Raw genomic sequence first — 55,751 nt, forward strand, 5'->3', positions numbered from 1 at the left:
TCGGCATCGGCATCAAAGCTGAACGCCCAGTCGGGCCGGGCAAAACTGTAGACATAATGATTGGCCAGATCCGCCGTCAGCAACAGCTGCCGGTTGCCGCTTTCCAGCATGAAGCCCATATGCCCCGGCGTGTGGCCAAAGCTTGCCATCGCAGTGATTCCCGGCGCCACGTCGGCGCCGTCGTCAATGAATGTGGTTTTCTCTGCCAGCGGCGTCACATTGCTGGCCACCAGATCACCAACCCGGTTGCCCGCCTCCATCTTGGACCAGAAATCATACTCGGCAGATCCCATGATATAGCGGGCATTGGCAAAGGTGGGCGTACCGTCTGTCATCAGCCCGCCTATGTGGTCCGGGTGCATATGGGTGATCACAACCACATTGATCTGGTCCGGGGTGACTCCGGCTGCGGCCAGCGCCTTGGCAATACCGCCTGCGCCAAGCCCGGTATCAAACAGCACCAGCTCTGCCCCGGTATCCACCAGCGTAGGCGTGAAGTAGAATTGCAGTGTTTCTGCTGAGACGAAGTTCTCAGCAGAAACCTCGGTAAACTCCGCATCGCTGGCTGCCGCGCCAAACAGCGGTTTCGGTCCGTCACGCAAGGATGAGGCATCCAGCAGCGTGGTGACCGGCATCTCGCCCAGCTTGAATGTATGGGCAATGGGCGCTTCGGCGCGGCCGCCGTGGGCGCCGGCCAGAAGCGGTGTTGCAGCAGCGGCAAGGGGCAGGGCGGCGGCACCGGCCAGGGCCGCACGGCGGGACAGGGAAACAGTCATCAGGGAACCTCCAAGTTGCATTGGACTGCCCGCATCCTAGCGCCGCGGCGGCAGAGGGCTGTAAACAATCCCGTGATGCGGGTTAAGATGCAGGCAGGAGGCCCCCGCCATGAGCCAGAACAAAACCGTCCCGACCGGAGCCAGCGTTGCAGATTTCCTTGCCACGGTTGAACCAGAGCGCAAGGCGGTGGAAGCGCAAGAGCTGGATGCCCTGTTCCGCCAAACCACCGATTTTACGCCGCAGATGTGGGGCCCTTCCATCATCGGTTACGGGCGCTACCACTACCGCCATGCAACGGGACGCGAAGGAGACTTCCTCGCCACCGGATTCTCCCCCCGCAAGGCGTGCCATTCGATCTACATCATGCCGGGCTATCAGGACTACGGCGCTATCCTGGCGCGCCTGGGTAAACACAAGCTGGGCAGAAGCTGCCTTTATGTGAACAAGCTGGCCGATATCGATCTGGAAGTCCTGGCTGAACTGATCCGGACCGGCCTGAAAGACCTCAACGTAATCTGGCCGGTGCAGCCAAGCTGACCCGCGCTTTCCTCTTGCCCCAAGTATCCCCGCCGGAGGCACGCGCCGCGAGGCGCGTTAACCCTGCTGAAACTGGACAATCCGCCGCCCATGTGACAAGGCATCGGCAACAGGAGAACCGTGATGACCACCACCCGTTTTGCCCCGTCGCCGACCGGCTATATCCACGTCGGCAACCTGCGCACCGCGCTGATGAACTACCTGATCGCCCGCAAGGCTGGCGGCACTTTCATCCTGCGCATCGACGACACCGACCCTGAGCGGTCCAAGGAAGAATACGTCGATGCCATCAAGCAGGACCTGGAATGGCTGGGCCTGACCTGGGACAAGGTGGAGCGCCAGTCCGAGCGTCTCGACCGCTATGTCGCAGCTGCGGACAAGCTGCGCGAGATCGGCCGTTTCTACGAGGCGTTCGAGACCCCGGTCGAGCTGGACCTGAAGCGCAAGAAACAGCTGAACATGGGCAAGCCGCCGGTCTATGACCGCGCTGCGCTGGCATTGTCAGAGGACGAAAAAGCGGCCCTGCGCGCCGAGCGCGGCGATGGCGTCTGGCGCTTCAAGCTGGATCATCAGCGCATTGAATGGGCCGATGGAATCCTCGGCGATATCTCCATTGACGCGGCTTCGGTCTCGGACCCGGTGCTGATCCGCGGCGACGGTCAGTTCCTCTACACGCTGGCCTCGGTTGTGGACGACACCGAAATGGGCGTGACCAATGTGGTGCGCGGCTCGGACCATGTGACCAACACTGCCACCCAGATCCAGATCATCGAAGCGCTGGGCGGCACCGTACCGTCCTTTGCGCACCATTCGCTGCTGACCGGCCCGCAGGGCGAGGCGCTCTCCAAGCGTCTCGGTACGCTTGCCCTGCGCGACCTGCGCGAAGCGGGCGTGCAGCCGATGGCGCTGCTGTCCTTGATGGCGCGTTTGGGCTCTTCCGACCCGGTGGAGCTGCGTTCGGAATTGGCCGAGCTGATCGATGGCTTCGACATCAACCGCTTTGGGGCAGCCCCTACCAAATTCGATGTCGAGGATCTCTATCCGCTGACCGCCCGCCACCTGCAGTCGCTGCCGCTGGAGGCGGTGCAAAGCCATGTAGACGCACTGGGCGTGCCTGCCGCGAAACAGGCGGCCTTCTGGGATGTGGCCAAGGAAAACATCACCACGCTGAAGGATCTGGCGGGCTGGTGGGAGCTGTGCCGCGATGGTGCCGAGCCGTTGATAGCCGACGAGGACAAGGAGTTCATCGCCGAAGCGATGGCGCTGCTGCCGGAAGGCCCGTATGACAGTGAAAGCTGGAAGACCTGGACCACCGCTGTGAAAGAGGCAACAGGCCGCAAGGGCAAAGGTCTGTTCATGCCGCTGCGCAAGGCGGTCACCGGCATGGAGCGCGGCCCGGACATGTCGGCGCTTCTGGCGCTGATGGAAACGGTCCGCGCCCGCGGCTGATTGAGGTTCGCCGGAACTAAAAAATAGGCGGCGCTTCAAGGTGCCGCCTATTTGCTATCGGGGGCTCCCGCCCGCCGGACCGGCATCAAAGATGCCGTGCCGCCGGTTGGGCCCGGCGCCGCGCGGAGGCGCGGCGCTGCACCGCTCCCCATGGGGAGCGGTGCCATGCCCAACTGTGCACAGCGCATATTTCATGCGCCGGAACAGGCGGGTGCACACCCTTTTGCCAATCACAGGCCGCTCAGCCCCAGCTGCCATCCTTCAGTTCCCGGCACATTTCCCTGGCGGCTTTGGCCATATCCGGGTTCGGATGCTCGCCAAGCGCGTCCAGGGATTTTCCCATCCAGCGCATGACTGACGGGGCATCACTGCCGCAGCGGGCAATCGGGGGAAAGGCGCAGGCCAGCAGATGCTGTGCGGTGACCGGCGGGATGCAGACATTGGGGTAGGCAGCCTCGCGGGCGTCACTGGTCTCATCCGCCGGTGTGTTCTCCCACAGCAACCGTTCCAGCCGGCCCATGACTTCAACCGCGGTGCCGGGATCATTGACACCGGGCGACAGCGCCTTTTGCGCGGTCTCGGCCAGCAGCGACAGGCCGAATGACGGGTCCTGATCAAAGCTGCGTACATCGCCGATGTCGATCGCAGCTGAAGCCGCCTTGCAGAAGTCATTGTCCCCGGCGGTAGCCCAGGCCACCGGCTGGCCGCGCAGAATGTACTCGCCGGGTGCGCGTGCCAGGGTGATCTGCGTGCCGGCTTCCTCAGCCAGATCGTTCAACCGGGTCAGCCCGGCAAAGCGGACAAAACCGCTCTTGGCGGCGGGGATATCAACGGCGTCGCCGGGTTTGGCCTCTTTACGTGCGCAGAGCCCGCCCAGACAGGGTTTTTCCATCCGCGCGCGCAGGCTGGCGCGGGTGCGGTTTTCGATCAGACGCAGGGTATGATCCATGCTGCCCAGGCTCGACAGATGGTCTATCCAGCGCAGGATGGCGCCGACGATCAGGATCACCACGATGATCGTCAGACCGAACACCACCAGCGCGCCTTCAGGCGTATAATAGCGGGCCCGGAACAGGATCACCGCGCTCAGCGAATAGATGAACCCGCCCACAAAGGTTGCCAGAACCCGGTGGGTGACGGTGTCTTCCAGCAGCAGCCGGTAGACCCGCGGCGTCGCCATTGACGCCGCGGTGCGGTAGGCGCTGACCATGACGTTGAGCGAAAAGGTGGTGACCGCCAGCATGCCCGACGCCAGGATCGTCAGCACCGGCAGCACCGCCTCGCGCCCGAAATCTGCGCTCAGGCTGTCCGGAAGCAGCGGTTTTGCCAGTGGTGCGAGCAGCAGGGCCAGCAAGGAAAACAGGGAAATCAGCACAACCCTGAACCAGAGCTGCCGTGCAATCCGGCCGAGGTGCAGCAGCGCTTTTTCTATCATGATCCTGAGTCTATCCGGCGGGCACCTGTACTGTCGATCAGTTCATCAAACAATTTGCGCTCGGCTGCTGAAACCGGCTGGTGGCGCGGATAGCGCGGCGCGGCGCGGTCGTTCAGAACCGGCGCGTCCCAGCCATCGGTGGTGGCAGCAAAGCCGTGCAGCCCGGCCTCGCCAAAGACCTGCAAATAGCCCTGCAGCACCACATCCAGATAGCTGAGCAGGATGGGATGCTTATCCGTGGCACCGTTTTGCTGTTCCGTTGCCACGGCATAGACGGAAATCTCCGGCGCCCCGCTCAGGTCATGCTGGACCCTGTCTGATGCGGGCAGCCGTTCATAGGCAAATTCCCGTTCATCCAGTGCAGCCCAGTCGGCCCCGGGCACCTCGGCGATCAGCCCGTCAATCACGCTGTCCGCGCAAGGGACCGCCGACAGGAACGCCACCTCGCGCAGGCCAGTATGCACCCAGGCGCGGCGCCACCCCCGCAGCCGGGCAGGCCGGGCGCCGCCATAGTCATGCGTTGCCGTGTTCACCAGGCTGCCGTAGCCAAAGAAATAAGGGCCTGTCATCCGCTCTGCCTATCGTTCGTGTTTCCGGTTATTGATGTATGTCAAACCGCTTTTTGGCGGCCTGTGCAATAAGCGATGCACCATAGCTGCGGGAGCGACCCATGCGCATTACCAAAAGGACCAACATTGCCGTGCGGCTGCTGATGTATTGCGCCGCGCACAAAGACCGTCTGGTGACCAAGGCCGAGATTGCCGAATGCTGCAATATCTCGGAAAACCATCTGGCGCAGGTGATCAACCAGCTGAGCCAGCTTGGCTATCTGGCGACCCAGCGGGGGCGCAATGGCGGTATGAACCTGGGTAAGCCCGCATTGGAAATCCGGATCGGCGACGTGTTTCGCGATGTCGAAGGCGGCCTGCCGATGGTGGAGTGCTTTGCCGACGCGGACAATACCTGCCCGCTGACCGATGCCTGCCGTCTCAAGGTGGCGCTGTCAGATGCGGCACAGGCGTTTTATACTTCGCTTGATGACATCACGCTGGAGGCATTGGTGTGCGACAATCACGACCTGTTGCGGATCCTGCAGCCGGTTTCCTGCGGCGCCCGCTGAGGCCGCCGCAGCGCCATTTATTCCCTTGCGCGCAGGATGCGGGCGGGCTTGGCGGCCAGCGGGCGCAGGGCAAAGGCCAGCCCGGCCAGCAGTGTTGTCAGCACCCCGCCTGAGATCACCATCAAAGCATTCGGCCAGATCACCGCATAGCTGGTCTCGAACACATAGGCATTGATCGCCCAGGCTCCGGCAATGCCCGCCGCCAGCGCCACCAGCCCGGCGGCGGCGCCCAGCAGGGCGGATCGCAGGGCAAAGCTCAGCAGGATCTGTTTGCGCGGCGCGCCCAGGGTTTTCAGCAGTGCCGCCTCATACCGGCGCGCGGGCTCTCCAGCTGCCGCCGTGCCCAGCAGCACCAGAAACCCGGTCAGCAGCGTTGCTGCGGCGCCATAGGCGGTGGCGGCGGCCAGCTGGCGCAGAATGTCCGACACCCGGTCGATCGCATCGCGCATCCGGATCGCGGTGATGTTCGGCATCTCACGAGCCAGATCGCGCAGGATTGCGGCCTCGGCCTGTTCTTCGGCATAGACGGTTGCGATGAAACTATGCGGCGCGCCGGCCAGTGCGGCCTCGTTCAGCACCATCACAAACCCCATGCCCGCAGTGGAGAAATCCACATTGCGGAAGCTGGTGATGGTGCCGGTGATGTCGCGGCCCAGGATGTTCAGCGTCAGCGTGTCGCCCAAGGACAGCCCCAGCTCCTCTGCCTCCTCGGCGGCAAAGCTGATCTGCGGTTCGCCGGTATAATCCTCCGGCCACCATTTGCCTGCGGTCACCTCAGTCGCCTCAGGCCGGGCCGCAGCATAGGTGATGCCGCGGTCGCCGCGTACCACCCAGTGATCGCCGGCAACTTCCGTGGCCGCCTGGCCGTTGATCCGGGTCAGCACTCCGCGCAGCATCGGCGCGTTTTCCACGCGGGTCACAGCCGGGTCATTCTCGACCCGCTCCAGAAACCCGGGCATTTGGCTGCGCTGGATATCGACAAAGAAATAACTGGGCGCCACATCCGGCAGGTTGCCCGCAATTGCGCGGCGCATGTTGCCGTCGATCTGGCCGATGGCAGCCAGCACCGTCAGCCCCAGCCCTAAAGCCAGCACCGCAGGCACCGCGCCGTCACGGGCGCTGCCAATGGAGGACAGCGCCCAGCGAAGGGCAGGGCGCCCGCGCGCGGCACCTGAGCCGCGGCGGGCGAGAAAACCGATGCCAAGCGCCGCAACCAGCAGCACCATCAGCGCGCCCATCAGCCCGCCCGCTGTCCACAAGGTCAGCTGCGCCGAGCCGCTGAACCAGGCGGCCAGCCCCACCAGCGCCCCCAATGCCAGCGCGGTCGCCAGCAGATAGCGCGGCGCAGGCAGCCGCGTTTGGCTGGCAAAAGCGTCCCGGAACAGGGAGGCGGCGCGGATGCGCTCCGCCCGCGCCAGCGGCCATAGGGCAAAGATGAAGGCGGTCAGCACGCCGTATATTGCGGCCTCGGCCAGTGCGGACGGATAGATCGAGAACACCGCCGGGAACGGCAGCTGTGCAGCAATCAGCGGGCCCAGCAGCATGGGTCCCAACCCGCCCAAAACCAGGCCAATACCCACCCCGATCAGCGTCAGCGCGCCGATCTGCAGAAAGTAGGTCAGGAAAATCGTCTGCCGCTCCGCCCCCAGCGTGCGCAGGGTGGCGATGGTGGCGGTTTTGGTCGCCAGATAGGCCCGCACGGCGGCGGAAACGCCAACCCCGCCCACCGCCAATCCTGACAGGCCCACCAGCACCAGAAACCCGCCGAGGCGTTCCACGAACGAGGATATCCCCGGCGCGCCGTTCCTGGCATCCCGCCAGCGCATCCCGGTGGTTTCAAACAGGCCTTCGGCCTCGGCCTGCAGCGCGGTCAGGTCGCTGCCCGCAGGCAGCTGCATCCGGTATTTGGTATCAAACAGCGTGCCCGGCTCCAATAGTCCGGAGTCCGCCAGATCCGCTGTCCGCACCATAGTTCGCGGGCCCAGTTCAAAGCCCGAGGCCGCGGCATCCGGTTCCAGTGCGATCAGTGCTGTCAGCCTGAAGTCCTGCGTACCCAGCCGGAACGTATCGCCCGGCTGCAATCCCAGCCGGTCCGCCAGTACCCGGTCCATAACGCCGCCCGGCAGGCCCTTTGCTCCTGCCAAAGCGGACTCCAAGGGGATCGGTGGCAAAAGCTGCATCGCTCCCTTCAACGGATACAGCCCGTCCACCGCCTTCACTTGGGTCAGCCCGCGTTCCTCGCCCACCGTCGCCATCGAGCGGAACTCGGCAATTTCGGAATAGCGCACCGCGTTTCTCTCCACCCAGGCGCGCTCGTCCTCATTGGCAAAGCGGTAGGTGAAGTTCAGCTCGGCGTCTCCGCCCAGAATGGTCGCACCCTCGCGCGACAGCCCGGTTTCGATCGACGCCCGGATCGAACCGATGGCAGCAATCACCCCGACTCCCAGCGCCAGACAGGCCAGAAAAATGCGGAACCCCTTCAGGCCTCCGCGCAGCTCGCGCAGGGCAAAACGCCAGGCGAGGCGGAAGGCGGCAGCATTCATTCCGCGGCCTCGCGCGCGGCGGCGTCATCCACCCGCCCGTCGCGCAAGCGGACGACCCGGTCGCAGCGTGCCGCCAGTTCCGGCGCATGGGTGACCATCACCAGCGTCGCGCCGTAGCGGTCGCGCAGACCGAACAGCAGATCCATCACCGCTTCGCCGTTGGCCTCATCCAGATTGCCGGTGGGTTCATCCGCCAACAGGATCGCCGGCCGCGGTGCCAGGGCGCGCGCCAAGGCCACGCGCTGCTGCTCACCGCCCGACATTTGCGCCGGGAAATGGCCGGCGCGATGGCCAAGGCCAACCGCTTCCAGTTCCGCCTGGGCCCGGTCAAAGGCATCTTTGACGCCTGCCAGCTCCAGCGGCGTGGCGACATTTTCCAGTGCGGTCATGGTTGGGATCAGGTGAAAGCTCTGGAACACCACCCCCATGTTGTTGCGCCGGAACCGGGCCAGCGCGTCCTCGTCCATTGCCGTCAGATCCTGGCCAAGTGCGGTGATCGTGCCGCCGGTGGCCTGCTCCAGCCCGCCCATCAGCATCAAAAGCGAGGACTTGCCGGACCCGGACGGCCCCACCAGCCCCAACGTCTCCCCCCGCCGCACATCGAGCGATATGCCGTGCAAAATCTCTACCGGACCGGTATTGCTATTCAGGGTCAAAGACGCATCTAAGAGATGCAGAACGGGGCTGTTATCGTTGGTCATCGGGCCTGCCTGTTGGATCCACCTATCGGATATGGAGTGTTTGCGGCGATGCACAAGATACTGGCGCTGTTGAGTTTGCTGCTTTTTTCAAACGCCGCCTGGGCTGAGCCGCTTCGGATCACGGCATTGGGCGACAGTCTGGTGCAGGGTTACGGGCTGCCGCAGGACCAGGGTCTGGTGCCGCAGCTGGAGCACTGGCTGAATGAAAACGGCGCCGAAGTGGTGCTGCAGAATGCCGGTGTGTCCGGCGACACCACCGCCGGCGGGGCAGAGCGGGCGGAGTGGACGCTGTCGGACAATCCCGACGGGTTGATCGTGCTTTTGGGCGGCAACGACCTGCTGCGCGGCCTGGCGCCAGCGGCGGCGCGAGCCAATCTGGCCCTCATCCTGCAGGAAGCCGAAACCTTGGGTATTGAAACCTTGCTGATCGGCATGAAGGCGCCGGGCAATTACGGGCTGGACTACAAGACCGCCTTTGATGCGATATACCCGGACTTGGCTGCCGAATTCGATGCGGTGCTGCATCCGGATGCCTTTGCGGGCATTGCAGCAGCGGTGGGCGGCGACCCGGCAGCGGCGCAGGCCTATTTGCAGGATGATGGCATCCACCCGAATGCCGGGGGCGTTGCGCTGAACGTGGCTGCGATCGGACCGGCAGCCCTGCAGCTGGTCACGGCGATTCAACATTGAAAACAGCCCCGGCGGGCAGGGCTGTTTGAAAGCTCTCAGGCGTGATCAGAAGTTCGGATCAGGAGGCCAGTGCGATATCAACCGCGGACTCGCGGCCGTCGCGGCCAGCCTGCAGTTCGTAAGTCACTTTCTGATTGTCGGCCAGGCCGGTCAGCCCTGATCGCTCAACTGCGGAAATGTGGACAAAAATGTCCTTGCCGCCATCATCGGGTGCAATAAAGCCGTAGCCTTTGGTGGTGTTGAACCATTTGACGGTGCCAGTCGCCATCGTCGTATTCTCCTAAGTCGTCTCAATTCTCTGCCCGCGTCATGCGGCAGAACGGCAACGGCCTGCAAAGGTCATGACCGCGCCGGTAAGGCAACAGTGATGATACTCGCGTGACGTTGCGGTGACAGAATTGAGTAGGAATCACCCCTGGCGCAAGAAAAAATCCAAAGTGACGCGGAGTCTCCGGCAGAACCGTGCCTAAAGCACCGTCACAACCGTGCCGAGCGGAACCCGCTGATACAGATCCGTAACGTGCTCGTTCATCATCCGGATGCAGCCGTTGGAAACCGAGTGCCCGATGGTCTGCGGCTGGTTGGTGCCATGGATGCGGAAGTAGGTGTCGATGCCGTTTTGAAACAGATAGAGGGCCCGCGCACCCAGCGGATTTTCCGGCCCGCCGGGCTGAATGTATTCATTGTCGACAAACTTGGCATAGGCCCGCGGATCGCGTTCGATCATCTCGTCGGTCGGGCGCCAGGTGGGCCAGACTTTTTTGCGTTCAATCACCGCTGTGCCGGTGAACTCCAGGCCAGCCTTGCCGACGCCAACGCCGTAGCGCATCGCCTTGCGCTTGTCGGTGACAAAGTACAGGTAGTAGGAGCGCGGCAGCACCAGGATCTGCCCCGGGGCAAAATCCTTGCGGATCCGGACCTCCTGCGGGGTGGGATCAAAGGGAGCGGGGTCCTTTTTGCGAGCCAGCGCAGGCAGCGGAAGCAAGGTTGCTGCGGCGGCCGCAGTACCGGTGCTCAGAATTTTCCGGCGTGAAATCATGGCTAAATCTCCGGATGTCTGTTGTGTCGTCTAATCATCTTCCGGCGCGGAATGCGCTGGGTCAACGGGTTTTCGCAGACGGGCCGGCAAGTGTTGCAAGCGTAGCAGCAGCCAGTGTGCAGACGGCAATCCAGCCAAAGTACCAGAATTTTCCGGCCAGCAGATCTTCGGCATAAGACGCGGCGAATTGCGCCTTGCCTGCTGCCGCGATGGCAAAGGCCGCAGCACCGAAGACCGCGAAACCCGCGGCTGCCAGCCAGCGTGGAAGATGCAGCTGGCGGACGGCAAGGGCCAAGGCAAGACCGGGCAAGGCGCCCAGCCAGATCACCTTGCCCGCCCACCAGGGATGTGCCCCCAGGCCTGCGGTCAGATTCATAAAATGCGCCAGTTCGGCGGCTGCCAGAACGGCCGCAAGCGGCGGCAGGAGGCGGAGTATCCGTTGCATGCCTTTGATATTGAAGCGGCGGCCTGCGGCTTCCAGTGCTGATTACAGGTTTGTGAAGCTCCGTCGGCGTCTCTTGCGGCCTGGCAGCCGATGTCTGTATCAGAGCAGGATTGAAGCGGAGGAACCATCATGGGCGCCAAGACCCTGACCTGCCTGGCCTGTGCCCAGCTGAACCGGGTGCCGGAGGACAAGCTGGGCAAAGGCCCCAATTGCGGCAGCTGCGGCGCGGCGTTGCTGCCGGGCAAGCCGGTGGATGTGGATCCGGCCACATTGCAGAAGGCGGCGCAGAATGACGATTTGCCGCTGCTGGTGGATTTCTGGGCGCCCTGGTGCGGGCCCTGCCGGATGATGGCGCCGGAATTTGCCAAGGCCGCCAAGGCGCTGGGCAGCAAGGCGCGGCTGGTCAAGCTGAACACCCAGGACCACCCGTCCACCGGTGCGCGCTACCGCATCCGCGGCATCCCGGCCCTGGTCGCCTTTGAGCGCGGCAAGGAGAAAAAGCGCCAGGCCGGCGCGATGCGGCAAGGCCAGATCGTCAGCTGGCTGCGCGGCTAGGCGCGGTTGCCGTAGGCTTGCCCGAAGACCGGCTGCGACTGCAGCCAGCAGCGCAGGGAAAGCCCCGCGATCACCAGCACGGTCGCGCCCAGCCCGGCTGCCGGATACAGCAGCAGGCTCAGCCACAGCGGCAGCGCGGCCACAAAAAAACCAAACGCCGTGGCGCACATTCCGGTGATCATACCTGCGAACAGTCCAGCCCAAACCATGGCAACTCCTTCTCCGGGAGCAATCTAGCCTGACCGCCCCAGTGTCTCTCAAGACTATCTTGCGGGCAATTTTGCTTAAAAAAGGTTTAAAATGTGTCAATAGGCTGAGCAGCACCGCGCGAAAGGATGGTACAGGCCTACTTTGAGGTCAGCGCCACGCCGTCCTTGGCCTTGGGCATCTTGCTCTTGCCCTTCTGCAGCACATGGGTCAGCTCATGCGCCAGCAGGTCGGTATCCTTGGCGAATGCAGGCTTCATCACATAGATGTTGTTGCCGACGGTAAAGGCTTTGGCTTTCAGTTCCTTGCAGACGTCCTTGGCATTGCCGCCGACATACACCCTGCACCACAGACAACGCGCCGCATAACCAAACCAACCAGACGAGCCAAAGCCTCTCTCAGTTTAGGATGCCTTTGGACCGGCGTTGTTGCAGAGCTCTGAGTTCTAAGGATTCACATCACGAATCCATGCGGTTAGACGGGGCAGATGAGCAAGCCCGCACCTGCCCGCTACCGTACGACGAATTGGTCCAGCTACAACGATGCGCTCAGAAAGCACGGGTCGCTTCTGATCCACTGACCGGCAGGGTATTGCGCAGCAATGTCCCAAGAGGTTGGTTGGACGAAGAGATGACCTGGCTCGCGCCGCATGATGGCAGCCCCGGTCGCCCTGCGGTTTTCTCGGATGCGGCAATCCAGTTCTGCCTGTCGATCAAGGTTCTGTTCAAGCTGCCTCTCCGGCAGACCGTCGGGATGGTCACCAGCCTTTTGCACCTGGCGGGTCTGGACTGGCCCGTTCCGGATTTCTCTACGCTGTGCCGCCGGCAGAGTGAGATGGGACCGTGGCCCCAGTGGGGCCGCGTAAGCCCATAGAACGCTGGCCGTCCAGATCCCATATCGCCGCGCCGATGGGCCGCTGAACCTGCTTGTGGACAGCACCGGGATCAAGTTCCTTGGCGATGGTGAGTGGCAGGCCCGCAAGCACGGCGTTCAGGGGCGGCGCCAATGGCTGCCCGGCAGTTGATTGCAGAGCAATCAATGAGAGGGGCGCAAGGTTCATCTTGCGATGGATGCTGCCACGTCTGACATCCGTGCCGTCGAATTCACCCCCAGCCGCGACGGCCCCTCTCGTGGTTATGCTGCGCAAACCACTGCCGGGCAGTGGACAGCCCGGTCTTACCGGACTTGTTGGGTCAGTTCCCCGAGGACGAAGACATCGGCACCGTGATCGCCGATGGTGCCTATGACACGCGACGCTGCCATGCCGCGATCCTCGAACGCGACGCGGCCCCGATCATCCCGATCCGCAAGAATGGCCGGTTGTGGAAAGAAGATTGTCCGGCTGCGCAGGTCAGAAACGAAACTCTGCGAGCCACCCGACACTACGGTCGAGCCTTCTGGAAGCGCTGGACAGGATACCACGTCCGAAGCCGGATCGAGGCAAAGATGCGCTGCTTAAAGGCATTCGGCGAGCGCATTGCCGCAAGAGACCCCGACCGCCAAACCGCCGAGATCCATATCCGCATCGCACTCATCAACCGCTTCAACGCACTCGGCACCGCTGAGATTATCCGCGTCGCCTAAGTTCGGAGGGGAAAGGGGGAGCCAGGCCTCAAGAGCGAGTTCTGCAACAATGCCCAGATTATGCCTAATTGGCAATTGGCAACTGCCAATGTCTCATAAGTTTGCACACCCATTCGATTCGCATCGACGTGGTTCCGCAAAAAGCTGTTATTAATCAAACATTTGAGGATTTCCCTTCTGCTCACTTAGGCAAAAGCATGCACAGCAAACACATAAGCATGCACACCCTTAGCCAAGAAAAAGGGCCCGCGAATGCGAGCCCTCGGTGCAGCCTTCGATTTCACCGCATCTGCTATGTCTTGTTGATTATCTCTAGGAGCATCGCCCTATCGAAGATGTCCCGGTAGTCCGGCGCTGTGAAGGGTGATAGGCCTTTGGGGAGACGGGAACCCCTATCGTACGCTTTCGTGAACATCTTGAGTGTGGCGACATCCTTTCCGCGCATCCGACACAACGCGAATGCCCTAATCATGAGCTCAATTACCAGCCCCCAGCGTGAGCAACATGCAAAGTCCAGCCGCTCCAGGAAGTCGACATCCACAACCGCCTCGACATCGACCTCAGCAAGTTCGGCATAAGCATATACAAGTTTGTTCAGCTCTATCATGTCAGGGTCCTTGGCCGGATCGGCGCTCTTGCCAAGGCTGATCTCATCGAAATGAACCTGTGTCAGCAGGTGGGACAGCTGCTCTTCGGAATGCACATATGTCCCAAGGGCAGGGACACCCGACAAGACCAGTATCAGAGGCCATTCGGGTTCTTTCATCAGGGACTTGAAGCTATCCAAGAAAATGCGGTTCGACTTGGCGCCAGACGTAAAGACGTGTTGGCACTCGTCGTAGTAAAAGCCGATCACGCCAAGCTCGCGACTGTGATGGCGCACGAGACGCCAGATTTCGCTTTGCGTCCGCCTGGAAGAGGCGCTGTATCCGGTGACAAAACACTCCCAGTGGCGGATGTCCGGTGCGGACATCGCTGCTTTCCATGACAAGTTCACCAAGCCGACGGTGTTAGTGAAGGAGACCGGGCTGCACCGGAACACGATTCTGGCGGCTTTTGCAGCTCACGGGATTGAAGCTTTCCGGCTGAATGGTGTGACCATCGGACCAATCTACCTCCTAAAGGAGGTTGCACCCGTCCTGAACACGCTCATGAGCTGACATTTGCCTGCTGGTGCCCCGGGGCCGGTCGAGGAGCGAAAACGTTTTCTCTCTGAGCCTTTGCTACTCTTAACTTCACTTGGCACTTTCCACTTGACACAGGGTGTGCATCAAAACCCCTGAAGTGTGCAAGGTTATGCCTAATTGGCAATTGGCAACTAAAGGAAGTGGCGATCCCTGAAGGACTCGAACCCTCAACCTGCTGATTAGAAGTCAGCTGCTCTATCCAGTTGAGCTAAGGGACCGCTTGGCGCCTGTTATGACAGGCGGGTGCCAAGGGTCAAGCCGCTGCGCGCAAGTCCAGGTGCATGAATACTGACCAAGGGTCCGCTGCGTAATCCCCAAAGGGCGCGCATTGCTTAAAACCAAGAGATTCATACAGTCTGCGCGAAGGCAGAAAATCATCGGTGGAGCCAGTCTCCAGAAAGAGGCCTGTGGCCTCTTCTTTGCGGGAAAGCTTCAGCAGGAATTCCAGCATTGCGCGTCCTGCTCCGCTGCCGCGGGCCTCGGACACCGTGTGCATGGACTTCAGTTCGCGTGCGCCGCCGTCCAGCAGTTTCAGCGCCCCCATGGCAACCGGTTTGCCGCCCTGGCGCAGCAGAAAGAACTGTACCTCAGGGCCTTCAAGGCCGCTTGTATCCAGCGCGTGGCAGCTTTCTTCCGGCGATTGTGCCGCCATTTGCGAAAGATGCCGCCGGATCAGGGCTGAAGCTTCCGGTCCGGCCGGGTTTTCCGGGCTGATCTCAAAGCGGGGCATAATCTGCGGCACCTCCTGCTCTCGGGGATGTGAATGGAATTTCTGCAATCTGTCTCAGGCACAAGACAGCTATCCTTTCCCCCTCAGTGTCAAGATATGATGGCACCTTGCCATGGCGTTGAAACCGGCCCGGAAGTGCGGCGTGTTTTGCATGGCTGCCGGTGATTTTCAGACGCAGTGCCGCAACAGTGCTGCGGGTCAGGTGCCGGGGATAGGGAATTCGACAATCCGCCAATAGCGGTCAACCATATCGACAAGTTGCAGAAAATCACGCCCTGCTGTTTCTTTCACGATATAGCCTGCTGCATTCAAATCATAGGCAGCTTCGATGTCCTGTTCGTGGCTTGAGGTCGTCAGGAAGAATACCACTGACCTGCTGAGTTCAGGATCGGCGCGCAATTCCTGGACCAGCTCGATGCCGCTCATCCGCGGCATCTTGATATCAACCAGCAGCACATAGGGCTGTTGGATCTTGTCCTTGCCACCCGTCCCGCGGAGGTAATCCAGCGCCTCAAGCCCGTCGATCGCGCGGGTGATCTCATTTGCGATTTTGACTTTCTTGAATGCCCGCTGAACGGCCTTGGCGTCCCCGTGGTCGTCATCTACCAGAAGGATGTTCAAATCCTTATGGGAGGTTTGCCCGCCGCTATTAAATCTCTTCATACTTTTCTTATCCTTGACTAGGGCGGGCCGTCTTGGGCCAGGTGAACCGGAATGCGCAGCCTTCGCCCGGCGAAGACTGCAAAGATATTCTGCCGCCCGCATTTTCCACGTGTTTCTTGACGATCGCCAGGCCGATACCGCTGCCTTCGACCACGTCGCGCGACTTCAGGGTCTGAAACATCTTGAAAATCTGCTCGTGAAACTGCGGATCAATACCGGGACCGTCATCGGCGACCGTAATGGCATACATGCCGCCGTCGTCTTCCAGCAGCACGTCAACCACGCCTGTGCTGGTTTCGTTGTGTTTGATCGCATTGGAGATCAGGTTGGCCAAAATTTGCTTCAACGGCATGTTGGGAAGCTGGATGGCGGCGAATCCGGGGTCGGTATTGATGGTGACCCCCTTTGGCTGATCAATCAGCAAAAGCACCTCTTCCATCAGATCGGAACCCGGCATCAACTGTTGGTATCTGGCGTCCGTACTGCGCCCGGCCCGGGAATATTCGTGCAGGTCGTCCAGCAGTTGTTCCATCCTTGAAACCCGGGACCGGATAAGCTGCAGGTTTTCCTGGCTCTCATCGTCCAAGGTGTCGGCGAGATCCTCCTCCAGCCAGCTGGAGGCGTTTCCGATAACCCGCAAAGGCGCCCGCAGATCATGGGATGCCACATAGGCAAAATCGTCCAGATCCTGGTTCGAACGGGACAGATCACTGATGAACTGTTCCCGCTCCGCCTCGGCGCGCTTCTGTTCGGAAATGTCGCGCACGATTCCGCTGAACAGGTGGTGGCCGCCGACCCGGACTTCGCTGACAGACAATTCGAGCGGGAAGATACTGCCGTCTTTGCGTTGTCCCTGAACCTCCCGGATCGTGCCAATGATTTTCTTCTGCCGGGTCCGAAGGTAGTTGCTGAGATAGCCATCATGTTCGGAGCGGTAATGTTCCGGCATCAGAAATTTGATGTTCCGGCCAATCACGTCTTCGGCGGCATAGCCGAAGATTTTCCTGCAGGCGTGGTTATAGCTCAGGATGGTCCCTTCGGTGCTGATGGTTATCATCCCTTCGACAGTGTTGTCTTGAATGGCAGCAAGCTCAGTCTTTTTACGTTCCAGCGAAAGCTGGGCAGCTTTCTGCTGGCGAACGATGAAGGCAAGTGCCCAAAGCGCCAGTACAGTTAGCGCCCGGTTGGTCAGGACAATCCATTCATTGACCCCGATACGCTGGAACAGCAGATAGCCAAGAATCGTCAGCACAGTGGTAGCTGCGGCATACTTGTAAGCTGTGTTCAGGTTGTCATCCCAAAGAGCGCACAGGACAACGGTCACGTAGATAAGGCCGCCCGCGATCCCAAGCGGCGTCAGCAGGTCGAAAATAAAACCGGCGCCAACGAGCAGGGCTGCCGTGCCGCGGGTCAGGTACCGGATGCGATTGCCCCGGAGTGGCTGGGAGGCGTCCATTTGTCTGGAAAATGTCATCCTTGGAGCTTTCTGCTGCTGCGCAAGCGGTCCAAAGCCTGCTTACTGATCGCTGGTATTCCCTGCTGCGCGCTGCATACGGGCCGGTTTTTTTGACCAGATTACACCTTTTGGAAATTTCGGCAATAGATGTGCAACTTTAAGTTGCCGCTTGCGAACAGGCTGTTTGCTGGGCGTTCCTTAGTCTCTGGACATAAACCCAATAAGTAACAGTTGCAGCCAGGCCGATGGCTAAGCGGACATGGGCTGTTCCCCGATGCTGGGACAGTTTCGAGCGCAAACTAAGCTGCTCTCTGCTCCTGCCGATCGGGCCGCGCTTGAACTTTTGCCGCCTTGGTTTGCCATCCTCGGCGTCCGGCAGTCTGGACATCCCGGGCCGCTGCAAGCAACGATGCAAGGAGTGAGACTGCGAAGGCCACCGGTTCGAGAGAGCATTTGAACCGCGGCAGTTGCGGGATCGCGGGCTGTAAAGCGCCGCCGCATCATCAGGGCTGTGGTGCCTCACCCGATTGATCTCCCCGGGAAATTATGTGCATCAAGGCTGTTATGGTTTGCAAGCTGCCGCATATCCGCCCAGGCCAAAGCGTCGGGCTTCTGGGAGGGTCCTTTGATCCGCCGCACCGCGGCCATGCGGCGATTTCCCATGCGGCACTGCGGCGGTTCGGACTGGATCACCTGTTCTGGCTGGTGTCCCCGGGCAACCCATTGAAAGCGCGCCAGCCGGCCGCTCTGCAGCGGCGGATTGCAGCGTCGCAAGGCCTGATCCAGCACCCGCGCATCCACATCAGCGGCATCGAGGCGGATCTCGGAACCCGCTACACCGCCCAGACCCTGCGCCATCTGCGCCGCCGCCATCCGGGGGTGCGCTTTGTCTGGCTGATGGGGGCCGACAATCTGACCCATTTCCATCGCTGGAAAGACTGGCAGCAGATCCTGGACACTGTGCCGGTGGGGGTGCTGGCACGGCCGAACGACCGGATCTCAGCGCGGTTTTCCCCCGCAGCGCGCTTTGCCCGCCATGCGATGCTGAAAGGCTGCCAGAGCCATTTGCTGGCGCGGGCCACGGCTCCGGCCTGGTGTTTTGTCAACGTGCCGATGGTGGATGTCAGCTCAACCGAAATCCGGGCCCGCGGCGAATGGTCAGCGGCGGAGCACAGCTGAGGCCAGACCGGCGGACAGCACCACAGCCAGCCCGGCCCAGGTCCAGGCATCAGGCAGCTGGCTGAACACCGCCCAGCCGAGGCTGACAGCGGCGACCAGCTGGAAATAGACCATTGGCGCCAGTTTCACTGCCTGCACCCGGCCATAGGCAAACAGCAGCAGCAGATTGCCGGTCATTGAAAACGCCGCGCTGCCCACCGTCAGTGCGGCGGTCGAGGGCGAAAACTCCGGCAGGCTGCCGAGGCCCAAGGGCAGCAACAGGATGGCGGAAAGCAGCAGCTGGGTCAGGCTCAGCTCCAACGGCGACCCCAGATGCGCCAGCCAGCGCGAACTGGTCAGGAAGCCGCCATAGAAACATCCCGCCAGCACCGCCCACAACAGGTTGATGGAGCCTCCCAGGCCTGGCCGCACCACCATCAGCACGCCGATGAACCCCAGCCCCATCAGCAGGCTGCGCAGCAATGTCGCCTGTTCCCGCAAAAGCAGGACCGACAGCACATAGCTGATTACCGGACCGACAAAGAAGGCGGCAAAGACATTGGCCAGCGGCTCGGTCGCCAGTGCCAGCTGGATCGAAAAGATGCCGCCAGTCAGCAGTCCGGCCCGCAGCCACAGCCGCCAATCGCCCAGCAGCGTATAGGCCCGGCGCGGCACAAACGGCAGGATCAGCGCGGTGCCGATAGCAAACCGCGACCAGGCGACAAACGCCGGTGTGGCCAGCCCGCCGCCCGTCAGCAGCTTCCCGCACAGATCGCCCGCAGGGATCATTGACATGGCCACGAACATAAGGATGACTGCTTGCAACATGCTGCCAGCGGTAGCAGGACTTCCCACCGGGAAAAACCCCGGATACTGCGGCGGATTGCCGTGGAAACGGGATTGAAGAAGAGCAGGTCCTGACACTAAAAATGAATAACATGACTTCACGCCGGACATTCCTCCTTTCCGGGCTTGCCGCTTTGGCGGGCTCCTCAGCGCTGGCCAATGCGCCGGCGGTGTCGCTGCGGCCCGTGGCGCGCCGTGTCAGCTCTCTCGCGGCCGGAGCGGACGGGCTCAAGGCGCTATTGGCGCGGGCCAATCTGCCGGGCCAGGCGGTCTGTGCGGTGGCCGATGTGAAAACCGGCAAGCTGCTGGAATCGTCGGGCCAGGCCAAAGCCCTGCCGCCTGCCAGCGTCGCCAAGGCGCTTACCGCGCTGTATGCGCTGGATGTGCTGGGTGCGGACCACCGGTTCGAGACCCGCATACTGGCGACCGGCGGTGTCGCGGGCGGCATCGTCAAGGGCGATCTGATCCTGGCCGGCGGCGGCGACCCTATGCTCAATACCGATCATCTGGCGCTGCTGGCCAAGGCGTTGAAAAACGCCGGCGTGCGCGAAGTGCGGGGCAGATTCCTGGTTTGGGACGGCAGCCTGCCTGCGGTCAGAACCATCGATCCGGGCCAGCCCGACCATGTCGGCTATTCCCCCGCCGTGTCCGGCATCGCGCTGAACTTCAACCGGGTGCATTTCGAATGGAAACGCGCGTCCGGCGGCGGCTGGGCGATCACCATGGATGCAAGGACCGAGAAATACCGTCCCGAAGTGGTCAATGCGCAGATGAAAATCGCCTCGCGCTCGGGGCCGGTCTATACCTATGCCGAAAAAGGGGGCGTCGATCACTGGACTGTCGCCGGCAAGGCGCTGGGCAAGGGCGGATCGCGCTGGCTGCCGGTCCGCAACCCTGCGGCCTATGCCGGCGATGTGTTCCGCACCTTGGCGCGGGCAAACGGGATCAAGCTGGACAAGGCAAAACCCGCCAAATCCTTGCCCCAATCGCAACTGCTGGCCCGGCATCACAGCCCGCCGCTGGATGTAATGCTCAAGGCGATGCTGAAATACTCCAACAACCTGATGGCCGAGATGATCGGCATGTCCGCCACCGCCGCACGCGGCAGCCGGCCTGCTTCGCTCAAGGACTCCGCCGCCGAAATGAACCGCTGGGCTGCCGGAAAATACGGCATGTCCGGCACCAGGCTGGTGGACCATTCCGGCCTTGGCGAGGCGTCGCGGATGACGCCGGGGGATCTGACCGGTGCATTGGTTGCGGCCTACAGGGCAGGCCGGCTCAAACCGCTTCTGAAACCTTTCCGGATGCGCGATGCCAAGGGCGGTATCGTCAAGGGACATCCGATCAAGGTCGCGGCCAAGACCGGCACGCTGAACTTTGTCTCGGGCCTGGGCGGTTTCATGACCGCTGCGGACGGGACGGAGCTGGCCTTTGCCATTTTCACCGCTGACCAGAAAACACGTGCCCGCATCCCCCGCGCACAGCGCGAACGACCCAAGGGCGCGCGCGGCTGGAACCGCCGTGCCAAGAAGCTGCAACAGCAACTGATCGAACGATGGGGCGCGGTCTACGGCAGCTGACCCGGGCCCGGGACAGGCGGGATTGGTCTGGGTATATTGCCAATATCTGGACGTTTTTTCCGGTCCGGGGGCATGTCAAACCTGCGCAGGGCGGTGGTGCAAGCCGCCGCGGAACTGCTTAGAAAAGGATGCCGCCATGACCAGATACTTCAACGAACATGGCCAGCCCATCGGCGCGCCGCTGCCGGACTGGCGCGGCGCCCGCCACCCCGGCCACACCGGCATGGCGGGGCAATACTGCCGGGTTGAGCCGCTGAATGCGGACCGCCACGCCGCCGATCTGTTCGCGGCCTTCCGGCAGGATCAGACCGATGCGATCTGGACCTATGTGCCCTATGGCCCCTTTGAGACGCCGGAATGCCTGCATGCCTGGGTGCAAGCGGCCAGCGGGGTGGATGCGCAGCCCTATTTCGCGGTCATCAACGGGGACAGCGGCAAGGCCGAAGGTATTGCCAGCTATATGCGCATTCAGCCTGCCCATGGCGTGATCGAGGTTGGCGGCATCACTTTTGCCCCGCCGCTGCAGCAGACACGGGCGGCGACCGAGGCGATGTGTCTGATGATGGCACGGGTGTTCAATGATTTGGGCTACCGCCGCTATGAGTGGAAATGCGACGCCCTGAATGCGCCGTCCTGCCGCGCGGCAAAGCGTTTCGGTTTCACCTATGATGGTCTGTTCCGCCAGGCCATTGTCTATAAAGGCCGCAATCGTGATACCGCATGGTATTCAGTGCTGGATGGCGAATGGCCCATGCTTGAATCCGCCTATCAGACGTGGCTTGATCCAGCAAACTTCGGTGCCCAAGGACAGCAAAAGCAGAGCCTTGGCACTTTGATCGCAGCAGCCAGACGGACAGGCTGATACCGCAGGACCCTGCGCAGCCAGCCGCGCCCGCGCTTGGCTGCTTATACTTCGCCAGGCGGAAAGTCCGGAAAACCGCAAAGTGGCAGAAATTTCTGCCAGGCTGGCCTCCCCCGGGATCTTCTTCTTGCTGAAAATATCCCGGGGGAGGCCGGAAGGCCGGGGGCAGCGCCCCCTTCCGCCTTTCAGACCATGCGCCTTTCAGACCATGTGCCGCGCCCGTGCGCCGCGTTCGATGGCGGCGGCATGCAGCCGGTCGATGTTCAGCTCATAGCGGACCTCCGCCAGAAACTCGAGTTCAGTCTCGCCCAGGATCCCGTCCGCAGCCGCCACATCGCAGGACAGCGCATAGGCGGTTTCAAACAGCCGCTCCGGCAGATCGCCGCGAATGAGGCCGAACAGCGCCGCCAGACCGTCTTCCTGTTCAAACAGGTCCAGAACCGTCTGCGAAACCCGTGTCACCCGGTCGATGTCATAGTCGGCGAACACCGGCAGCATGTTGACCGCGGACTGGATCTTTACCAGCTCGGCGGTGCGGATGTTCTCGTCCGAGGCAGAAACCGCCACCATCAGCGCCACCAGACAGTCCTGCGGGGACATCGGGTGCGGGGTTTGCTCACTCATGGACGGAATCCTTCTTTGCGCAATATTGATCCGGCCACGATAGGTATGCCGGCGGCGAGGTTCAACAACAGGCTGTGGCTGCGCGGTGTTTTATCCTCTCCGCTGCGGCAAAAGACAGTCTCGGCGGGCCAGTGATTATTGACTCATGCTGCATCAGCACAATAGAGGAAAGGGCTGGATGCATGGGGCATCCGCACTGATCTTGCGGCCCCTGGAAAACCGGAAACGACGCCGCCGATGGAGAACACAAATGTCTGATGTGCGCGAAGAAGCTCTCAAGAGCAAAGCCTGGCCGTTTGAAGAGGCCCGCCGGGTTCTCAAACGTTACGCCAAGGGCGCGCCGGAAAAGGGCTATGTTCTGTTTGAAACCGGTTATGGCCCCTCGGGGTTGCCGCATATCGGCACCTTCGGCGAGGTCGCCCGCACCACCATGATCAAGACCGCGTTTGAACTGATCTCGGATATCCCGGCCAAGCTGATCTGCTTCTCTGATGATCTGGACGGGATGCGCAAGGTGCCGGGCAATGTGCCCAATGCCGACAGTCTGCAAGAGCATCTGCAAAAGCCGCTGACCTCGGTGCCGGATCCCTTCGGCACCCACGAGAGTTTCGGCCACCACAACAACGCCATGCTGCGCCGCTTCCTTGATACCTTCGGGTTCGAGTATGAGTTTTATTCGGCGCAGGAATTCTACAAATCCGGCCAGTTCGACGAGGTGCTGAAACGCGCCGTCGACAAATACGACGACGTGATGGCGATCATGCTGAAGTCCCTGCGCGAGGAGCGCCGCCAGACCTATTCGATCTTCCTGCCGATCCACCCGGAAACCGGCCGCGTCCTGTACGTGCCGATGAAAAAGGTCTGCGCCGAGACCTACACCGTCACCTTTGACGACGAAGACGGCAAGGAATGGACCCTGCCGGTGACCGGCGGCAACGTGAAGCTGCAGTGGAAGCCGGACTTTGGCGCCCGCTGGGCCGCGCTGGAAGTCGATTTTGAGATGTACGGCAAGGACCACTCCACCAACACGCCGATCTATGATGGCATCTGCCGGGTGCTGGGCCACCGCGCACCGGAGCATTTCACATATGAATTGTTCCTGGATGCCAACGGCCAGAAAATCTCGAAAACCTCCGGCAACGGCATTTCGATTGATGAGTGGCTGACCTATGCCTCGACTGAAAGCCTCGCGTACTTCATGTATCTGAAGCCGAAAACCGCCAAGCGGATGCACTTCGATGTGATCCCCAAGGCGGTCGACGAATACCACCAGCAGCTGCGCGCCTATCACACCCAGGACCTGAAAGGGCAGCTGAACAACCCGGTCTGGCACATCCATGGCGGTGACGTGCCGCAGTCGGATATGGTGGTGCCGTTCTCGATGCTGCTGAACCTCGCTTCGGCCTCCAGCGCCGAGGACAAGGCAACGATGTGGGGCTTCATCAACAAGTACGCGCCCGACGCGACCCCGGAAAGCAACCCGGCGATGGATCAGGCGGCGGGTTTTGCCGTGGCCTATTTCAACGACTTTGTGAAACCGTCCAAAGTGTTCCGCCTGCCCACCGATCAGGAGCGCGCAGCGCTGCAGGATCTGGCAGACGCGCTGAAATCGCCCGAGGCGGCGCTGGCGGCGATTGCCAAAAAGAACGAGCTGGCCGGCAATGACGACCCGCTGCCCGAAGCCGATTTCACGGACGAAGAATTCCTGCAGTCCGTGGTCTTTGCTATCGGCAAGATCCACGGCTTCGAGCCGCTGCGCGCTTGGTTCTCGGCGATCTACGAGGTGCTGCTGGGTGCCTCCCAAGGCCCCCGTTTCGGCGGCTTTATCGCGCTTTACGGCGTCGCGGACACCGTCGCGCTGATCGAGCAGGCGCTGGCGGGCGAGCTGGCGTAAGCTATCGCGCAATAGCGATCAGCAAGGGCGCGGGTTTCCGCGCCCTATTCTTTTTCAGCCATGCGCGGCGGCCTGCGGCCTTGTCCCGCGCTGTGCGTCAGCTCCATCAAAAAAACTTTTTGACGTAACGTCACATTGCCCTAACTGGAGTCAAACGGACCGGGAGGGACAGATGCGCAGTGTTCTGTTTGCGGGGGTAAGTGTTTTTCTTCTGGCCTTCCCGGCAATAGCGCAAAGGGAGCCGGTCACAGCCGTGATCGGCTCTCAGATTTCTGCCTTCCTGAACAATGATACCGAAACCGCCTTCTCCTATGCTTCGCCGTTGATCCGGCGCATTTTCGGCACCCCGGACCACTTTGCCGCGATGGTGCGCCAGGGCTACCCGATGGTCTGGCGGCCTGCAGAAGTGCGCTATCTGGACTTGCGCGAGGTGGCAGGCAGCCATTGGCAGCGGGTGATGATCACTGACACAAAGGGCCGCGTGCACCTTTTGGATTATCAAATGGTTAAGCTTGAAAGTGGTTGGAAAATCAACGCGGTACAGCTATTGAACGGGCACGCTGAAGGCGCCTGAGCCCAGGCCTGCGCACGCACCGCTGGGCGGAATTTAACGCGGCATCTGTAAATCCTTTTCCCTGAACGCGACATGCTCAGCAGGAAAAGGAATTCTCATGAACAAGGCAATCACCGAAGGTTTGCAGCTGATGCCGCCCGCATTTGCGGATGGTCTGGACGTCTGGTCCAGCGGCGACGGCACCCCCGGATCAGACACCTATGACGGCGCCGCCAATGCAGTCTTTGTGGCGGCGGACGCTGATTTCGGCGGCTGCCTGGAGATGCAGAAGACTGAGAACACCCAGAAGCTGCGCTTCATGGGGCAGACGCCGCTGCAACCGGGCTGCTATCTGCAGATCAAGGTCCGTGTCAAAGCAGTGAGCGGCGCGCTGCCTGCGGTCCGCGTTGCAGGCTGGGCGGGGGCCAGCGGCGGCGGCCATATCGGTGGCGTGACTGAGGCTGCGCCGCAAGTCTCGTTGACCGCCTATGGCCAGGTTGCGGAGGTCACCGGCATTGTCGGCAGCGGCAGCCGCGGCGGCGTGGACATGCCCTGGGGGCGCAGTGCGGCCTACGGCCATTTCGGCCTCGACCTGACCGGCGCCAACGGCGGCGTGGTGCGGATCGACGACATCGAGATCACCGACATCACCAGCGCCTTTGTGCGGGATATGCTAAGCTTGGTGGACGTCACCGACTATGGCGCGGTGGGCAATGGCAGCTTTGATTGCACGGCGGCCTTTGAAGCGGCGGACGCGGCAGCAGACGGGCGGCGCATCCTAGTGCCTGCAGGGGATTTCCGCCTGAGCAGCACCGTTTCGCTGAACCACCAGGCCGTGTTCGAAGGCACCGTTTCCATGCCGGACAGTCAGATGCTGTTGCTGACAAAGAATTTCGATTTCCCCGCATATGCGGCGGCATTCGGCAATGAGGAGCTGGGGTTCAAAAAGGCGTTTCAGGCGTTGATCAACAACGCAGATCACGAATCCCTGGATCTGAAGGGCCGCAAGATCACCGTCACCGGGCCGATCGACATGCAAGCGGCAGTCCCGAACAAAAGCTCTTATGCGACCCGCCGGGTGATCCGTAACGGCCAATTGGAGGCCGCCAGCAATGCGGCCTGGGACACCGGTACGGTGACCTCGCAGGCAACCTACAGTGCCTCGGACTCCAAGAAGCTGACTAATGTTGCGAGTATCGCGAATATTGCGGTTGGCTCGCTGGTCGAAGGCGCCGGAGTGGGCCGCGAGATTTATGTGAAATCCAAAAACACCGGCGCCGGAGAGCTGACCCTCAGCGCAGCGCTTTATGATGCCGAAGGCACCCAGACGTTCACCTTCCGCGACTTCAAATACCTGGTGGATTTCAGCGGCTTTAGTTCGCTCAGCAAGTTTGGCATGGAAGGCATCGAATTTCAGTGCAATTCCCGCTGCAGCGCAGTGCGGCTGGCGCCGGCCGGGTCGGTGAATTCGTTCGACAGCTGTTTCTTTTCACGCCCTAAAGACCGAGGCATTACTTCGGCCGGAACCGGCTGCCAGGGTATTCTGGTCGACAATTGCCAGTTCCTGTCAGCTGAGGACCCGCTGGACGTTCCAGACCGGGTCAGCATCGGCCTTAACGTCAATTCCAACGACGCCAAGCTGCGCAGCAACCGGGCCACAAGGTTCCGCCATTTCGCGCTGCTGGCGGGCGGCAACAATACGGTAACCGGAAATCACTTCTTTCAGGGCGACAGCATCGCCAACGGCGTGCGCACAGCAGGTCTGGTGCTGGCCTCCAACAACTGCACCTCAACCGTGTCGGACAACTACATCGACAATTGCTTTATCGAATGGACCAATGAGCGGGACGCAACACCTGATTTCACCGGCGGGTTTTCGTTCAGCGCCTTGTCAGTGAGTGCCAATGTGTTCCTGTCCGGCGATGTCGCGCCGTGGTTCAGCTACATCGTCGTCAAACCCTACGGCAGCGGCCATTTTCTGAACGGGCTGTCTGTCACCGGCAATAAATTCCGCTCGCTTCAGGGCAGCATTGACCGGGCGGAGCGCGTGGATACCAGTTTTTCGGATCTGGATTTCAGCCGGTCTAAAAACGTCGATTTCAGCGGCAACATGTATCACAATGTCACCGCCCAAACCGCCAATCCGCTGCGGGTGCGGCATGATCAATCCTCCGCCTCAACCTCCTGGCCGGTGCGGGCCGAAGGGTTGCTGCCGTTCCAGGGGTTTGCCCGCTATGTCGACAGCGTGGTGCCGCTGGGCGCGCTTAAGAGCGGCGGCAACAGCACCCGCTACATTGTGCCGTATACCGAAGCGGAGCAAGGGCCGGACAACGACGAGATCCGGCTGCGCTGGGGCGAAGCGGTCAAGGGCGAGGTTCAGGTGATCATGCGGATGGACAGCTAGCCAGTGCTGCCAGGCGTTTGCAGATCGGCGGCGGCAAGGCGGAAGGCCTTGCCAAAGCCGCCATTCAGATGCGCCCCCGTCACGGCAAACCGCACAAAGGTGAAATCAGCCAGTTGCAGATACAGTTTGGCCTTGGGCTGGCGGCGCAGGTAATGCGCGGCCAGTACCTCATGCTGCGGGTCCTGGCGGCTGACAAAACACGCTTGGCACATCAGGCTCAGCCGCGGATGGGCAAGCGGATCGCCTTTGTCCCCCGGCTCGCCCACCAGCAGCGAGCAGGCCGGGCGCTGACGCAGCGCAGCCGTGTGCAGCGCCAGGCCGGAGATCAGGCTGACAGGCCCCCCTTGCGGATCCAGTCCGAAAGCCACCCGTGTGACCAGCGGGCTGCCATCGTCCAGCAGCACGCCAAGGGCGGCAAAGCGGGCGCTTGCCATCAGGCTTTGGCCCATGGCGCGGGCATCGTCATCTGCGGGGCGGACCGGGTCGGGCATCTGTTTCTCTGGCTTCAGTGACAGGCTTCAGAACTTTTGCCACACCCCCAGCTCCAGACCAAGGCTGCGCCGGCCTGTGTTGCGGTATTCCAGTCCCAGGATCAGCTCGCGGCTGCCGTCCAGCGGATAGCGCAGGGCCGGGGTCAGCGCATAGGAAAACCGGCCGCCGCCCGGCTTGGATGTCTCGACCTGCAGCATTGGTGCGACTTTTCCGGGCCGGTTCAGACCGATGGTGGCGTCCAGTTTCCAGGTCGCATCAAATCCGCTGTTGCGCAGCTCGTATGCGGCATCGACCGCCAGCCAGCCGGTGCTTTGGCCGGTCTCGAAACTGCGCCCGTAAGACAGGGTTGTCTTTTGCATCCTTTGCCAAAGACCCTGGTAATGATTGCCGCCGACCCCTGTCTCAACCGCTAGCCGGAAGCGGGGGCCGGCGCGCAGCGGCAATCGGGCAAACATCAGCGCGTGGCCTGAGCCAGCCGAGCTTTGGTTCAGGTCAATACCAAGTGTGAGCTTGGAGGTAACGCCAAATGCGCCATAATAGCTCAGCTCTTGGGCGCCTTCATCCCCGGTTTTCCGGTAGGTGGCGCTGGCAGACGCAAACCCCCTGCCTGGCTTCTCCAGCCATGCACCGCCAGTCACCGGCTGGGCCAGCGTCAAGGCAAGACAAACGGCACAGACAGGTTTCATCCCAAAACCCTCAGAACACTGCGGCAAGAGTTTCGGTTTATGATTAAGGTTGTATTAAATTCTGACTTTACACGAAATGATTGCCGTCTCAAAAAAGGTGGTGCGCTTCATGCGCGAACGGGCGTAGGCTGGGGGAATTCAACGGAGGGGCCAATGCCGAAAATAGCAAAAACCGCTGATATCCAAACCGTTATCACCACATTTGAGATGACGCCTGGGACCTGCCAGGACCTGCTGGAGGCGCTGCAGGACGCCTATGCGGACTTCATCTCGAAACAGCCGGGCTTTGTTGCGGCCGGTCTGCATGTGAACGACGCACAGACCCGTATCGCCAATTACTCGCAATGGCGCCGCCGCGAGGATTTCATGGCAATGCTGCGCAGTCCCGAAATGCGCGAGCGCAACCGCAAGATCAATGAACTGTGCCGCAGTTTTGAGCCGGTGATGTATGACGTGGCCGAGGTGTTCGGCACCTAGCGTCTTCCAATCCCACCCAAAACGGCGCCTGCCTTGACCCCGGTCATGGCAGGATGCCACCGGCAGGGCTATCATTGACGGGAACATCAACCGATGGAGGTTTGCTATGTATCACAATGTCCTGGTGCCGATTTCATTTGATCCCGAGCGGGATGTGACCGGGCCGCTGAAAGTGGCGCGGCTGCTGTCCGCCCCGGGGGCCAACGTGACGCTGCTGCATGTGATCGAACAGGTTCCGGCCTATGCGATTTCCTACATTCCGGCAGATTTCATGGACGGCACCCGCAGCGCGCTGCAGGCAGAACTGGACGGGCTGGCCAAGACCCTGCCCAATGCCCGCGGAGAACTGGTTGAAGGCCATTCCGGCCGCACTATTCTGGACTGGGCAGAGCAGAACCAGCCGGACCTGATCATTCTTGCATCGCACCGCCCGTCAATGCAGGATCTGCTGTGGGGGTCGACCTCCGGCCATGTGGTGCGCCACGCCGCTTGCGCGGTGCATGTGGTGCGCTGACACCGCCCCGGTCAGGCCGGCACCGCCGCCTTAAGCAGCCTCCAGGCCAACCGGATCGCCGCCCCCGGCAGCATGGCTGAGCGCAGCAGAACCTTGTTGGAATTCACCGCTTCGGCGATGCGGGCGTAATGCACCTGCTTGTCCGCAGGCGAGCGCAGCAGGATGGTTTCGGCCTGCTGCATCGCCCGTTCGGTCTGCCGTTTGATCTGCGGCACAGCAGCCGGTTTTACCGCACGGTACAGATTCAACCCCTTGCGCTTGGGCTTTTGCGCCGGGTCCAGATTGCTGTTGACCGCTTGGGTCAGCGTGTCCTGCACCAGGACCAGCGCTTTGGTTGCTTCGGCATAGGCATGGTTGCCGCCCAGCTGCTGAACCGCCAGTTTATAGGTGTGGCGGTAGCAGTCGTATTTGTAGACCTTGGGCAATGTCCCGCAGCGGTCAAAACCGCGCGTCAGCGTCGTGACAACGGTTTTTGTCGCCCGCGAGCTCAGCCCGCTGCGCTGGCCGCCGCCGCCGCTGCTTGCGCCGCTGTCCCGGCTGCCGCCGCCGCCGCCTTCGCCGCCAAAGGCGGGTGTACTGGCGAGGATCAGGGTCAGGATTCCGGCCTGAATGGTTTTGCTGCTCAAGTGTGCCTCCGCGGTTTTTGCTGTGATTTTTGGCCAGCTTACCACGGGTCAGCCCCGTGTGAATGGGCGGAATTCTGCAAATATCGCGAATTTACGGCACTGTTGTCTTGTGCCGGGCTGCGGCGCTGCCCACCTGAGTCGCTGGAGTTGTGCAAGGAGACGCAAATGCAGTGCCCGATTGACGGAACCCAGCTGGTCATGAGCGACCGCGCCGGGGTGGAGATTGATTATTGCCCGAAATGCCGCGGCGTGTGGCTGGACCGGGGCGAACTGGACAAGATCATCGAGCGATCGGCACAGCCGGTGCAGGCCGCACCGCAGCAGCAGCCGCAGCGCTATGACGAGCGGGGCGGCGATTATGATCCGCGCTACGGCAAGAAGCCTTATAAGAAGAAAAAGAAGAACTTTCTGGAAGATCTGTTCGATTTCTGAGCCGCATCAGGCGCCGCCCCGGTGACGCGGGGGCGGCAAGCCATTGTCGAAGGCGCTAATGCACGATGCAGAAAGATCCGTGTTTGGCATCCTTCATCAGAGTGTCGAAATCATCCCCCTTCATTTCCACCAATGTCTTGTGGTCGCCGGCCTCGAACCAGACTTTGTCCAGGCCGCTGAGGCTGTCGTCAATGATCGTCGGCACATGATAGGCCTGGCCCACGCAGGGGGCAGCGCCAGGGTCGCAATCGTCAAAGACCTGGTTCAGCTCATATTCCGGCGCCAGGCCAAGGCGGCGGTCCATCATCGATTGCAGCGCGTGCAGATCAACCGTCTGGTTGGAGGGCACCACGGCAAGCACCGGGCCTTCCTCCATGTGGATAAGCACCGATTTTGCCAGATGGTCCCCCGGCACATGGGCGCTTTCGGCGCATTCGGCGGACGTGGCGGTATAGGGATGGCGGACCGTGCCGAACGGCAGGCCTTGTGCCTCCAGATGATGTTTCAGGCGTGAGGCGATCATCAAAGGGTCCTCCTGTGTTAGGAAAGGCCCCCCGGCCGCTGTGGCGCAGGTCTGGGATGCCGCCGGTGGGTTTGCGATCCTGGAAAGGGCGGCATCATCAGGTCTGGGCGCAGCCAGCGGCAAGCCGGGGCGCCCCGAAGTTTCCGGTGCCCGCCAGTGTGGGGCAGGAGGGGTGAGTCGGGCAAGAGGGCAGCCGCCGCCGCCGGTTCAGCAGCCGGATTACGCACCGCTTGTATCCCGCTTGTATCCCGCATTGCCCCGCCGCCGCCCATCCGTTATCACACCAGCCAGCTAGAATTCCCCCATCATGGAGCAGTCACATGGCCGCCTATCAGTACGTCTACCATATGCAGGGTGTCTCCAAGACCTACCCCGGTGGCAAGAAATGCTTTGAAAACATTCACCTGTCCTTTCTCCCCGGCGTGAAAATCGGTGTGGTCGGCGTCAACGGCGCCGGTAAATCCACCCTGATGAAAATCATGGCCGGTCTTGATACCGATTTCACCGGCGAGGCCTGGGCGGCTGAGGGCGCCAAAGTCGGCTATCTGCCGCAGGAGCCGAAGCTGGACGAGAGCCTGACTGTGCGTGAAAACGTCATGCTGGGTGTCAAGGCCAAGAAGGACAAGGTCGACCGTTTCAACCAGATCGCGGTCGAAATGGCCGAGAACTACACCGACGAGCTGATGGAAGAGATGACCGCGCTGCAAGACAGCATTGATGCGGAAAACCTCTGGGATCTGGACAGCCAGATCGACATCTCGATGGAGGCGCTGCGCTGCCCGCCGGATGATGCCGAGATTGCCAACCTGTCGGGCGGTGAACGCCGCCGTGTAGCCCTGTGCAAGCTGCTGCTGGAAGCGCCGGAAATGCTGCTGCTTGACGAACCGACCAACCACCTCGATGCCGAGACCATCGCCTGGCTGCAGCAGCACCTGATCGACTACAAGGGCACCATCCTCTGCGTCACTCACGACCGCTATTTCCTGGACGATATCACCAGCTGGATCCTGGAACTGGACCGCGGCCGCGGCATTCCCTACGAGGGCAATTACTCTGCCTGGCTGGAGCAAAAGGCCAAACGCCTGCAGCAAGAGGCGCGCGAAGACAAATCCAAGCAGAAGACGCTGGAGCGCGAGTTGGAATGGATGCGTCAGGGCGCCAAGGCGCGGCAGGCGAAATCCAAGGCCCGGATCAACGCCTATAACGATCTGGCCGGCCAGTCCGAGCGTGAAAAGCTGACCCGCGCCCAGATCGTCATCCCCAACGGCCCGCGTCTGGGCTCCAAGGTGATCGACGTTGAAGGCATCTCCAAACACTACGGCGACAAGCAGCTGGTGGAGGGCCTGTCCTTTGATCTGCCGCCCGGCGGCATCGTCGGCGTGATCGGCCCCAACGGCGCCGGTAAATCCACCCTGTTCCGCATGCTGACCGGCCAGGAGCAGCCCGACGCGGGCACCGTCACCTATGGCGACACCGTGAAGCTGTCCTATGTCGATCAGTCGCGCGATGACCTGAAAGATAATGAAACCGTCTGGGAAGCCATTTCCGGCGGCTCTGAAATCATCGAACTGGGCGATGCGCAGGTCAATTCCCGCGCCTATTGCTCGTCGTTCAATTTTAAAGGCGGCGATCAGCAGAAACCGCTGAACCTGCTGTCGGGCGGTGAACGCAACCGGGTCCATATGGCGCGGCTGCTGAAAGAGGGCGGCAACGTGCTGCTGCTTGACGAGCCGACCAACGACCTGGACGTGGAAACCCTGCGGGCACTGGAAGACGCACTGGTCGATTTCGCCGGCTGCGCTGTGGTGATCTCACACGACCGTTTCTTCCTCGACCGGATCTGCACCCATATGCTGGCGTTTGAAGGCGACGCGCATGTGGAGTGGTTCGAAGGCAATTTCGAGGACTACGAGGAAGACAAGAAGCGCCGTCTGGGAGCCGACGCGCTGGAGCCCAAGCGCCTGAAGCACAAGAAGTTTGTGCGGTGAACTCAAAGTATTAAAGGCGGGCCGTGGCTCGCCTTTTCTTTCAAGCAAGGATGATTTGAGTGACAAAAACAAAGGTATTTTTCCAAGCCTTAGCGGGGACTGCCAGCATACTGGGAGTAGTTTTTATTGCTTTATCGCTTCTTCTTGATGAGATTTGGCGCGCTGAGAACGCTCTATTAATTTTCACAAACGGATTCTATCTTTTTGTTTTTCCTCCAATAATAATCCTACTTCTCGCTGACAAACCAAGCGAAAGCTTTAAGTCCCCCACTATCAAGAAAGTAATGAGTGAGGATATCCTCCTTGTGGAAAGCAGCGAATGGTTAGGGCATCAGACTGCTGTAGCAATTTACAAGATTGATGAGGACTATGAACAGCTGGTGGCCCTTGGCGAGGTGATAAACGTGCAAAGCAATGGATTAGTTCAAATTGCTTTTAGCAAATACCCTCATGAAGAAGCCAACTCTTTAGATTTCAACGAAATCAGGGCCAAACTTATGATCAAACCAGGGGTTAGAGCATGAGCCAAGAATACACTGATATAGCGCGCGTAGTGCAGGTAATTGATGAATGGAACATAGTTCTGAACAAGGGGGCCCGTGATGGAATCTCTGAAGGTCAGAGGTTTCTAATTTTTGAGTTAGGTGACGAGATTATAGATCCAGAGAATGGTGAAAGTTTGGGTCGCCTTGAGGTCGTCAAGGGTCGCGTGGAAGTCATTCATGTTCAAAATGCCATGTCTACGGTACGAAGTGCAGTTAAAGTGGATGTAGGAACTAGGCGAAAAATATACTCTCGCCCAAGCAAAAACTCCCTAAATTATCTTGCTTTGGCTACACTTGGCGGCAAAGAAGAAGAGATTATTGAAGACCCAGAACAAACCTTAGCCGAAGTCGACGCAAAAATCGGAAGCTACGCCAAGCTGATTTAAGTTTTTGGCTGACTTCTAGCAGTTTTCGCAACACAAGGCCCAGGTCTGACCTTGGGAGGGCGCGAATGCGCCTTCCCGTGGGGAAGGTCAGGTGCGGGCCGTGCGGATGGCGCATCACGTCCCAAAAGATGCCCAACACTAAGGCAGGCGCAGCAAAGGCTTCAAGATGTGAGCACGACAGCGCAGGTGCTGGGAGCATCCGATCTGCACAGAAAGAGATTACCGGATGCATTTTGCCAATTGCTGGGCTATCCGACCAGTCGTCTTTGCGAAGAGAAGGGAGGGGGTGTGCAGATTGTTAACCTCACGAAAATTTCTTCTGCGACTTGCCCCGGTACGCCCTTGTCCCAGCCTTGCCCGCGGTTGACCGCCCCCGCGATTTTACCGCAGCATCAGACGCTGCCTCCACCGCAGATTGCCGCGCCAGCGGGTCGTCGGAGATCGCCAGATCCACTGCCTCCAGCCGTTTGACCTCGTCGCGCAGGCGGGCGGCTTCTTCGAACTCGAGGTTCTCGGCGGCCTTGCGCATCTGGTCGCGCAGCCCGTTCAGATGCGCCTCCAGGTTGGCGCCGTGCATCGGCTTGTCGATCTGCGCGGTGACGCGGTTCATGTCGGTGTCGCCGGCATAAAGCCCGGCCAGAACGTCCTCGACGTTTTTCCTGACCGTTTCCGGGGTGATGCCATGCTCGGTGTTATAGGCGATCTGCTTGTCGCGGCGGCGGTCGGTTTCCCCCAGGGCGCGCTCCATCGATCCGGTGATGCGGTCGGCGTACATGATAACGCGGCCCTCGGCGTTGCGGGCGGCGCGGCCGATGGTCTGGATGAGGGAGGTTTCGGAACGCAGGAAGCCTTCCTTGTCGGCGTCCAGAATGGCGACCAGCCCGCATTCGGGGATGTCGAGGCCTTCGCGCAGCAGGTTGATGCCGATCAGCACGTCAAAGGCACCAAGGCGCAAATCACGCAGGATTTCAATGCGTTCCAGCGTGTCGATGTCGGAATGCATATAGCGGACCTTGATGCCCTGTTCGTGCAGGTATTCGGTCAGATCCTCGGCCATGCGTTTGGTCAGCGTGGTCACAAGCGTGCGGAACCCATCGGCGGTGACGCGGCGCACCTCGTCCAGCAGATCATCAACCTGCATATCGACGGGGCGGATTTCGACCTGCGGATCCAAGAGGCCGGTGGGGCGGATCACCTGTTCGGCAAAGACGCCGCTGGATTGTTCCAGTTCCCATTTGGACGGCGTGGCAGAGACAAACACCGATTGCGGGCGCATGGCGTCCCATTCCTCAAACTTCAGCGGGCGGTTGTCCATGCACGACGGCAGGCGGAAGCCGTGTTCGGCCAATGTCATCTTGCGCCGGTGGTCGCCCTTGTACATGCCGCCGATCTGCGGCACCGAGACGTGGCTTTCGTCGGCAAAAACAATGGCATTGTCGGGGATGAATTCAAACAGGGTGGGGGGCGGCTCACCCGGTGCGCGGCCCGTCAGATAGCGGGAATAGTTCTCGATGCCGTTGCAGTGGCCGGTCGCCTCCAGCATTTCGATATCGAAGTTGCAGCGCTGTTCCAGCCGCTGGGCCTCCAGCAGCTTACCCTCGCCGAGCAGGTTTTCCAGCCGCATCTTCAGCTCGTTCTTGATCGAGATCACGGCCTGGTTCAGCGTCGGTTTCGGCGTCACATAGTGGGAGTTCGCATAGACGCGGATCTGCTCGAAGCTGCCGGTCTTTTCGCCGGTCAGCGGGTCGAATTCGGTGATCTGCTCCAGTTCCTCGCCAAAGAACGACAACTTCCACGCGCGGTCCTCAAGGTGGGCGGGGAAGATTTCCAGCGTGTCGCCGCGGACCCGGAAGGAGCCGCGCTGAAACGCCTGATCGTTGCGCTTGTACTGCTGCGCAACCAGGTCGGCCATGATCTGGCGCTGGTCGTAGATTTCACCGGCTTTGAGGTCCTGGGTCATCGCCGAGTAGGTTTCAACCGAGCCGATGCCGTAGATGCAGGATACCGACGCGATGATAATCACGTCGTCGCGTTCAAGCAGGGCGCGGGTGGCGGAGTGGCGCATCCGGTCGATCTGCTCGTTAATCTGGCTTTCCTTCTCGATGTACGTGTCCGAGCGCGGAACATAGGCTTCGGGCTGGTAGTAGTCGTAGAAGGAGACGAAGTATTCGACCGAGTTTTCCGGGAAGAAGCCTTTGAATTCACCATACAATTGCGCGGCGAGGGTTTTGTTCGGGGCAAGGATGATGGCTGGACGCTGGGTCTCCTCGATCACCTTGGCCATGGTGAAGGTCTTGCCGGTGCCGGTGGCGCCCAGCAGCACCTGGTTGCGCTCGCCCTCAAGCACGCCCTCGGACAGTTCGCGGATCGCAGTGGGCTGGTCGCCGGCGGGCTGAAACGGGGTATGCATCACAAACCGCTTGCCGCCTTCCAGCTTGGGCCGCTGCTGCGGTGCCCGCTGGGTCATCATCGGCATGGTCTTGTCGGAATGGGCATAGGGCATCAGGCGACTCCGTTGGCGGCTGGCGCTGATTTTGGTCTGTTTTTGTTCTTGTGCAAGGGGGCAGGGCGGGGTTTCGCCGGAATGCCGCCTGTTTTTGTCAGCTGCGCACAGGACGATGGAATTTGCCGAGCAGCTCCGCCAGCCGCCGTGCTTCGCCCGGGCTGAAATGGGGGAGGACGGCCTGCTGCATGGCATCGGCGTAAACCGCCCAGATGCGGGCGCGCATGGCGGCGCCGTCCGGCGTGATCACCAGTGTCTGGCCGCGCCCGTCGCCGTCGCAGGTCTGGCGGCCCAGCAGGCCCGCCTTGGCCAGCCGCTCCGCCAGGCGCGAGACGCCGTATTGCGGCAGCAGCAGTTTTTCCTGCAGCTCAAAGGGGCGCAGACCGGCGGCGCCGGCGCACTCAAGCTCCCACAGCAGATCGTACCAGTCGAGGCCCGGCAGGCCCGCCTGTTTCAGTGCAGCCTCCACTGTGGCGAGGATGGATTTATGGGCGCGGGCCAGCGGCAGCCAGATGCCGAACGGGTCAGGTGTTTCCATGCGGGAAATTTAAATGCAAATGCATTGACATGCAAGGGCGGGCCGCCCATCTGGCATGCATGCAATTGCATTTAAATGGAGGTCCCATGACTGACTTGCATCTGATCAGCCACCACCTGTGCCCCTATGTGCAACGCGCGGTGATTGTGCTGAGTGAAAAAGCCATCCCGCACCGGCGCACCTATATTGATCTGGCGGACAAGCCCGAATGGTTCCGATCGCTGTCGCCGCTGGGCCGGGTTCCGGTGCTGGAAACCGGCAGGCGGGTGTTGTTTGAAAGCCAGGTGATTGCCGAATACCTGGATGAGACCACGCCCGGCAGCCTGCATCCCGCTGATCCGCTGGAGCGGGCGCGGCACCGGGCCTGGATCGCATTCGGCTCCGAGACGCTGGCGGCCATCGGCAAACTGTATGGCGCACCGGATGAGGCCGCATTTGCCGCGGCTGCCAGAGATCTGCGCACCCGGCTTGAGCGGATTGCGCCGGAGGTGGAGGGGCCTTTCTTTGCCGGAGAAACCTTCCGTCTGGTGGATGGCGTCTGGGGCACCATCTTCCGGTATTTTGAGACATTTGAGGCCATTGGGGATTTCGGGCTGATGCCGGAGGCCGCGCATATGGCAGTGTGGAGGGCTGCGGTCATGGCGCGGGCATCGGTGCGGGAGGCGCCGCCGGAGGGGTATCCGGCCCGGCTGATGGAATTCCTTTGCGCGCGGCACTCCCATCTGGGCGGGCTGGCGCGGGCGGCCTGTGGCACGGCAGCAAAGCCGCTTTAATGCTGTGCAATTGGCACCTTGCCGCAGAGCCGTATCCGGCGCATAAAAGCGCTGGACGAAGACTCGAAAAGCGGGAGACAGCCCATGCAAGCACGGATTTACCGGCCGGCACGCAATGCCATGACCTCTGGCATGGCCAAGACGCGGAAATGGGTGCTGGAATACGCGCCCGCCTCGGCCCGTGAAGTGGATCCGCTGATGGGCTGGACCTCCTCCGGCGACACCCAGAGCCAGGTCAAATTGCGGTTCGAGAGCAAGGAGGCGGCACTGGAATATGCCAAGGACCACGGCATCGAAGCGCAGGTGGTCGAGCCCAAGGAACGCAAACCCAACATCCGCCCGGGCGGCTATGGCGACAACTTCGCCACCAACCGCCGCGGTCCCTGGACACACTGAAGATTGTAAATCTTGATCGAGTTCCCACCGTTTCGGCACGAGTTCTCACCAGGATCTACATATAGGGTGCCCAGCGGGCGCCTTTTCTATATCTGGGTTGGAGCATTGTGGCCGAGGCCGAATGCATTGCGGAATCAGAGCACAGGCTCTTTCGTTTTGCTGTGCCTGCATATTCGGGGGCCAGGTAGCTTCATGCACGGCGATGGGGGCAGCCGCCGCTTTCTGCAACAGTGAAAAGATAGAGTTTCACATCAGCCTGCTCCAAGGCAGCAGTCAGTCCAAACTTGCCGTTAAGTTGACATGCTTGGCGCCGATCGCTGCATGTGCGAGCTTTTTCAAGCCTTCCAGCGCAAGCGGACCTTCAGCAGGGCGCAAGCACTTGTTCTGATACCGCCAGCTGGAACAGGGTCAGCAAAGCGCAGAGAGCGACCTTTGCAAAGTCGAGGTTACTCGGGCACGGCAACAGGCATGACCGGCCCAAAGCGGCCGCTCGTCCTAACTCCCATCGCCGCAGCGCTGCTAAGCGCGGAGCAGACGTTGAAACACGGGTAACGTTCGTGAGCATCCGATGTGATCCTTGCAAGCTCGTGCTCGTTCATTGACCGAACCGCTCAGTCGAACTTCAAAATCCGTTGTGGCTTCCTAGCATACCTGTCAGAGTTGATTAAAATCCTTGAACACACCAAATTGTACGAGACAAGATCGCAGTGAAATTTTTTAGATGGCTTCGCGGCGTGTCCTTTAAGCGCCTGTTTGGAATGGATGGCTCAACAGAGGCGCGGGCAAAGTTTGTTGACCTTGCGCCTACTAGCAAAGCCGACGAAGAAGGCATTTACGCAGAGGCGCTCGAATTCGCTACCACCAACCCCGCTGTTTCGAATATCGCCCTGACAGGCCCGTACGGTTCAGGGAAAAGTAGTGTAATCAAGTCCTTCCTTCGTACTTATAGGGGAAACGCACTCCAAATCTCGCTGGCGGCATTCCTCCCTGAAGCGGATGGAATGGGTGGATCAAATGGCAAGACAAGCAAGCAAGAAATCGAAAGGAGCATTCTCCAACAGATGCTGTATGGCGCTGGCGCCAACAATCTTCCTCTTTCCAGATTCAAAAGAATTCAATCGCCAAAATGGTGGGCCGGAGGCGTCTCATTGTTGATCGTCCTTGGCGGCATCGCACTTTGGTATCTCTTCCAGAACAGAGAAGACATAATTTCAGGTGAATTTTTCACCCCGTTTGATCGCTCAAATTGGTTCAATCTGGGAGTGTTCGCGTTCGGGTTCGTGTTTCTGTGGCGTTCTTTGCACCACATTTACCTTAAAAGCTTTGGCATGTCGCTCAAGGGTGTTTCCCTCAAGGACGTCGAGATCGCACCAGAAGCGGCTGAGGAAGAGTCAATCCTGAATAGGCATCTAGACGAAATCATCTATTTTTTTCAGTCCACGTCATATGACCTTGTGGTTGTCGAAGACTTAGATCGGTTTGAAAATCCCGATATCTTTGTGACATTGCGCGAGATCAACGGCCTAATAAATGCCAATGCCGGTGTGAAGCAACAAGTTCGCTTCCTGTACGCACTTCGCGACGACATGTTTTCCAATACAGATCGGACAAAGTTCTTTGAGTTCATTGTTCCAATTGTACCCATTATCAACCATTCGAACTCTATCGACAAAGTTCTTGAACAGGTGCAGCGGCTGTCTCTTGACGAGCGGCTTAACGCTCAGTTCTTGAGGGACGTTTCCCGGTATCTCAATGACCTTCGGCTAATCCGAAATATCTTTAATGAATACGCAATTTACGTTGCGAATCTTGAGGCCGATGAAGAGGAAGTTCTGAACCCCAACAAGCTTCTTGCAGTTCTGATTTACAAGAATGTTTTGCCACGGGATTTTGAAGAGCTACACCAGCAGAAGGGTGTTCTCTCAGCATTACTTGCGCGATACGATGACTTCATTGCAAAAGTTGAGGCTGACTATAAATCTCAAATTGGCGATGTTGAGGCCGAAATTACACTGGCTAAGAAGCAGCTTCCAAAAGATGTGGCAGAGCTTCGTAAAATCTATGCGATGGCTCTTATTGAGTTGTTGCCTGCGGGGCACGGGTACATTCGATTGGGGAGTGCGAATGTCACCTTTGACAAAATCTCCGAGCATACAGATTTTGAAAGAATCCTTTCGGAGAATCCGATACTAAGTGCCCAACACCCAAATGGGGGGTGGTCACGCACCCAAAATCCTGGCGTGGACAGAACGGTTGACACAAACAGGAGTTTCCAAGAGCGTCTGGGTGACATCGAACGAAAGTCCGTCAAACAAATCGCGCAGTCGGGGCAAAAAGTTCGTGAGTTGAAGTCAAAGGTGACGAACCTGCGGCTTCAAAAATTCAACGAGATAATTCGTGCGAATGCTGATGCAGTCGATGACTGCTTCGAAAAACTGGGTGACAATCGGGAACTCATGAAGTTCTTGGTCTTCGAGGGTTTCCTCGACGACACCTACTATCAATACACATCATTGTTCCACTCAGGACGCCTTTCACCCAACGACAACAAGTTCCTAATACAAATCCGCAGCTTCAACACTCCTGATCCAGACTTTCCAATCGACAACCCGGCGGAGGTTGTGGCGGCAATGCGCGATGAGGATTTTGATCAGAGCTACGTGCTAAACCGGCGGTTGATGGACCACATTATGGAAGCCCCAACCACTCATAATTCACGAATCGAAAAAGCAGTTCGCTACATTTCTGAAAATTTCGACCAATGCGAACAGTTTTTCTCAAGCTACTACGAAAGGGGCACACAAGTTCCAGCTTTGGTGTCCACGTTGGTTTCCCAGTGGCCCGGTTTCGCCTCGTTAGCAGCGGAGAGTGCGCATAGTACCGCTCATGTCGCGAGGATAATCGCGTACGCGCCTCAGGAGGTGATTGCGAATCCTCCCTACGCACAAGGCGATCTGTCGGCGTATTTCTCGACAGGTGCGGCAGAAATACTGGGTGAGGGGATCGAATTCGATCTGTCGAGGTTGAAACTACTACAAGTCCAGGTGGCAGATCTGTCTTCGGTTGATCAGTTCCCTGACGTGCTTGAGTTCTTGATCAACGAAGCCTTGTACCAGGTCTCCACGGAGAACATTCGATGTGTACTTGAACACATCCACGGCTCTGACATTGTTAGCTACCTTGAGACCAAGCACTATTCAACGGTTCTGCGCTCAGAGAACAAGGGGCTTATTCAGCGTGTTGAAGATGACTTCATCCGGTATGTCAGGCGTGTTTTGCTTCCGATGGAGAGCAATTCAAACGAGGAAGAGTTTGCTATTTTGGCAGCCCTCAATCACGAAGAGGTGGCCGCAGAATTTTTAGAAGAGTTCTGGTCAATGCAATCAACGTCCTTGCCAGTGCTTTCAGACGTTCCGCTCCATCTTCACGCGACCGCGCTGGCTCGAGATTTGATCAGCGCATCTTGGGAGAACTGTTTAACGTTCCTATCTGGTGATAATTTTGACCCAGATATTTTGACCGCCTATCTAGAAAACCCTGATACGCAAAAAATTCTCACGAATGAGGCTATCCCAGAGGACAAAAGCGCGTACGATTTGCGTCGATTTATTATCGACAATGACAGTTTCGATAGTGGTACCTACAGGGCTTACGTTCGACGTCTTCCCAAGAAATTCAAAGAATTTCGAGCGGACCTTAATAAGGACAAGCTGCGGATACTGATTGAAGAGGGCAAAGCGACGTTCTCGGGGGAAAACTTCAACCGGCTTAGAGAGTATCGTGACCTTCAAGTTTTGTTTGTTGCTCGTAATTTCCCTGCCTTTGCGAAAGAATCTGATGGGATCGGCATAGATGACGAGTTTCGAATGGACCTGTTGCAGGAAGACCTCTCAAAGGATCACAAGCGTTCGGTGATTGCTGAGCTAAACCCGGCAGCGGTTTCGGAGGATGCGGCGCGTGCGGCGTCTCTAGGTACGATACTAACAGCGTTACCCAGCGATGTTGAAGGGCTTGGCTTTGATCTCATAAAGGCGATTGCTATCCATTCTCATCCAGTGACTGAACAAATTTCTCTACTGAATAAGTGCCACAAATCGTTGTCTGTCGAAGAGGTTCGAGAAGTCCTGCGCGCGCTTCCTGAACCATATTCTGACATCGCAATTTTCGGTAAGTCGCCAAGGATAAAGAACACACCGGTCAACCGTGCGTTTGTCGCGTGGTTGGAAGAAAAAAGGGTAATCTCGTCGTCGAAGACCACATACTTGGAGAGAGAGATCAAGGTAAACACGTTCAGGGGGCAACGTGTCGAAACGACTGGTTAAAAAGAAATTTCATTGCAGTTTTGGTCAGATCTATACAAAGCTAGAAGTCCCAGCTTTTGCGATAAAGAACGTTGTGCAGTTCACCGGGAACACGTCGAAAATACTTGTACATCGTTCACCCCTTGTCGGCTTGGATCTGTCAAAACTGTAGCCCAGGGTGGCAATCGGTAGTTTGTTAGCAAAGTGAATGTCCGCTCTTAAGACAACGTATGTGAATTATCTCGCTCGCAGCGAACTTCCGGTTTCCCGCCCATACTTGCCTGGACGGTCCAGTACTGCGGGTGCAAAGATCATGTCCGCTTCGGGCTGGCTTGTGCCATCTGTCGGGAGGGTTCTGGTGAGGTTTCGCTGCAAGCCTGCTGCCGCATCGTCGCAAGTCGGCTCTGAGCCCATACCGGAAATGTCAAAATCTTGCTGCGCACACTCGCGGCGTAAGAAATGCTGCGTGAGCGAGAAACATGGAGCCGCTGCGCAGCGGAAGGACCGGTCATTCATGCGGACCGCAGCAAGGATCAGACGCCGAATTCACACAGTGCGGGACGGTGCGGTCATTCATGCGCGCGCTTTGATTGACCGCTTTCCGATGAAACTAAACGCCAGCGTTTTTTTGTCAGCTAGCAATTCGGTCTGATCGAAACCCTATCCGCAAGAAACGGGTCGTCTCACGCCGCTGATCCAAATAACTGTGCGCCATACCAGGACGCAGAAGGAGCATGACATGTGGTACAGAATTGTTGAGAGCAAGCTCGGCCGTCTTGCAATTGCAGGTGCCAATGGTGAGATAAGTGCTGCAAGGATCGGAGACGATGACAAAGCTCTTGAAGCGGAAATATTGTACATGTTTCCAGAGGCCGTGATGGATCTGGAAACCCCTTCAGTTACCGCAATCGCTGACAGTGTGGTGGATTTGATAGATAACCCTCACGCTTCTCACAACATACCGTTGAGCCTGAAGGGTACAGCATTTCAAAAGAAAGTCTGGGACGCGCTGTGTGCCATTCCGACCGGAAGAACCGTTACATATACGACCATCGCTCGGGAAATCGGAGAAGAGAAAGCCGTTCGAGCAGTTGCCAATGCTTGCGGCGCAAATCCGGTTGCGGTCATGGTTCCATGCCATCGGGTCTTGCGATCAGACGGTGGGATTGGCGGATACCGTTGGGGTGTGGAGAGGAAAAGGCAGTTGCTGGCCAATGAAGCAGTGGCACAATGAGTGCCCTGAACTGATTGGATTGAAAATGGACCTGTTCGGTAATCTTGCAGACCCTGCGGAAAATCTTCTCCCCATGGACGGCACTGTGAACTACTACGGGCCGATCCTGGGGACGCAACAGGCGGATCAGTTTTTCCAGAAACTGATGCAAACAGTGGATTGGAGGCATGACGAAGCCATTATCTATGGCAAGCGCATTGCAACAAAGCGCAAGGTGGCTTGGTACGGCGACCAGGGATTCCGCTACACGTATTCCAAAGTAACCAAATCAGCTGACCCCTGGACGAAGGAACTATTGGAGCTTCGTGGGCTCGTCCAAAGCCGTTCCGGTGAAGAATACAATTCATGCCTTCTGAACTTGTACCACTCGGGCGATGAGGGCATGTCCTGGCATAGCGATGCTGAGGTCGATCTAAAGCCCGACGGCGCCATTGGTTCACTAAGTCTTGGCGCTACTAGAAGATTTTCCTTTAGGCATAAGATGTCAGATCATCGAGTTGACGTGAACCTGGAACATGGCAGTCTACTGGTGATGAAAGATACAACACAGTCTTTCTGGAAACACTCTCTGCCCAAAACAAAGAAGGTGAAAAGTCCACGGATCAGCCTGACATTCAGGACTATTCAGCGGCAGTAAATGGCCACGCACTTCTCGGCCATTGAACTTTGCCAAGACAGTTAACGGCGGGCGGCCGCGAGCTAGCATGCGAAGGCCAGGGCTTTGTGCGGATGATTTTGGGAGAGCTGCTTAGTTTCGCTCCCGCATTACCACTATTTCCGGAATCCGCTGGGAGGCACGCCAAACTCTTTTCGGAAAGCATAAGTGAACGCACTTGGGCTGTCGTAGCCGCAGCTTCGAGCGACCTGTTTCGTAGGCTGGCCACCATCAAGCAATTCCATGGCTTTCGAGAACCGGACACGACGACGCCAGGCGGAAAAACTCATCCCCAGTTCTCGGGCACAAAGACGCGCCAGTGTTTTGGAGGACGCGCCAGCGTCATCGGCAAGCTGCTCAAGTGGCAAAGTGGTAGACGGGTCGTTCATAAGCCTTTGGCAGACACGGCGCAGGCGCTCGTCTCGGGGCAGCGGGATGTTCAAGGGCAGTGCCTCCGCCTCTATCAACTCTATCCGGATCAGAGCGGCAATTTGTTCTGCGCGCTTATTGCCGGAGTAGTCTATAGGCTCGCGGCCAAGGTGGGTAATGAGTTCCCTCAAGAGCGAGTGAACTTTCAATACTTTGATCGTGCTGGCTTTCAACGGCGTGATGTAAAGAGAACGCATTTCGACATTGCCACATATCTCGATACTGTGTTCAATGTCGGCAGGCATGAACAGGGCGCGATCAGGTGGCACCACCCAGGTATCATCGGATGTGGCGACACGCATAAGACCCGCAACGGCATAGATCAACTGATCCCGTGGATGATCGTGGGGCTCGACAAAATAGCCGTCCGGAAACCGCTTTGCCATGACCGCCAAGGCCACCGGAAGCTCCTGGTAGTCCAAAGACTCAACACTTCGAGCTACGGTCTTTTCTACATGTTTGTCTGTTTCTCGACGATCAATGTCCATACATCGACTATATGACAATGGTAGTTCCGTCGCAACGACACTGGAACCCGAATGGTCACACGCGACACCAAATATTTCCTGCTGCTGAATGTTGGCCACTTTCTGGATCACTATTTCATCTTGATCTTTGCAACGGTGGCCGCGCTCGCGCTGAGCGAAGGCTGGGGTCTGAGCTATTCCGAACTTCTGCCCTATGGAGCGCCGGGGTTCGCGGCGTTTGCGCTCTGCGCTTTACCAAGTGGCTGGCTTGCGGACAGGTGGAGCCGCGACGGCATGATGTGCATATTCTTCTTCGGCATCGGGTTGTCTTCAGTCCTGACCGGCTTTGCCCAAAACCCGTTTCAGCTTGGAGCCGGGCTCTTGCTGATGGGCGTGTTCGCCTCAATCTACCATCCGGTCGGGCTTGCCATCGTCACCGGACGTTGGCGAAAAACGGGCATGCGGCTGGCGGTGAACGGCGTCTGGGGAAACCTTGGTGTCGGGTCCGCGGCGCTCATCACGGGACTGCTCATTGACCTGGCAAGCTGGCGCGCTGCGTTCATTTTACCGGGCCTGATCGGGATCGCATTCGCCTATCCGTATTACATTGTTTCGCGGAATATTAGCCAAGACAGCCCGCCAGAAGACCAAGGCGTCACATCGCATCAGAACATTGCCTATGGCCCGAAATGGCGCGTGCTGTTGTGCGTCTACATGATCACTCTACTGGGCAACGTTATCTTCCAATCAACCACCGTCGCGTTGCCGGAAATATTCGATGAGAGGCTTACCGGTCTTGCAGATGATATCAGCGAAACCCTCTCCCTTTTGACATCGCAGTCAGCGACGATCATTGGCGTATTGGCATTCCTTGTGTTTGCGGCAGCCTCATTGGCACAGCTCGTTACCGGCTTCATGCTGGATAGCGTTGGGGCCAAGCCCACGATCCTACTGGTCATGGTCATCCAAATCTCAGCGTTTCTGATGATGCCAGGCTTGCAGAACCTTGCGGCCTTCGCGGTCTCCTTTGGGTTCATGCTTGGCGTGTTCGGTCAGGTTCCGATCAACGATTTCCTGATGGCAAAAACAGTATCAAACAAGGCGCGGGCCCGCGCCTTTGGGTTGCGGGCAATGGTCAGCTTTCTGGCGCTGTCCTCCGCCCTGCCGATGATCTCCGTCATCCATGTGAACTGGGGCTTTGATGGACTGTTCCATATCCTGGCGCTTTGCTCACTGACCATCCTCATAGGCAGTCAGATCTTCCTGAAATCACCACCACGTGAAGCGAGCGATCGCAGTATTTTCCAGAGATAAAGCCATGTCCAAAAAGACCACACAGCTTGTTCACCTTGGCCGTGCGTCGGCAGATGCCGCAAACGCGGTGAATCCGCCATTGGTCCGCGCTTCGACAACAATTTTTTCGACGCTGGCCGAATTCAAGAATTCCTACAAGGGCGTGACCTTTGAGACCCCACGCTATGGGCGATCCGGCACGAGCACCGTTTTTGAATTGCAGACCGCCATGGCCGCCTTATGCGAGACGGAGAGCTGCATTGCCACGTCGAGTGGGTTAAGTGCTGTTGCCGCAGTAATCGGCGCGCATTCCGCCCCCGGCAAGCGTATCCTGGTCCAGGATTGTGTTTACGGACCCACACGGGTTCTCGCAGAAAAGGAGCTGGACAAGCTCGGCAGCGAGGTTGTGTTCTTTGACACCTTAGATGCTCTCGAATCTCACCTCGACGAACGAACAGCGCTTGTATTTATCGAAGTTCCCGGTTCGTTGACGATGGATATGATTGATGTAGAGGCTGTTTGTAAGCTGGCCAAACACTACAGCGTGCCAGTGGCGTGTGACAGCAGCTGGGGCACACCGCTCTTCTTTGACGCGCACGGCCTTGGCATCAACATATCCATTCACGCCGCAACCAAGTACATCGGCGGGCATTCCGACATCATGCTGGGCCTGATTACAGGCTCATATGACGACCTGTCATCTACGCGAGACTGGTGCGCCCACTATGGCTCAACCGCCGCTCCGGATGTGTGTTGGCTCGGACTTCGCGGGCTCAGGACACTCGACGTGCGTATGCGGCGCCATGAGGAGAACGCCCGCCACGTCGCGCAATGGTTGCAGGGTCAACCCCAGATCAAGAAAATTCTCAACCCGGCCCTCGATGATGACCCAGGGCATGAGCTGTGGAAGCGGCAGTTTACGGGCGGAGCGGGGCCGTTCACGATCGAGCTTGTAGCGTGCAGCGAGGAAGAATTCGCCAAACTCATCGACAGCCTGTCGCTCTTTGGACTGGGAACCAGCTGGGGTGGGTTTGAAAGCCTCGTAATGCCAGCCATCCCTCATCACTTGCGCGCTTTGGATGTACTTCCCAATGAAGGGCGACTTTTACGCCTGCACATTGGCTTGGAGCATTCGGAAGATCTTTGTGCAGATATCGGAAAGGCGCTCGCGCACATATCCGCCACCCGACCGATGAAGAATTAGCATGTTTCGGGTCGTCTCAAGCCGGACCCTGAAGGCAAAATGGCAAAGAACTATTTAAGAGGTTTCACTATGACACAAGCGCTGGACCAAGCCGCAACACTCGCAAAAACCTGGCTGGAAGGATTGGATGAAAGAAAAGTCAATTCCACAGCCAGTCTTGAAACACTCCGTTCCAGGTTTTCTGGCCCATTGCCTGCAAATGGAGAAGAACCCGAAACCGTAGTGCAGACATTGGCAAGAGATATGCAGGACGGTTTGCTGGGGTCTGCGGGCGGAAGGTTTTTTGCCTGGGTCATCGGTGGTGGACTTGAGGCCGCGCTTGCCGCTGATTGGCTCGTCTCAACCTGGGATCAGAATGCAGCCCTTTATGCGTGCGGACCTGCTGCAGCGGTGGTTGAGGAGCAAGCCGGTATTTGGCTGAAAGAGTTGTTCGACCTGCCCCGTGACGCTTCTTTCGCGTTCACGACAGGATGCCAGTTGGCGCATATGACATCGCTCGCAGCGGCGCGACATGCCGTCCTTAAGGCAGATGGATGGGACGTCGAGGAAAATGGGCTGATCGGTGCGCCAGACCTCAAGGTTCTGGTGAATGACCAAAAGCATGGCTCTATCCGGCAAGCGGTGAACTTCTTGGGCTTGGGGCAAAGTTCTTTGGTTCAACTGAAGACTGACTCAATGGGAAGAGTGCTGACAAGTGAACTTGAACAGGCGCTTTCGGAACACAAAGGCCCGAAGATTTTAGTCTTGAACGCCGCCGATTTGAACATTGGTGCATTTGATGACTACAGGACCCTGATCCCTATGGCGAAAAATACTGGTGCGTGGGTGCATATTGATGGTGCTTTCGGCCTTTTCGCACGGACAAGTGCCAAATACTCCCATTTGGCTGACGGTCTTCAGCTGGCTGACAGCTGGGCGACCGATGGTCACAAGTGGCTGAACGTGCCGTTTGATTGCGGTGTCGCCATTATCCGAGACCAGGCCGCGCATAAGGCAGCTATGACCATCGCGGCCGACTATATTGCCCCGGCTGGAGCGGCGCGTGACCAGATCGACTGGAACCCGGAATGGTCCCGAAGGGCGCGCGGCGTTCCTGTCTACGCAGCTCTCAAGCAATTGGGCCGATCCGGCATCGAGGATATGATTGACCGCTGCTGTGCCCACTGCCAGGCGATTGTCCGGGGGATTGGAGCATTGGATAACGCCCATGTTGTGTTTGATCCGCAGTTGAATCAGGGACTGGTCAGGTTCGCCAGACCGGGTGACACCGGCGAGGAAGGCGACCTTTACACAAAGGAAATCATGTCCCGGATTAATGCGACAGGCGAGGCGTTCTTTTCGGATACGGTCTGGCAGGGCCGCCGCGCTATGCGCGTAAGCGTCGTGAACTGGCGGACAAATGAAAGCGATATCACCCGTGCTATCGAGGCCGCCCAGTGGGCCCTTCAGATGGACAAAGTGGAGTGTGTTAGTTGACCCTCATTCCCCTAACCGAACGAATTAACGCGATCGATGCAGGCAATTTGGAAGACCAATTGAATGCCTGGGGCTGTGCGACGGTAAGCAGTTTGCTAGCGCCAGAAGAATGTGACGCGGTGGCCAAGCTTTACGCAACCGATGCGCCATTTCGCAGCCATATCCGAATGGCACGGCACGGCTTCGGGAAAGGTGAATACAAGTACTTCGCATACCCGCTCCCCGAAACTGTCCTCGCGCTCCGGGAGGGGCTGTATCCGCTGCTGGCGCCAATCGCGAACGACTGGAACGAGCGGATGAAAATCGACACACGATTTCCGAAGTGAACCGCCCCGGTTTCACCGGAGGCTCCGAAGTTAGTAAGGATGGAGCCTATGGGACGAGACAACAGATCAAACCGCTATTCACCTGAGACCCGCGAGCGAGCGGTTCGGATGGTTCTGGACAACGAAGGGCAATACCAGGACCGGTCAGCCGCGATCCGGGGTATTGCGCCGAAGATTGGATGCAGCAGGGAATCTCTGCGCCGTTGGGTCGCGCAGAGCGAAGTGGACAGGGGGCATCGGGGTGGTGTGACCAGCGAAGAACGCGCCAGGATCCGGGAACTGGAGCGCGAAGTGCGAGAGCTGCGCCAGGCGAATGAGATCCTAAGGAAGGCGAGCGCATATTTTGCCCAGGCGGAGCTCGACCGCCCACTGAAGCGATGATTGCCTTCATCGACGAGCATCGGATGGAATACGGGGTCGAGCCGATCTGCAAGGTGCTGCCGATTGCCCCGTCGACCTACTATTCCTGGCTTTCGGTTGCCCGTGACCCGTCTCGCGCCAGTGATCGCGCCCGCCGTGACGCCGAGCTTCTGCCGCAGATCCAGCGGGTCTGGGAGGAGAACTTCGAGGTCTACGGCGTGCGTAAGGTCTGGCACCAGTTGCGGCGGGAAGGCTTCAGCGTTGCCCGATGCACGGTAGAGCGCCTGATGAGACAGCTTGGAATACAGGGTGTCATACGTGGAAAGCCTCGGAAGACCACGCTCCCGGACCCGGCGCTGCCGTGCCCGCTGGACAGGGTGAACCGGCGGTTCAGAGCCGCCGCACCGAATACGCTCTGGGTCAGCGACTTCACCTACGTGTCGACCTGGCAGGGCTTCGTTTATGTTGCCTTCGTGATCGACACCTTCGCCAACAGGATCGTCGGATGGCGTGCGTCCCGATCACAGCAGACCCAGTTCGTCCTTGATGCCCTCGAACAGGCACTTTGCGAACGCAGGCCCGCTGGTGGCCTGACCCATCATTCGGATCGCGGCGGGCAATACCTGTCCATTCGCTACACCGAGCGCCTGGCCGAGGCGGGCATCGAGCCGTCTGTCGGCAGCGTCGGGGACTCCTATGACAATGCGCTGGCAGAGACGATCATCGGGTTGTTCAAGGCGGAGGTCATTCATCGCCTGGGACCGTGGAAATCCGCAGATGCCGTCGAATGGGAAACATTGAAGTGGGTCGATTGGTTGTCTAATCGCTACCCGCACGTCAAGGCACTGGGCAGCAGAACGTCCGCCGTGCCGCAAGGGTGGCAGCACGCAGCGCAAATCTCAAGTGCGGGACCGGGGCCGTATCCGTCTCGTTGCGCAGAAATGTCCGGGTGCCGGGAGCAGGGTTGTCTCCGCGGTCGGCATGTGCCGCCGCATCATGGTCTTCGCAGGCACGGCCTTCCTGTGTTCAACGCGCAGTCTATCCTGAGAGCTGCAGCCAATCTAAACGGAATGGCCAGACCCACGTCCGCGGCAGGGACGGCGCAGCACGCATGTGCCGGTCCCGGCTGGCGGGCTCCGGTCTAAATTGTCGCGGGTTCTCCGGACGGCCTGAAGGCTTCGCCGGTCTTGAGCATGCTGTGCATGATCACCGCCAGCTTGCGTGCGACGGCCACGGCTGCGCGCTTGAGCCCGATACGTTCCTTCAGCGCCAAGCCCCATGTCCGGAGCACACTGTCGTTCCGGGCCCTGCTGCGCGTCAGCATCACGACTGCAGCCTCGTAGAGCAGGCTACGCAGATGTCGGTCGCCCCTGCGGGAAATGTGGCCGTCATAGTCGACCTCTCCCGACTGGTATCGGCGCGTGGTCAGCCCGAGCCACGCCCCAACGGAGCGCGACCGTCGGAAATTGCCCGGGTCTTCCACTGCGGCGGAAAATGACAGGGCCGTCACCGGCCCGATGCCCGGGATCGTCATCAGCAAGACCGCTGCCTTGTCGTGCCTCGCGGCAGCAAGCAACTGCCGGTCGAACTCGGCCGCGTGGCTGCGCATGTCGCGCCATGCCCCGAGCAGCGGCAGAATGATCCGCGCCAGATCATCCCTTCTGTCGAGAAGAGCGCGGACATTGGCCTCGAAGACCCGGCCCTTGCCCTTCGGCACAATCAGCCCGAACGTCTTCATGACGCCCCGGATCTGGTTGCTCAGCTGGATCGACATGCCGACGATCTGGCTGCGGATCGCGATCAGCGTGCGCGCCAGCATCGAGCCGAACGCCTTGACGCGGACTTCCTTGTAGAACCCAGCCTCTGCGATCCGGGCAAGGCCGTCTGCATCATTGGCATCCGTCTTGTTCAGCGTTTCGTTCAATATCTTCTGCGCATGGCGCGCCTCGATGCAGATGGCGGGAACGCCTTCCGCGGTCAGGGCGTGGTAGAACCACGTCGCGAGCGGGCCGCTCTCGAAGACGACCCGTTCCGCCCGCGGAGCGTGCCTTCGGATGATTTCCGCGACGCTTCCGGGATCGGAAACGCATTTTCCCCGCCAGATCCGGGAGCCGTCCTCCCGGATGGAAATTGCAGTTTCCTTCAAAGACACGTCCAACCCGACATGCTGCACCATGGTTGTTCTCCGCCTGTTGCCTTGGTCAGGAGCTCTTCCCGAGCCCCTTCCCATCGTAGCGCGGGCAGCCGCTCGTTCATCTGTCCAGAAGGCCGGAACGACTCGCTCCGCGATTACGCCATGTTCAACAACAGACGCCTTCTCGGCCCGGGCGGGAACATCCCGCCAGCCGAAGCTGAAAGGAACTTCTATGTTAATGCAGAGAGCTTGAATATGGTCGCCTGAGACCAAGCAACCTGCCTCCGGCAAAGCCGGGGCGGTTCAAACCGGCATGCGGACTACCTGAGCAGATGCCACGACTCGGGGCAGGTACGGCCGACGCCGCTGCTGCTGCAGTATTCGGAAGGCGACTACAACTGCCTTCATCAGGATGTCTATGGAGAACTGTTGTTTCCGCTTCAGGTTGCCGTCCTTCTCTCTGAGCCGCGCCGGGACTTCATCGGCGGTGAGTTCGTGCTGACGGAGCAGCGCCCTCGCATGCAAAGCCGGGCCGAGGTCCTGTCCCTGGCTCAGGGTGACGCCGTGGTCTTTGCCGTGCGCAACCGACCGGTGCGCGGGACCAAGAGCTCCTATCGCGTAAACATGCGCCACGGTGTGAGCCGGCTGCACAGCTGTACACGGCACACGCTTGGCATCATATTCCATGACGCCGAGTAGACGACTAAACTAACGGGCATAACGGCAAGCGAAAGCGCAGGTTTCGGGTTGTTCGGAAACATAGCTATGGTTGAATGAGAACTAAGAAAATCAAAGGAAAAAACCATGACTGCCAAATCCGTACCCACCCTCAATATGGTTTCCGGGTCGCTGCTGCTTGCACTGGCGGCTGTGTGGGGCGGATCGTTTTTCTTCGCTGAGATTGCCCTGAGGGAAGTTCCGCCTCTAACGGTCGCGCTGCATCGCATCTTCTGGGCGGTTCCGGCGCTGTACATGGTCGTCCTGTGGAAGGGTTTGAGGATCCCGAGGTCAGTGAAGGCCTGGCTCTGTTACCTGGTGATGGGCGCGCTGAACAACGCCATCCCCTTTTCCCTGATCTTCTGGGGGCAGGTGAGCATCGAAAGCGGCCTTGCCTCCATCCTGAACGGGACGACGGCCGTGTTCGGGGCAGTCGTTGCCGGCATCTTCCTGGTGGATGAGCCGCTGATCCCGCGCAAGATTGTCGGTGCCCTTTTCGGTGTGTTCGGTGTGGCCGCTATCATGGGCCTCGATGCATTGACGAACTTCGACCTGCGCAACCTGGCGCAGATCGCGATACTGGGCGCAGCACTGTCCTATGCATTCGCCGGTGTCTGGGGAAAGAAATTCCTTTCCGGGTACCCGCCGGTGATGAACGCTTTCGGTATGCTGGTAGGCAGCACAATCCTGATGGTGCCGGTCGCGTTCTACAGCGAGGGTCTCCCATCATTTGCGCTCTCTATGGAGGTCTGGGCCTCGCTCCTTGCTGTCTCGCTGCTGTCAACGGCGGTGGCCTACCTTCTCTATTTCGAGATCCTCGTTCGGGCGGGTTCGGCCAACCTGATGCTGGTCACCCTGCTGATCCCACCGATCGCCGTCGGCCTGAGCTACTCGTTCCTTGGCGAGAGGCTGGGCACGGAGGCGCTCTGGGGGTTCGGCCTGATCGCTATCGGCCTGATCATCACCGACGGTCGAGTGCTGGCGATGCTTCTCGGAAAGCGCAGAGCCAGGCCGTAGCGCCCCGCGCCATTCCCTCATTAAACGGAGGCCGACCCAATGTGTGCCGACCGCGTATCGACTGCCGTCCGCAGCAAGATCATGGCGAGCATCAAGGGCAAGGACACCAAACCCGAGCTTGCGATCCGCTCAAGCCTGCACAGGCGAGGGCTGCGCTTTCGCCTTCACCGCCGGGACTTGCCCGGCAAGCCGGACCTAGTTTTCCCAAAACACCGTGCGGTTCTCTTCGTTCACGGCTGTTTCTGGCATGGCCACGATTGTCACCTGTTCAGCATGCCCAGGTCCCGGCGGGACTTCTGGCAACAGAAGATCACCCGCAACCGCGAGCGCGATGCGAAACAGCGGGCTGCCCTTATCGAGAGTGGATGGCGGATTGCGACCGTCTGGGAGTGCGCTTTGATGGGCCGAACACGAATGCAACCGGACGAGATTGGCGAAAGCTGCACCGCCTGGCTGAAGTCTGAAACTGCGGAACTGGATTTGCGTGGCTTACTGGCTGAGTCAATATCGACAGAAAAAAATGAACGTTGAAAACTGACCGTCTCATTCGAAAGTACCGCAGACGAGAAGCAAAACCCGACGAATTCGTCCCAGATTTTTTTAACAACAGACATTCGTGCGACGTGCAGCAATCGTTACTAATGGGCTCGCAGCTGCCGAATGCGTCTGCGGCGTGTCCCAAAGAACAGGCGACCTGACAACGGCCATTCAAACTGCCTGTAAAATTCAGGTGTCAGCACGGTGCTGATGTCTGGGTTTGGCGGGAGGATTGGAGGGCGCACTATGCCAAGAGTCCAACTTCCTGCTGTCACCCCGAAACGAAGAGCCTGGAACAAGGGCCGGATCATGGGCCAGAAACGACCACTGTTGCCGAAACAGGTCTGGGCGATCCGTGCGCGGCTCGAACTGTCGGGCAACCTGCGCGATCTTGCGCTTTTCAACGTGGCTATCGACAGCAAACTGCGAGGATGTGATCTGGTGAAACTGGCGGTTGCTGATCTGGTCAAAGATGACCGCGTGCGGGAGCGAGTTTCTGTGATCCAGAGCAAAACCAAGCGGCCCGTTCAATTCGAACTGACGCAAAACACGCGCGAAACTGTCCTGGCTTGTGTCAAGTCGCCCGAGATGTTTGCGTGCCGGTGCATGTTCCCGAGTCGGTTCCATGACCGCCCGCACATCTCGACGCGCCAGTACGGTCGGCTCGTCCGCGACTGGGTGACGGCGATTGGTTTAGAACCGAGCGGGTACGGCACCCATTCGCTTCGCAGGACGAAAGGGACCGAAATTTACCGAAAGACCGGCAATCTTCGCGCAGTTCAGCTGCTCCTTGGTCACACCAAAGTGGACAGCACCGTGCGCTACCTTGGCGTTGAGCTGGAAGATGCACTGAGCATCGCCGAGCAAATCGACATTTGAACCACGTTGGCGGGCGGCACTTGCCGTTCGCCAATCCGGACCGGACCTGCGTTCTGCATCAATGTCGGTTTTGCCGCCACAATCCTTAATCAAGCCAAGTTCTCCGCAGCTTGTCTTACATGGTCGATAAAAGCCCTTTGTTTGAGCGTCGCGCCGCGACGGCTCGGATAGATTGCCGACAGAGGCACACTTGAAGCACTCCAATTTGGTAGGACAGCAGAAAGAAGGCTGGAGGCGCACTCTGCGTGTACAGCATAGGCCGGAAGCATCGCGATACCGCCGCCTGCGATAGCCAGGTTTCGAAGGGTTAGAAAGTCGTTAACGACGACATCCCCATTGGCCGCGAAATCTATGACTTCTCCGTCTCGCTGTAGTTTCCACCGGGAGGTTTTGAACCCGCTGCGCATTATCAAGCACCGATGGTGCTGCAAATCCCTGGGCAGCTGAGGGTTGCCCGAACTGCGCAAGTAGCCGGGGCTGGCATAGAGACCAAAAGGAAACGTCCCAATGGCTTGTGACATCATCGAGGAATCCGGCTTTTCACCAATGCGGAATGCAAGATCAAAGCCATCCTCAATCAGGTTTGCCCTCATGTTCGTCAATTCCAGGATGACTTGAACTTTGGGGAACTGCTGACCATAGGCCGCTATCGCTGGCGCAATGATTTGCTGTCCGACCAGTACCGAGGCTGACACCCTCAGTTCCCCTGCCGGTTCTCCCAGACTTGTCTCAACAACAGCGTCGGCAGCATTGGCTTCTTCTACCATCAAACGACAGTAATCGGCGTAACGTATACCAATCGAC

At 59.3% G+C, this 55,751-nt stretch carries 55 protein-coding genes, 1 tRNA gene, 2 pseudogenes and 1 other annotated feature (2 of these 59 only partly in view); of the genes and pseudogenes, 32 read left to right on the forward strand and 26 right to left on the reverse strand.

Annotated elements, in window-relative coordinates:
• Positions 1-776, reverse strand: the 5' portion of a protein-coding gene (locus tag K3557_RS01075; protein WP_259997060.1) for an MBL fold metallo-hydrolase. It extends 157 nt beyond the left edge of the window; 776 of the gene's 933 nt are visible here — the first part of the coding sequence; its start codon is at positions 774-776; its stop codon lies off the left edge, out of view.
• A 109-nt stretch (positions 777-885) separates the two neighbouring features.
• Between K3557_RS01075 and K3557_RS01080 the strand changes: the two genes are divergently transcribed.
• Positions 886-1,314 (forward strand): DUF1801 domain-containing protein, encoded by a 429-nt coding sequence (locus tag K3557_RS01080; protein ID WP_259997062.1) that lies wholly within the window; start codon positions 886-888, stop codon positions 1,312-1,314.
• Between the two features lie 123 nt (positions 1,315-1,437).
• On the forward strand, positions 1,438-2,763 hold the full coding sequence (gltX, locus tag K3557_RS01085) for a glutamate--tRNA ligase (RefSeq protein ID WP_259997064.1): 1,326 nt from the start codon (positions 1,438-1,440) through the stop codon (positions 2,761-2,763).
• A gap of 241 nt (positions 2,764-3,004) precedes the next feature.
• Here gltX and K3557_RS01090 read toward each other — a convergent pair whose 3' ends face one another.
• Positions 3,005-4,198 (reverse strand): DUF2254 domain-containing protein, encoded by a 1,194-nt coding sequence (locus K3557_RS01090; RefSeq protein ID WP_259997066.1) that lies wholly within the window; start codon positions 4,196-4,198, stop codon positions 3,005-3,007.
• On the reverse strand, positions 4,195-4,767 hold the full coding sequence (locus K3557_RS01095; RefSeq protein WP_259997068.1) for a gamma-glutamylcyclotransferase family protein: 573 nt from the start codon (positions 4,765-4,767) through the stop codon (positions 4,195-4,197). Before K3557_RS01095 ends, K3557_RS01090 begins: the two co-directional genes overlap by 4 nt.
• Positions 4,768-4,868: 101 nt before the next feature.
• Here K3557_RS01095 and K3557_RS01100 point away from each other — a divergent pair, with 101 nt between their 5' ends.
• Entirely contained in the window at positions 4,869-5,318 is a 450-nt protein-coding gene (locus K3557_RS01100; RefSeq protein ID WP_259997070.1) for an Rrf2 family transcriptional regulator, read from the forward strand.
• Positions 5,319-5,335: 17 nt separating this feature from the next.
• Here the strand turns inward: K3557_RS01100 and K3557_RS01105 are convergent, their stop codons facing one another.
• Together K3557_RS01105 and K3557_RS01110 are read right to left on the reverse strand one after the other, a co-directional pair.
• Complete coding sequence (locus K3557_RS01105) at positions 5,336-7,861, reverse strand: ABC transporter permease (protein WP_259997077.1); 2,526 nt, start codon at positions 7,859-7,861, stop codon at positions 5,336-5,338.
• On the reverse strand, positions 7,858-8,562 hold the full coding sequence (locus tag K3557_RS01110; protein ID WP_259997081.1) for an ABC transporter ATP-binding protein: 705 nt from the start codon (positions 8,560-8,562) through the stop codon (positions 7,858-7,860). Before K3557_RS01110 ends, K3557_RS01105 begins: the two co-directional genes overlap by 4 nt.
• A gap of 48 nt (positions 8,563-8,610) precedes the next feature.
• Between K3557_RS01110 and K3557_RS01115 the strand changes: the two genes are divergently transcribed.
• On the forward strand, positions 8,611-9,252 hold the full coding sequence (locus K3557_RS01115) for an arylesterase (RefSeq protein WP_259997083.1): 642 nt from the start codon (positions 8,611-8,613) through the stop codon (positions 9,250-9,252).
• A gap of 58 nt (positions 9,253-9,310) precedes the next feature.
• Here the strand turns inward: K3557_RS01115 and K3557_RS01120 are convergent, their stop codons facing one another.
• From K3557_RS01120 to K3557_RS01130, 3 genes are all read right to left on the reverse strand, one after another.
• Positions 9,311-9,520 carry a cold-shock protein gene (locus K3557_RS01120; protein WP_024088679.1) on the reverse strand — a complete coding sequence of 70 codons (210 nt, stop codon included), beginning with the start codon at positions 9,518-9,520 and terminating at the stop codon, positions 9,311-9,313.
• A gap of 198 nt (positions 9,521-9,718) precedes the next feature.
• On the reverse strand, positions 9,719-10,291 hold the full coding sequence (locus tag K3557_RS01125; RefSeq protein ID WP_129369548.1) for a L,D-transpeptidase: 573 nt from the start codon (positions 10,289-10,291) through the stop codon (positions 9,719-9,721).
• Between the two features lie 61 nt (positions 10,292-10,352).
• On the reverse strand, positions 10,353-10,736 hold the full coding sequence (locus tag K3557_RS01130) for a hypothetical protein (RefSeq protein WP_259997085.1): 384 nt from the start codon (positions 10,734-10,736) through the stop codon (positions 10,353-10,355).
• Positions 10,737-10,865: 129 nt separating this feature from the next.
• Here K3557_RS01130 and trxC point away from each other — a divergent pair, with 129 nt between their 5' ends.
• A complete protein-coding gene (gene trxC, locus K3557_RS01135) occupies positions 10,866-11,291 on the forward strand; it encodes a thioredoxin TrxC (protein WP_259987514.1) in 426 nt (141 codons plus the stop codon).
• On the opposite strand, the gene K3557_RS01140 is transcribed toward trxC, so the two are convergent.
• Together K3557_RS01140 and K3557_RS01145 are read right to left on the reverse strand one after the other, a co-directional pair.
• Positions 11,288-11,500 carry a hypothetical protein gene (locus K3557_RS01140; protein ID WP_259987512.1) on the reverse strand — a complete coding sequence of 71 codons (213 nt, stop codon included), beginning with the start codon at positions 11,498-11,500 and terminating at the stop codon, positions 11,288-11,290. The two genes, trxC and K3557_RS01140, sit on opposite strands and share 4 nt — an antisense overlap.
• A 137-nt stretch (positions 11,501-11,637) precedes the next feature.
• Positions 11,638-11,838 carry a DUF4157 domain-containing protein gene (locus tag K3557_RS01145; protein ID WP_259997086.1) on the reverse strand — a complete coding sequence of 67 codons (201 nt, stop codon included), beginning with the start codon at positions 11,836-11,838 and terminating at the stop codon, positions 11,638-11,640.
• A 147-nt stretch (positions 11,839-11,985) separates the two neighbouring features.
• Here K3557_RS01145 and K3557_RS01150 point away from each other — a divergent pair.
• Positions 11,986-13,082 (forward strand): annotated as a pseudogene (locus tag K3557_RS01150) (IS5 family transposase).
• Positions 13,083-13,374: 292 nt separating this feature from the next.
• Here K3557_RS01150 and K3557_RS01155 read toward each other — a convergent pair.
• From K3557_RS01155 to K3557_RS01175, 5 genes are all read right to left on the reverse strand, one after another.
• Positions 13,375-14,055: a hypothetical protein gene (locus K3557_RS01155; protein ID WP_259997089.1), complete on the reverse strand. Its 681-nt coding sequence runs from the start codon at positions 14,053-14,055 to the stop codon at positions 13,375-13,377.
• A 355-nt stretch (positions 14,056-14,410) separates the two neighbouring features.
• A tRNA-Arg gene (locus tag K3557_RS01160) sits at positions 14,411-14,487 on the reverse strand.
• Between the two features lie 35 nt (positions 14,488-14,522).
• A complete protein-coding gene (locus K3557_RS01165; protein ID WP_311198486.1) occupies positions 14,523-15,011 on the reverse strand; it encodes a GNAT family N-acetyltransferase in 489 nt (162 codons plus the stop codon).
• A gap of 186 nt (positions 15,012-15,197) precedes the next feature.
• Positions 15,198-15,662, reverse strand: a complete 465-nt coding sequence (locus K3557_RS01170; RefSeq protein WP_259987505.1) for a response regulator — start codon at positions 15,660-15,662, stop codon at positions 15,198-15,200.
• Between the two features lie 7 nt (positions 15,663-15,669).
• On the reverse strand, positions 15,670-17,118 hold the full coding sequence (locus tag K3557_RS01175; RefSeq protein ID WP_259997091.1) for a PAS domain S-box protein: 1,449 nt from the start codon (positions 17,116-17,118) through the stop codon (positions 15,670-15,672).
• 546 nt (positions 17,119-17,664) lie between these two features.
• On the opposite strand from K3557_RS01175, the gene K3557_RS01185 reads away from it, so the two are divergent.
• Positions 17,665-18,297, forward strand: coding sequence for a nicotinate-nucleotide adenylyltransferase (locus K3557_RS01185; RefSeq protein ID WP_259997093.1), 633 nt, complete (start codon positions 17,665-17,667; stop codon positions 18,295-18,297).
• Here the strand turns inward: K3557_RS01185 and K3557_RS01190 are convergent.
• On the reverse strand, positions 18,277-19,083 hold the full coding sequence (locus tag K3557_RS01190; RefSeq protein WP_259997096.1) for a DMT family transporter: 807 nt from the start codon (positions 19,081-19,083) through the stop codon (positions 18,277-18,279). The two genes, K3557_RS01185 and K3557_RS01190, sit on opposite strands and share 21 nt — an antisense overlap.
• Before the next feature lie 131 nt (positions 19,084-19,214).
• Between K3557_RS01190 and dacB the strand changes: the two genes are divergently transcribed.
• Positions 19,215-20,702 (forward strand): D-alanyl-D-alanine carboxypeptidase/D-alanyl-D-alanine-endopeptidase, encoded by a 1,488-nt coding sequence (dacB, locus tag K3557_RS01195; RefSeq protein ID WP_259999516.1) that lies wholly within the window; start codon positions 19,215-19,217, stop codon positions 20,700-20,702.
• A 136-nt stretch (positions 20,703-20,838) separates the two neighbouring features.
• Positions 20,839-21,564, forward strand: coding sequence for a GNAT family N-acetyltransferase (locus tag K3557_RS01200; protein WP_259997097.1), 726 nt, complete (start codon positions 20,839-20,841; stop codon positions 21,562-21,564).
• A gap of 201 nt (positions 21,565-21,765) precedes the next feature.
• Here the strand turns inward: K3557_RS01200 and K3557_RS01205 are convergent, their stop codons facing one another.
• Positions 21,766-22,188: a tellurite resistance TerB family protein gene (locus tag K3557_RS01205; protein ID WP_027257720.1), complete on the reverse strand. Its 423-nt coding sequence runs from the start codon at positions 22,186-22,188 to the stop codon at positions 21,766-21,768.
• Between the two features lie 250 nt (positions 22,189-22,438).
• Here K3557_RS01205 and K3557_RS01210 point away from each other — a divergent pair, with 250 nt between their 5' ends.
• The 3 genes from K3557_RS01210 to K3557_RS01220 all read left to right on the forward strand — a co-directional run bounded on the left by K3557_RS01210 (position 22,439) and on the right by K3557_RS01220 (position 27,039).
• Complete coding sequence (locus K3557_RS01210; RefSeq protein WP_259997098.1) at positions 22,439-24,082, forward strand: lysine--tRNA ligase; 1,644 nt, start codon at positions 22,439-22,441, stop codon at positions 24,080-24,082.
• Between the two features lie 172 nt (positions 24,083-24,254).
• Complete coding sequence (locus K3557_RS01215) at positions 24,255-24,656, forward strand: DUF4864 domain-containing protein (protein ID WP_259997100.1); 402 nt, start codon at positions 24,255-24,257, stop codon at positions 24,654-24,656.
• Positions 24,657-24,753: 97 nt separating this feature from the next.
• Positions 24,754-27,039, forward strand: coding sequence for a glycosyl hydrolase family 28-related protein (locus K3557_RS01220; RefSeq protein ID WP_259997102.1), 2,286 nt, complete (start codon positions 24,754-24,756; stop codon positions 27,037-27,039).
• On the opposite strand, the gene K3557_RS01225 is transcribed toward K3557_RS01220, so the two are convergent.
• Together K3557_RS01225 and K3557_RS01230 are read right to left on the reverse strand one after the other, a co-directional pair.
• Positions 27,036-27,530 carry a HugZ family protein gene (locus K3557_RS01225; protein WP_259997103.1) on the reverse strand — a complete coding sequence of 165 codons (495 nt, stop codon included), beginning with the start codon at positions 27,528-27,530 and terminating at the stop codon, positions 27,036-27,038. The genes K3557_RS01220 and K3557_RS01225 overlap by 4 nt on opposite strands.
• Before the next feature lie 27 nt (positions 27,531-27,557).
• Positions 27,558-28,187, reverse strand: a complete 630-nt coding sequence (locus K3557_RS01230; protein ID WP_259997104.1) for a hypothetical protein — start codon at positions 28,185-28,187, stop codon at positions 27,558-27,560.
• A gap of 183 nt (positions 28,188-28,370) precedes the next feature.
• Between K3557_RS01230 and K3557_RS01235 the strand changes: the two genes are divergently transcribed.
• Together K3557_RS01235 and K3557_RS01240 are read left to right on the forward strand one after the other, a co-directional pair.
• A complete protein-coding gene (locus tag K3557_RS01235) occupies positions 28,371-28,694 on the forward strand; it encodes an antibiotic biosynthesis monooxygenase (RefSeq protein ID WP_129369562.1) in 324 nt (107 codons plus the stop codon).
• 106 nt (positions 28,695-28,800) lie between these two features.
• The gene (locus K3557_RS01240; protein WP_134828926.1) at positions 28,801-29,208 is read left to right on the forward strand and encodes a universal stress protein; all 408 of its coding nucleotides are present in this window, start codon (positions 28,801-28,803) and stop codon (positions 29,206-29,208) included.
• Positions 29,209-29,219: 11 nt separating this feature from the next.
• Here K3557_RS01240 and K3557_RS01245 read toward each other — a convergent pair whose 3' ends face one another.
• A complete protein-coding gene (locus K3557_RS01245; protein ID WP_259997105.1) occupies positions 29,220-29,834 on the reverse strand; it encodes a hypothetical protein in 615 nt (204 codons plus the stop codon).
• A 165-nt stretch (positions 29,835-29,999) separates the two neighbouring features.
• Between K3557_RS01245 and K3557_RS01250 the strand changes: the two genes are divergently transcribed.
• Entirely contained in the window at positions 30,000-30,266 is a 267-nt protein-coding gene (locus K3557_RS01250) for a zf-TFIIB domain-containing protein (protein ID WP_259997106.1), read from the forward strand.
• A 55-nt stretch (positions 30,267-30,321) separates the two neighbouring features.
• Here the strand turns inward: K3557_RS01250 and K3557_RS01255 are convergent, their stop codons facing one another.
• Entirely contained in the window at positions 30,322-30,789 is a 468-nt protein-coding gene (locus tag K3557_RS01255; protein WP_259987475.1) for an aminoacyl-tRNA deacylase, read from the reverse strand.
• Between the two features lie 320 nt (positions 30,790-31,109).
• On the opposite strand from K3557_RS01255, the gene ettA reads away from it, so the two are divergent.
• The 3 genes from ettA to K3557_RS01270 are packed head-to-tail and all read left to right on the forward strand — an operon-like array spanning position 31,110 to position 33,708.
• Entirely contained in the window at positions 31,110-32,777 is a 1,668-nt protein-coding gene (gene ettA, locus K3557_RS01260; protein WP_259997116.1) for an energy-dependent translational throttle protein EttA, read from the forward strand.
• Positions 32,778-32,836: 59 nt separating this feature from the next.
• Positions 32,837-33,301: a hypothetical protein gene (locus K3557_RS01265; RefSeq protein WP_259997118.1), complete on the forward strand. Its 465-nt coding sequence runs from the start codon at positions 32,837-32,839 to the stop codon at positions 33,299-33,301.
• Positions 33,298-33,708 (forward strand): hypothetical protein, encoded by a 411-nt coding sequence (locus tag K3557_RS01270; RefSeq protein WP_259997121.1) that lies wholly within the window; start codon positions 33,298-33,300, stop codon positions 33,706-33,708. Before K3557_RS01265 ends, K3557_RS01270 begins: the two co-directional genes overlap by 4 nt.
• 304 nt (positions 33,709-34,012) lie before the next feature.
• On the opposite strand, the gene uvrB is transcribed toward K3557_RS01270, so the two are convergent.
• Together uvrB and K3557_RS01280 are read right to left on the reverse strand one after the other, a co-directional pair.
• Positions 34,013-36,211 (reverse strand): excinuclease ABC subunit UvrB, encoded by a 2,199-nt coding sequence (gene uvrB, locus K3557_RS01275; RefSeq protein ID WP_259997127.1) that lies wholly within the window; start codon positions 36,209-36,211, stop codon positions 34,013-34,015.
• 97 nt (positions 36,212-36,308) lie between these two features.
• Positions 36,309-36,749, reverse strand: a complete 441-nt coding sequence (locus K3557_RS01280; protein WP_259997130.1) for a MarR family winged helix-turn-helix transcriptional regulator — start codon at positions 36,747-36,749, stop codon at positions 36,309-36,311.
• An 86-nt stretch (positions 36,750-36,835) separates the two neighbouring features.
• Here K3557_RS01280 and K3557_RS01285 point away from each other — a divergent pair, with 86 nt between their 5' ends.
• The 5 genes from K3557_RS01285 (at position 36,836) to K3557_RS01305 (ending at position 44,090) form a co-directional block, all read left to right on the forward strand.
• Positions 36,836-37,522, forward strand: a complete 687-nt coding sequence (locus K3557_RS01285) for a glutathione S-transferase family protein (RefSeq protein ID WP_259997132.1) — start codon at positions 36,836-36,838, stop codon at positions 37,520-37,522.
• 84 nt (positions 37,523-37,606) lie between these two features.
• The gene (locus K3557_RS01290; RefSeq protein ID WP_259987466.1) at positions 37,607-37,918 is read left to right on the forward strand and encodes an ETC complex I subunit; all 312 of its coding nucleotides are present in this window, start codon (positions 37,607-37,609) and stop codon (positions 37,916-37,918) included.
• A 707-nt stretch (positions 37,919-38,625) separates the two neighbouring features.
• The gene (locus tag K3557_RS01295; RefSeq protein ID WP_259997134.1) at positions 38,626-42,240 is read left to right on the forward strand and encodes an ATP-binding protein; all 3,615 of its coding nucleotides are present in this window, start codon (positions 38,626-38,628) and stop codon (positions 42,238-42,240) included.
• Positions 42,241-42,958: 718 nt separating this feature from the next.
• A complete protein-coding gene (locus K3557_RS01300; RefSeq protein ID WP_259997136.1) occupies positions 42,959-43,453 on the forward strand; it encodes a methylated-DNA--[protein]-cysteine S-methyltransferase in 495 nt (164 codons plus the stop codon).
• Complete coding sequence (locus K3557_RS01305; protein WP_259997138.1) at positions 43,434-44,090, forward strand: alpha-ketoglutarate-dependent dioxygenase AlkB; 657 nt, start codon at positions 43,434-43,436, stop codon at positions 44,088-44,090. Before K3557_RS01300 ends, K3557_RS01305 begins: the two co-directional genes overlap by 20 nt.
• A 134-nt stretch (positions 44,091-44,224) precedes the next feature.
• Here K3557_RS01305 and K3557_RS01310 read toward each other — a convergent pair whose 3' ends face one another.
• Positions 44,225-45,025 (reverse strand): helix-turn-helix domain-containing protein, encoded by an 801-nt coding sequence (locus tag K3557_RS01310; protein ID WP_259997140.1) that lies wholly within the window; start codon positions 45,023-45,025, stop codon positions 44,225-44,227.
• A gap of 51 nt (positions 45,026-45,076) precedes the next feature.
• Here K3557_RS01310 and K3557_RS01315 point away from each other — a divergent pair, with 51 nt between their 5' ends.
• From K3557_RS01315 to K3557_RS01335, 5 genes and pseudogenes are all read left to right on the forward strand, one after another.
• Positions 45,077-46,318 (forward strand): MFS transporter, encoded by a 1,242-nt coding sequence (locus K3557_RS01315; RefSeq protein WP_259997143.1) that lies wholly within the window; start codon positions 45,077-45,079, stop codon positions 46,316-46,318.
• 4 nt (positions 46,319-46,322) lie between these two features.
• Positions 46,323-47,501, forward strand: a complete 1,179-nt coding sequence (locus K3557_RS01320) for a PLP-dependent aspartate aminotransferase family protein (protein WP_259997145.1) — start codon at positions 46,323-46,325, stop codon at positions 47,499-47,501.
• A gap of 39 nt (positions 47,502-47,540) precedes the next feature.
• Positions 47,541-48,977 carry an aminotransferase class V-fold PLP-dependent enzyme gene (locus K3557_RS01325; RefSeq protein ID WP_259997147.1) on the forward strand — a complete coding sequence of 479 codons (1,437 nt, stop codon included), beginning with the start codon at positions 47,541-47,543 and terminating at the stop codon, positions 48,975-48,977.
• Positions 48,974-49,303 (forward strand): 2OG-Fe(II) oxygenase, encoded by a 330-nt coding sequence (locus K3557_RS01330; RefSeq protein ID WP_259997149.1) that lies wholly within the window; start codon positions 48,974-48,976, stop codon positions 49,301-49,303. The genes K3557_RS01325 and K3557_RS01330 overlap by 4 nt, the downstream gene beginning before the upstream one ends.
• 48 nt (positions 49,304-49,351) lie before the next feature.
• Positions 49,352-50,490 (forward strand): annotated as a pseudogene (locus K3557_RS01335) (IS3 family transposase); the annotation flags it as partial.
• Positions 49,639-49,755, forward strand: a sequence feature (AL1L pseudoknot). (Overlaps the previous pseudogene by 117 nt.)
• Positions 50,491-50,804: 314 nt before the next feature.
• Here K3557_RS01335 and K3557_RS01340 read toward each other — a convergent pair.
• Entirely contained in the window at positions 50,805-51,839 is a 1,035-nt protein-coding gene (locus K3557_RS01340) for an IS110 family transposase (protein ID WP_259993778.1), read from the reverse strand.
• A gap of 282 nt (positions 51,840-52,121) precedes the next feature.
• Here K3557_RS01340 and K3557_RS20515 point away from each other — a divergent pair, with 282 nt between their 5' ends.
• From K3557_RS20515 to K3557_RS01360, 4 genes are all read left to right on the forward strand, one after another.
• On the forward strand, positions 52,122-52,496 hold the full coding sequence (locus K3557_RS20515) for a 2OG-Fe(II) oxygenase (RefSeq protein ID WP_409201210.1): 375 nt from the start codon (positions 52,122-52,124) through the stop codon (positions 52,494-52,496).
• Positions 52,497-52,601: 105 nt separating this feature from the next.
• On the forward strand, positions 52,602-53,531 hold the full coding sequence (locus K3557_RS01350; RefSeq protein ID WP_259997151.1) for a DMT family transporter: 930 nt from the start codon (positions 52,602-52,604) through the stop codon (positions 53,529-53,531).
• 39 nt (positions 53,532-53,570) lie between these two features.
• Positions 53,571-54,062 (forward strand): very short patch repair endonuclease, encoded by a 492-nt coding sequence (locus K3557_RS01355; RefSeq protein WP_259997154.1) that lies wholly within the window; start codon positions 53,571-53,573, stop codon positions 54,060-54,062.
• A 252-nt stretch (positions 54,063-54,314) separates the two neighbouring features.
• On the forward strand, positions 54,315-54,947 hold the full coding sequence (locus tag K3557_RS01360; RefSeq protein ID WP_259997158.1) for a tyrosine-type recombinase/integrase: 633 nt from the start codon (positions 54,315-54,317) through the stop codon (positions 54,945-54,947).
• Between the two features lie 89 nt (positions 54,948-55,036).
• Here the strand turns inward: K3557_RS01360 and K3557_RS01365 are convergent, their stop codons facing one another.
• Positions 55,037-55,751: the 3' portion of a LysR family transcriptional regulator gene (locus tag K3557_RS01365; RefSeq protein WP_259997161.1), read on the reverse strand. It continues 182 nt past the right edge of the window; 715 of the gene's 897 nt are visible here — the last part of the coding sequence; the start codon falls outside the window, past its right edge — the gene reads right to left on this strand; its stop codon occupies positions 55,037-55,039.

It is taken from the genome of Leisingera sp. M523 (genome assembly GCF_025141335.1).
Taxonomy (GTDB): domain Bacteria; phylum Pseudomonadota; class Alphaproteobacteria; order Rhodobacterales; family Rhodobacteraceae; genus Leisingera.

Coding starts and splice junctions, on each gene's coding strand:
- K3557_RS01170 (WP_259987505.1), bottom strand. CDS start 15,662: ATGAAGAGATTTAATAGCGGCGGGCAAACCTCCCATAAGGATTTGAAC.
- K3557_RS01215 (WP_259997100.1), top strand. CDS start 24,255: ATGCGCAGTGTTCTGTTTGCGGGGGTAAGTGTTTTTCTTCTGGCCTTC.
- K3557_RS01205 (WP_027257720.1), bottom strand. CDS start 22,188: ATGAGTGAGCAAACCCCGCACCCGATGTCCCCGCAGGACTGTCTGGTG.
- K3557_RS01225 (WP_259997103.1), bottom strand. CDS start 27,530: ATGCCCGACCCGGTCCGCCCCGCAGATGACGATGCCCGCGCCATGGGC.
- K3557_RS01305 (WP_259997138.1), top strand. CDS start 43,434: ATGAAGCAGTGGCACAATGAGTGCCCTGAACTGATTGGATTGAAAATG.
- K3557_RS01280 (WP_259997130.1), bottom strand. CDS start 36,749: ATGGAAACACCTGACCCGTTCGGCATCTGGCTGCCGCTGGCCCGCGCC.
- K3557_RS01095 (WP_259997068.1), bottom strand. CDS start 4,767: ATGACAGGCCCTTATTTCTTTGGCTACGGCAGCCTGGTGAACACGGCA.
- K3557_RS01155 (WP_259997089.1), bottom strand. CDS start 14,055: ATGTCCGCACCGGACATCCGCCACTGGGAGTGTTTTGTCACCGGATAC.
- K3557_RS01325 (WP_259997147.1), top strand. CDS start 47,541: ATGGCAAAGAACTATTTAAGAGGTTTCACTATGACACAAGCGCTGGAC.
- K3557_RS01220 (WP_259997102.1), top strand. CDS start 24,754: ATGAACAAGGCAATCACCGAAGGTTTGCAGCTGATGCCGCCCGCATTT.
- K3557_RS01115 (WP_259997083.1), top strand. CDS start 8,611: ATGCACAAGATACTGGCGCTGTTGAGTTTGCTGCTTTTTTCAAACGCC.
- K3557_RS01110 (WP_259997081.1), bottom strand. CDS start 8,562: ATGACCAACGATAACAGCCCCGTTCTGCATCTCTTAGATGCGTCTTTG.
- K3557_RS01360 (WP_259997158.1), top strand. CDS start 54,315: ATGCCAAGAGTCCAACTTCCTGCTGTCACCCCGAAACGAAGAGCCTGG.
- K3557_RS01340 (WP_259993778.1), bottom strand. CDS start 51,839: ATGGTGCAGCATGTCGGGTTGGACGTGTCTTTGAAGGAAACTGCAATT.
- K3557_RS01190 (WP_259997096.1), bottom strand. CDS start 19,083: ATGTTCGTGGCCATGTCAATGATCCCTGCGGGCGATCTGTGCGGGAAG.
- K3557_RS01130 (WP_259997085.1), bottom strand. CDS start 10,736: ATGCAACGGATACTCCGCCTCCTGCCGCCGCTTGCGGCCGTTCTGGCA.
- K3557_RS01355 (WP_259997154.1), top strand. CDS start 53,571: ATGTGTGCCGACCGCGTATCGACTGCCGTCCGCAGCAAGATCATGGCG.
- K3557_RS01285 (WP_259997132.1), top strand. CDS start 36,836: ATGACTGACTTGCATCTGATCAGCCACCACCTGTGCCCCTATGTGCAA.
- K3557_RS01080 (WP_259997062.1), top strand. CDS start 886: ATGAGCCAGAACAAAACCGTCCCGACCGGAGCCAGCGTTGCAGATTTC.
- gltX (WP_259997064.1), top strand. CDS start 1,438: ATGACCACCACCCGTTTTGCCCCGTCGCCGACCGGCTATATCCACGTC.
- K3557_RS01310 (WP_259997140.1), bottom strand. CDS start 45,025: ATGGACATTGATCGTCGAGAAACAGACAAACATGTAGAAAAGACCGTA.
- K3557_RS01290 (WP_259987466.1), top strand. CDS start 37,607: ATGCAAGCACGGATTTACCGGCCGGCACGCAATGCCATGACCTCTGGC.
- K3557_RS01350 (WP_259997151.1), top strand. CDS start 52,602: ATGACTGCCAAATCCGTACCCACCCTCAATATGGTTTCCGGGTCGCTG.
- K3557_RS01140 (WP_259987512.1), bottom strand. CDS start 11,500: ATGGTTTGGGCTGGACTGTTCGCAGGTATGATCACCGGAATGTGCGCC.
- K3557_RS01320 (WP_259997145.1), top strand. CDS start 46,323: ATGTCCAAAAAGACCACACAGCTTGTTCACCTTGGCCGTGCGTCGGCA.
- K3557_RS01235 (WP_129369562.1), top strand. CDS start 28,371: ATGCCGAAAATAGCAAAAACCGCTGATATCCAAACCGTTATCACCACA.
- ettA (WP_259997116.1), top strand. CDS start 31,110: ATGGCCGCCTATCAGTACGTCTACCATATGCAGGGTGTCTCCAAGACC.
- trxC (WP_259987514.1), top strand. CDS start 10,866: ATGGGCGCCAAGACCCTGACCTGCCTGGCCTGTGCCCAGCTGAACCGG.
- K3557_RS01210 (WP_259997098.1), top strand. CDS start 22,439: ATGTCTGATGTGCGCGAAGAAGCTCTCAAGAGCAAAGCCTGGCCGTTT.
- K3557_RS01255 (WP_259987475.1), bottom strand. CDS start 30,789: ATGATCGCCTCACGCCTGAAACATCATCTGGAGGCACAAGGCCTGCCG.
- K3557_RS01250 (WP_259997106.1), top strand. CDS start 30,000: ATGCAGTGCCCGATTGACGGAACCCAGCTGGTCATGAGCGACCGCGCC.
- uvrB (WP_259997127.1), bottom strand. CDS start 36,211: ATGCCCTATGCCCATTCCGACAAGACCATGCCGATGATGACCCAGCGG.
- K3557_RS01315 (WP_259997143.1), top strand. CDS start 45,077: ATGGTCACACGCGACACCAAATATTTCCTGCTGCTGAATGTTGGCCAC.
- K3557_RS01185 (WP_259997093.1), top strand. CDS start 17,665: ATGTGCATCAAGGCTGTTATGGTTTGCAAGCTGCCGCATATCCGCCCA.
- K3557_RS01270 (WP_259997121.1), top strand. CDS start 33,298: ATGAGCCAAGAATACACTGATATAGCGCGCGTAGTGCAGGTAATTGAT.
- K3557_RS01105 (WP_259997077.1), bottom strand. CDS start 7,861: ATGAATGCTGCCGCCTTCCGCCTCGCCTGGCGTTTTGCCCTGCGCGAG.
- K3557_RS01125 (WP_129369548.1), bottom strand. CDS start 10,291: ATGATTTCACGCCGGAAAATTCTGAGCACCGGTACTGCGGCCGCCGCA.
- dacB (WP_259999516.1), top strand. CDS start 19,215: ATGACTTCACGCCGGACATTCCTCCTTTCCGGGCTTGCCGCTTTGGCG.
- K3557_RS01090 (WP_259997066.1), bottom strand. CDS start 4,198: ATGATAGAAAAAGCGCTGCTGCACCTCGGCCGGATTGCACGGCAGCTC.
- K3557_RS01100 (WP_259997070.1), top strand. CDS start 4,869: ATGCGCATTACCAAAAGGACCAACATTGCCGTGCGGCTGCTGATGTAT.
- K3557_RS01200 (WP_259997097.1), top strand. CDS start 20,839: ATGACCAGATACTTCAACGAACATGGCCAGCCCATCGGCGCGCCGCTG.
- K3557_RS01175 (WP_259997091.1), bottom strand. CDS start 17,118: ATGGACGCCTCCCAGCCACTCCGGGGCAATCGCATCCGGTACCTGACC.
- K3557_RS01120 (WP_024088679.1), bottom strand. CDS start 9,520: ATGGCGACTGGCACCGTCAAATGGTTCAACACCACCAAAGGCTACGGC.
- K3557_RS01300 (WP_259997136.1), top strand. CDS start 42,959: ATGTGGTACAGAATTGTTGAGAGCAAGCTCGGCCGTCTTGCAATTGCA.
- K3557_RS01240 (WP_134828926.1), top strand. CDS start 28,801: ATGTATCACAATGTCCTGGTGCCGATTTCATTTGATCCCGAGCGGGAT.